Annotated in this window: 56 protein-coding genes (1 of these 56 running past the window's edge); 30 read left to right on the plus strand and 26 right to left on the minus strand. The window is 58.4% G+C overall.

Features of this window, described 5'->3' with window-relative positions; translation table 11 throughout:
* Window positions 1–193, plus strand: a 193-nt coding sequence (locus ABVT36_RS14705) for a hypothetical protein (protein ID WP_368457215.1), incomplete at its 5' end; no start/stop codon positions are given.
* Here ABVT36_RS14705 and ABVT36_RS14710 read toward each other — a convergent pair.
* From ABVT36_RS14710 to ABVT36_RS14720, 3 genes are all read right to left on the minus strand, one after another.
* The gene (locus ABVT36_RS14710) at window positions 180–800 is read right to left on the minus strand and encodes a thiamine biosynthesis protein ThiC (RefSeq protein ID WP_368457216.1); all 621 of its coding nucleotides are present in this window, start codon (window positions 798–800) and stop codon (window positions 180–182) included. The genes ABVT36_RS14705 and ABVT36_RS14710 overlap by 14 nt on opposite strands.
* Window positions 801–943: 143 nt before the next feature.
* Window positions 944–1477 carry an adenylate kinase gene (locus ABVT36_RS14715; RefSeq protein ID WP_368457217.1) on the minus strand — a complete coding sequence of 178 codons (534 nt, stop codon included), beginning with the start codon at window positions 1475–1477 and terminating at the stop codon, window positions 944–946.
* Window positions 1478–1767: 290 nt separating this feature from the next.
* Window positions 1768–2970, minus strand: a complete 1203-nt coding sequence (locus ABVT36_RS14720; RefSeq protein ID WP_368457218.1) for an acyltransferase family protein — start codon at window positions 2968–2970, stop codon at window positions 1768–1770.
* A gap of 162 nt (window positions 2971–3132) precedes the next feature.
* Between ABVT36_RS14720 and ABVT36_RS14725 the strand changes: the two genes are divergently transcribed.
* Window positions 3133–3990 (plus strand): LytR/AlgR family response regulator transcription factor, encoded by an 858-nt coding sequence (locus ABVT36_RS14725; protein WP_368457219.1) that lies wholly within the window; start codon window positions 3133–3135, stop codon window positions 3988–3990.
* A 428-nt stretch (window positions 3991–4418) separates the two neighbouring features.
* Here ABVT36_RS14725 and ABVT36_RS14730 read toward each other — a convergent pair whose 3' ends face one another.
* The 8 genes from ABVT36_RS14730 to glyQ form a co-directional block, all read right to left on the minus strand.
* The gene (locus ABVT36_RS14730; RefSeq protein WP_368457220.1) at window positions 4419–5012 is read right to left on the minus strand and encodes a class I SAM-dependent methyltransferase; all 594 of its coding nucleotides are present in this window, start codon (window positions 5010–5012) and stop codon (window positions 4419–4421) included.
* 428 nt (window positions 5013–5440) lie between these two features.
* Window positions 5441–6289 (minus strand): hypothetical protein, encoded by an 849-nt coding sequence (locus tag ABVT36_RS14735; protein ID WP_368457221.1) that lies wholly within the window; start codon window positions 6287–6289, stop codon window positions 5441–5443.
* A gap of 664 nt (window positions 6290–6953) precedes the next feature.
* Entirely contained in the window at window positions 6954–7367 is a 414-nt protein-coding gene (locus ABVT36_RS14740) for a hypothetical protein (RefSeq protein WP_368457222.1), read from the minus strand.
* A gap of 624 nt (window positions 7368–7991) precedes the next feature.
* Window positions 7992–8990: a hypothetical protein gene (locus ABVT36_RS14745; protein WP_368457223.1), complete on the minus strand. Its 999-nt coding sequence runs from the start codon at window positions 8988–8990 to the stop codon at window positions 7992–7994.
* 17 nt (window positions 8991–9007) lie between these two features.
* Window positions 9008–9739, minus strand: coding sequence for a hypothetical protein (locus ABVT36_RS14750; RefSeq protein ID WP_368457224.1), 732 nt, complete (start codon window positions 9737–9739; stop codon window positions 9008–9010).
* A gap of 1133 nt (window positions 9740–10872) precedes the next feature.
* Window positions 10873–11439, minus strand: coding sequence for a D-glycero-beta-D-manno-heptose 1,7-bisphosphate 7-phosphatase (gene gmhB, locus ABVT36_RS14755; protein ID WP_368457225.1), 567 nt, complete (start codon window positions 11437–11439; stop codon window positions 10873–10875).
* A 58-nt stretch (window positions 11440–11497) separates the two neighbouring features.
* The gene (gene glyS / locus ABVT36_RS14760; protein WP_368457226.1) at window positions 11498–13582 is read right to left on the minus strand and encodes a glycine--tRNA ligase subunit beta; all 2085 of its coding nucleotides are present in this window, start codon (window positions 13580–13582) and stop codon (window positions 11498–11500) included.
* On the minus strand, window positions 13582–14541 hold the full coding sequence (glyQ, locus tag ABVT36_RS14765; RefSeq protein ID WP_368457227.1) for a glycine--tRNA ligase subunit alpha: 960 nt from the start codon (window positions 14539–14541) through the stop codon (window positions 13582–13584). The genes glyS and glyQ overlap by 1 nt, the downstream gene beginning before the upstream one ends.
* Window positions 14542–14725: 184 nt before the next feature.
* On the opposite strand from glyQ, the gene ABVT36_RS14770 reads away from it, so the two are divergent.
* Window positions 14726–15610, plus strand: coding sequence for a lysophospholipid acyltransferase family protein (locus ABVT36_RS14770; protein WP_368457228.1), 885 nt, complete (start codon window positions 14726–14728; stop codon window positions 15608–15610).
* A gap of 66 nt (window positions 15611–15676) precedes the next feature.
* Here the strand turns inward: ABVT36_RS14770 and ABVT36_RS14775 are convergent, their stop codons facing one another.
* Window positions 15677–16912, minus strand: a complete 1236-nt coding sequence (locus tag ABVT36_RS14775; protein WP_368457229.1) for a NupC/NupG family nucleoside CNT transporter — start codon at window positions 16910–16912, stop codon at window positions 15677–15679.
* A 38-nt stretch (window positions 16913–16950) separates the two neighbouring features.
* Between ABVT36_RS14775 and ABVT36_RS14780 the strand changes: the two genes are divergently transcribed.
* A complete protein-coding gene (locus ABVT36_RS14780) occupies window positions 16951–17565 on the plus strand; it encodes a CDP-alcohol phosphatidyltransferase family protein (protein WP_367149831.1) in 615 nt (204 codons plus the stop codon).
* Window positions 17566–17642: 77 nt separating this feature from the next.
* On the opposite strand, the gene ABVT36_RS14785 is transcribed toward ABVT36_RS14780, so the two are convergent.
* The 5 genes from ABVT36_RS14785 to def form a co-directional block, all read right to left on the minus strand.
* Window positions 17643–19094 (minus strand): TrkH family potassium uptake protein, encoded by a 1452-nt coding sequence (locus ABVT36_RS14785; RefSeq protein WP_367149918.1) that lies wholly within the window; start codon window positions 19092–19094, stop codon window positions 17643–17645.
* A 74-nt stretch (window positions 19095–19168) separates the two neighbouring features.
* A complete protein-coding gene (gene trkA, locus ABVT36_RS14790; protein ID WP_367149832.1) occupies window positions 19169–20554 on the minus strand; it encodes a Trk system potassium transporter TrkA in 1386 nt (461 codons plus the stop codon).
* 33 nt (window positions 20555–20587) lie between these two features.
* Window positions 20588–21913: a 16S rRNA (cytosine(967)-C(5))-methyltransferase RsmB gene (gene rsmB, locus ABVT36_RS14795; RefSeq protein ID WP_368457230.1), complete on the minus strand. Its 1326-nt coding sequence runs from the start codon at window positions 21911–21913 to the stop codon at window positions 20588–20590.
* On the minus strand, window positions 21914–22870 hold the full coding sequence (gene fmt, locus ABVT36_RS14800) for a methionyl-tRNA formyltransferase (RefSeq protein ID WP_368457231.1): 957 nt from the start codon (window positions 22868–22870) through the stop codon (window positions 21914–21916). It abuts the gene before it with no gap.
* A gap of 74 nt (window positions 22871–22944) precedes the next feature.
* Complete coding sequence (gene def, locus ABVT36_RS14805; protein ID WP_368457232.1) at window positions 22945–23451, minus strand: peptide deformylase; 507 nt, start codon at window positions 23449–23451, stop codon at window positions 22945–22947.
* A 171-nt stretch (window positions 23452–23622) separates the two neighbouring features.
* Here def and ABVT36_RS14810 point away from each other — a divergent pair, with 171 nt between their 5' ends.
* The 10 genes from ABVT36_RS14810 (at window position 23623) to ABVT36_RS14855 (ending at window position 32911) form a co-directional block, all read left to right on the plus strand.
* Complete coding sequence (locus ABVT36_RS14810) at window positions 23623–24690, plus strand: LysM peptidoglycan-binding domain-containing protein (protein ID WP_367149836.1); 1068 nt, start codon at window positions 23623–23625, stop codon at window positions 24688–24690.
* Window positions 24691–24885: 195 nt separating this feature from the next.
* Window positions 24886–26031, plus strand: coding sequence for a DNA-processing protein DprA (gene dprA, locus ABVT36_RS14815; RefSeq protein WP_368457233.1), 1146 nt, complete (start codon window positions 24886–24888; stop codon window positions 26029–26031).
* Between the two features lie 121 nt (window positions 26032–26152).
* Window positions 26153–27304: a transglutaminase domain-containing protein gene (locus tag ABVT36_RS14820; RefSeq protein WP_368457235.1), complete on the plus strand. Its 1152-nt coding sequence runs from the start codon at window positions 26153–26155 to the stop codon at window positions 27302–27304.
* A gap of 139 nt (window positions 27305–27443) precedes the next feature.
* Window positions 27444–27959 (plus strand): 5-(carboxyamino)imidazole ribonucleotide mutase, encoded by a 516-nt coding sequence (gene purE / locus ABVT36_RS14825; RefSeq protein WP_368457236.1) that lies wholly within the window; start codon window positions 27444–27446, stop codon window positions 27957–27959.
* A 13-nt stretch (window positions 27960–27972) separates the two neighbouring features.
* Window positions 27973–28536, plus strand: coding sequence for an L-threonylcarbamoyladenylate synthase (locus ABVT36_RS14830; RefSeq protein ID WP_368457238.1), 564 nt, complete (start codon window positions 27973–27975; stop codon window positions 28534–28536).
* Between the two features lie 29 nt (window positions 28537–28565).
* The gene (gene hemF, locus ABVT36_RS14835) at window positions 28566–29471 is read left to right on the plus strand and encodes an oxygen-dependent coproporphyrinogen oxidase (RefSeq protein ID WP_368457239.1); all 906 of its coding nucleotides are present in this window, start codon (window positions 28566–28568) and stop codon (window positions 29469–29471) included.
* An 18-nt stretch (window positions 29472–29489) separates the two neighbouring features.
* Window positions 29490–29927, plus strand: a complete 438-nt coding sequence (locus ABVT36_RS14840) for a hypothetical protein (RefSeq protein ID WP_368457240.1) — start codon at window positions 29490–29492, stop codon at window positions 29925–29927.
* A 113-nt stretch (window positions 29928–30040) separates the two neighbouring features.
* Window positions 30041–30883: a shikimate dehydrogenase gene (aroE, locus tag ABVT36_RS14845; protein ID WP_368457241.1), complete on the plus strand. Its 843-nt coding sequence runs from the start codon at window positions 30041–30043 to the stop codon at window positions 30881–30883.
* Between the two features lie 35 nt (window positions 30884–30918).
* On the plus strand, window positions 30919–31320 hold the full coding sequence (locus tag ABVT36_RS14850; RefSeq protein WP_368457242.1) for a hypothetical protein: 402 nt from the start codon (window positions 30919–30921) through the stop codon (window positions 31318–31320).
* Between the two features lie 220 nt (window positions 31321–31540).
* On the plus strand, window positions 31541–32911 hold the full coding sequence (locus ABVT36_RS14855; RefSeq protein WP_368457243.1) for an APC family permease: 1371 nt from the start codon (window positions 31541–31543) through the stop codon (window positions 32909–32911).
* 196 nt (window positions 32912–33107) lie between these two features.
* On the opposite strand, the gene ABVT36_RS14860 is transcribed toward ABVT36_RS14855, so the two are convergent.
* A complete protein-coding gene (locus ABVT36_RS14860) occupies window positions 33108–33665 on the minus strand; it encodes a gamma carbonic anhydrase family protein (protein WP_368457244.1) in 558 nt (185 codons plus the stop codon).
* A 67-nt stretch (window positions 33666–33732) separates the two neighbouring features.
* On the opposite strand from ABVT36_RS14860, the gene ABVT36_RS14865 reads away from it, so the two are divergent.
* From ABVT36_RS14865 to ABVT36_RS14875, 3 genes are read left to right on the plus strand one after another with little or no spacing between them, the layout of a single operon-like run.
* On the plus strand, window positions 33733–35754 hold the full coding sequence (locus tag ABVT36_RS14865; protein WP_368457245.1) for a M3 family metallopeptidase: 2022 nt from the start codon (window positions 33733–33735) through the stop codon (window positions 35752–35754).
* 35 nt (window positions 35755–35789) lie between these two features.
* Window positions 35790–36056 (plus strand): YheV family putative zinc ribbon protein, encoded by a 267-nt coding sequence (locus tag ABVT36_RS14870; protein WP_368457246.1) that lies wholly within the window; start codon window positions 35790–35792, stop codon window positions 36054–36056.
* Window positions 36057–36094: 38 nt separating this feature from the next.
* Window positions 36095–36901 carry a hypothetical protein gene (locus ABVT36_RS14875; RefSeq protein ID WP_368457247.1) on the plus strand — a complete coding sequence of 269 codons (807 nt, stop codon included), beginning with the start codon at window positions 36095–36097 and terminating at the stop codon, window positions 36899–36901.
* Window positions 36902–37136: 235 nt separating this feature from the next.
* Here ABVT36_RS14875 and ABVT36_RS14880 read toward each other — a convergent pair whose 3' ends face one another.
* A complete protein-coding gene (locus ABVT36_RS14880; protein WP_368457248.1) occupies window positions 37137–38411 on the minus strand; it encodes an MATE family efflux transporter in 1275 nt (424 codons plus the stop codon).
* A gap of 410 nt (window positions 38412–38821) precedes the next feature.
* Here ABVT36_RS14880 and coxB point away from each other — a divergent pair, with 410 nt between their 5' ends.
* From coxB to ABVT36_RS14900, 4 genes are read left to right on the plus strand one after another with little or no spacing between them, the layout of a single operon-like run.
* Window positions 38822–39967: a cytochrome c oxidase subunit II gene (gene coxB, locus ABVT36_RS14885; protein ID WP_368457249.1), complete on the plus strand. Its 1146-nt coding sequence runs from the start codon at window positions 38822–38824 to the stop codon at window positions 39965–39967.
* Between the two features lie 9 nt (window positions 39968–39976).
* Complete coding sequence (gene ctaD / locus ABVT36_RS14890; RefSeq protein WP_368457250.1) at window positions 39977–41527, plus strand: cytochrome c oxidase subunit I; 1551 nt, start codon at window positions 39977–39979, stop codon at window positions 41525–41527.
* A 15-nt stretch (window positions 41528–41542) separates the two neighbouring features.
* Complete coding sequence (locus ABVT36_RS14895; RefSeq protein ID WP_368457251.1) at window positions 41543–42121, plus strand: cytochrome c oxidase assembly protein; 579 nt, start codon at window positions 41543–41545, stop codon at window positions 42119–42121.
* Between the two features lie 5 nt (window positions 42122–42126).
* Window positions 42127–43017, plus strand: a complete 891-nt coding sequence (locus ABVT36_RS14900) for a cytochrome c oxidase subunit 3 (RefSeq protein WP_368457252.1) — start codon at window positions 42127–42129, stop codon at window positions 43015–43017.
* 72 nt (window positions 43018–43089) lie between these two features.
* Here ABVT36_RS14900 and ABVT36_RS14905 read toward each other — a convergent pair whose 3' ends face one another.
* Window positions 43090–43314, minus strand: coding sequence for a DUF2909 domain-containing protein (locus tag ABVT36_RS14905; protein WP_367149859.1), 225 nt, complete (start codon window positions 43312–43314; stop codon window positions 43090–43092).
* 48 nt (window positions 43315–43362) lie between these two features.
* Between ABVT36_RS14905 and ABVT36_RS14910 the strand changes: the two genes are divergently transcribed.
* The 5 genes from ABVT36_RS14910 to ABVT36_RS14930 are packed head-to-tail and all read left to right on the plus strand — an operon-like array spanning window position 43363 to window position 47425.
* Window positions 43363–44115: an SURF1 family protein gene (locus ABVT36_RS14910; protein ID WP_368457253.1), complete on the plus strand. Its 753-nt coding sequence runs from the start codon at window positions 43363–43365 to the stop codon at window positions 44113–44115.
* Between the two features lie 25 nt (window positions 44116–44140).
* On the plus strand, window positions 44141–44782 hold the full coding sequence (locus ABVT36_RS14915) for a hypothetical protein (protein WP_368457254.1): 642 nt from the start codon (window positions 44141–44143) through the stop codon (window positions 44780–44782).
* A gap of 12 nt (window positions 44783–44794) precedes the next feature.
* Window positions 44795–45832: a heme A synthase gene (locus ABVT36_RS14920; protein ID WP_368457255.1), complete on the plus strand. Its 1038-nt coding sequence runs from the start codon at window positions 44795–44797 to the stop codon at window positions 45830–45832.
* A 21-nt stretch (window positions 45833–45853) separates the two neighbouring features.
* Window positions 45854–46747 carry a heme o synthase gene (cyoE, locus tag ABVT36_RS14925; protein WP_368457256.1) on the plus strand — a complete coding sequence of 298 codons (894 nt, stop codon included), beginning with the start codon at window positions 45854–45856 and terminating at the stop codon, window positions 46745–46747.
* 3 nt (window positions 46748–46750) lie between these two features.
* Window positions 46751–47425 (plus strand): SCO family protein, encoded by a 675-nt coding sequence (locus tag ABVT36_RS14930; RefSeq protein ID WP_368457257.1) that lies wholly within the window; start codon window positions 46751–46753, stop codon window positions 47423–47425.
* Between the two features lie 177 nt (window positions 47426–47602).
* Here the strand turns inward: ABVT36_RS14930 and ABVT36_RS14935 are convergent, their stop codons facing one another.
* Entirely contained in the window at window positions 47603–48484 is an 882-nt protein-coding gene (locus tag ABVT36_RS14935; RefSeq protein ID WP_368457258.1) for a YicC/YloC family endoribonuclease, read from the minus strand.
* A 126-nt stretch (window positions 48485–48610) separates the two neighbouring features.
* On the opposite strand from ABVT36_RS14935, the gene rph reads away from it, so the two are divergent.
* The gene (gene rph, locus ABVT36_RS14940; protein WP_368457259.1) at window positions 48611–49330 is read left to right on the plus strand and encodes a ribonuclease PH; all 720 of its coding nucleotides are present in this window, start codon (window positions 48611–48613) and stop codon (window positions 49328–49330) included.
* Between the two features lie 57 nt (window positions 49331–49387).
* On the opposite strand, the gene ABVT36_RS14945 is transcribed toward rph, so the two are convergent.
* On the minus strand, window positions 49388–50155 hold the full coding sequence (locus tag ABVT36_RS14945; RefSeq protein ID WP_367149870.1) for an exodeoxyribonuclease III: 768 nt from the start codon (window positions 50153–50155) through the stop codon (window positions 49388–49390).
* Between the two features lie 117 nt (window positions 50156–50272).
* On the opposite strand from ABVT36_RS14945, the gene pyrE reads away from it, so the two are divergent.
* Together pyrE and ABVT36_RS14955 are read left to right on the plus strand one after the other, a co-directional pair.
* Complete coding sequence (pyrE, locus tag ABVT36_RS14950; RefSeq protein WP_367149919.1) at window positions 50273–50923, plus strand: orotate phosphoribosyltransferase; 651 nt, start codon at window positions 50273–50275, stop codon at window positions 50921–50923.
* 46 nt (window positions 50924–50969) lie between these two features.
* Complete coding sequence (locus ABVT36_RS14955) at window positions 50970–51575, plus strand: hypothetical protein (RefSeq protein ID WP_367149872.1); 606 nt, start codon at window positions 50970–50972, stop codon at window positions 51573–51575.
* A 79-nt stretch (window positions 51576–51654) separates the two neighbouring features.
* Here the strand turns inward: ABVT36_RS14955 and slmA are convergent, their stop codons facing one another.
* From slmA to coaBC, 4 genes are all read right to left on the minus strand, one after another.
* Entirely contained in the window at window positions 51655–52269 is a 615-nt protein-coding gene (gene slmA / locus ABVT36_RS14960) for a nucleoid occlusion factor SlmA (protein ID WP_367149873.1), read from the minus strand.
* Between the two features lie 168 nt (window positions 52270–52437).
* A complete protein-coding gene (gene argB / locus ABVT36_RS14965) occupies window positions 52438–53343 on the minus strand; it encodes an acetylglutamate kinase (protein ID WP_368457260.1) in 906 nt (301 codons plus the stop codon).
* A 26-nt stretch (window positions 53344–53369) separates the two neighbouring features.
* On the minus strand, window positions 53370–55703 hold the full coding sequence (locus ABVT36_RS14970; protein ID WP_368457261.1) for a phosphomannomutase/phosphoglucomutase: 2334 nt from the start codon (window positions 55701–55703) through the stop codon (window positions 53370–53372).
* A gap of 23 nt (window positions 55704–55726) precedes the next feature.
* A complete protein-coding gene (gene coaBC / locus ABVT36_RS14975) occupies window positions 55727–56938 on the minus strand; it encodes a bifunctional phosphopantothenoylcysteine decarboxylase/phosphopantothenate--cysteine ligase CoaBC (protein WP_368457262.1) in 1212 nt (403 codons plus the stop codon).
* Window positions 56939–57058: 120 nt separating this feature from the next.
* Between coaBC and radC the strand changes: the two genes are divergently transcribed.
* Window positions 57059–57107 carry the 5' portion of a DNA repair protein RadC gene (gene radC / locus ABVT36_RS14980; RefSeq protein ID WP_367149877.1) on the plus strand. Its footprint extends 626 nt past the window's final position, so the window shows 49 of its 675 coding nt (coding positions 1–49); the start codon lies at window positions 57059–57061; the stop codon falls past the right edge of the window.

Consider the following 57107-nt stretch of genomic DNA (forward strand, 5'->3'; position numbering starts at 1 on the left):
GATAGTGTATTCGGCTTCGGCGAAGGTCAGTTGGCTCATGATTGAATCTGTGTATGTTGGAAATGGGGTAAATTATGCCAGACTGAAGCAGTTTTTCAGAGGTTCCCTAGGTTCAATTTCTAAATCGGCAACAGTGCAGACAAATCATGGCTTTAAATTGTTTTTATCGGTAGTGAAGGTTAGGGGTGACTGAGTATCTCTTTGTCTTCAGGGGAAAGCTTCATCAAGCAGAGGGCCAGAAGCAAGGTCGCGAGCACGCCCGAACCTCCAGCAACAGCGGAGGGTAAAAAAGTGTCACGTCCGAACACGATCAAAATCCCATTGGCGAACATGGCAAGAACACCAACCACTGCTGTCAAACCTCCCAAAGCCTTGGCACCACCAGTCAACTTGGCTATTCCGAAAATGAGCGCAGCAAAGCCCAGTAACAACTTTGCTGCGTAATAGATCATAAAAGATAGGGCTACGACCGCCCCCATCACAGAACCAAGCGCTTCGAGTTGACTCGTGGCTTCGCGAAATGGTCCAAACATAGTAAGACCAATACTAACTTGTACTAGGTTGAATACCGCACTAAATGCGATGCAGGACCATCCAACTTGATAGGATTTGGCTTGCACCATCGCTGCTCCGGCGAACGCTACGAGAACAGTAAAGAGCAGGCCTTCCAATCCCCATATAAGTTGCCTTGAAAGGTTAACTTCCGTGATATAAAGAATGGTATAAAGCGCCTGCGTAACCGCCAGCACCAACAGTAGATAGGATGTGACTCGAACGGTTCGTGTATAATTAAAATCCATGTCTGTATCCTCTGTAGTTTCTTTGGGTAAATAGGAGGTATAAATACCCCGTTCTTGTGACTTTAGTTTAAATTTGCTTTTGCATCGTCATAACCTATGACTTAAATCGATATTTTGCAGTCCCCTTGAAAATTGCGTTCAAATTAGTGGCTTCTGCTGTACCCCTGTCGTACACTCTGTGCGAATTGCCGGATTTCGGCAGGTGAAGTCAGATGATTAACCTGCTTAGTCATTGCAACTTCTTTTACCAACTGCCGGTATTGTGGCGTCAGCTGTCTATGGCACAACCACAACACCTTATAGCTAGTCCAGCTACCTCGCCATATGGGGCTGTTTTCCGGCCAACCTTCCGGGTTCCGGAACAACCCTTTGAACAGCCGTTTGGTCACCCAGAAACCGTGTATCCAGAGCGGCAGATCGATGTAGACTAAAGTGTCTGCTGCGGAGAAGCGCTCCCAGGCAGATGTCATACAGCCGAAACCGTCGATAATCCATTCAGGCTGTTTCACCAGGCAGGCATGTGACTGCAGGTATTGCTGGTGCGGAACTTGGACGCCACCTGCGCGGTACTGGAGTTTGTCGATGGAATAGAGGGGCAAGCCCGTCGCTTCAGCCAGTTGCAAAGCCAAGCTCGACTTACCACCACCCGCATTCCCAAATAGGGCTACTCGATTCATTTTGCCTCCGATAGCTAATCACTCTGAAGGCAGAGATACAAAACCCGCCTCCAGGGCGGGTTTGTTGAAATCGTTTGCACTAAAACCCACCACCCCTAAGGGATGATGGTAATAATCTTGAAACGTCTAAGCGCAAATAGGTTGTTCATCCTTCGACTATTATGCAAAATCCTGCCTGTGTCAACTGGGATTACCCAGTTCCCTTAGGCACGGAGGATTATTGGAGAGCGCATTGCTCGAAATTTGCATCTCCGCCCGTTGTCAGGCCCCGGTTGCGAATCAGAACAGGATCACTTATTACAATTCCAGGTTCCCTTAATCAGGCCAGTCACCGGGTTGGTTTTCCCCGTCAGGGGTTTCAGGCCAAACACCAAACGCAGCAGTGGCACGCGACGAATAAGCAGTTCGTGCATTAATAAACATCCTGCGGCTGTAATTAATACAACCAGCAATGGTTCAAATACCGGCCCCAAGGACAGGCTACTCAACGTAAACACAGCTATCACCATGATGGTCTGGTGCAGTATATAGCAGGGATAAACTGCCTCATTGGCATAGGGGAGCCAGGAAAATGGCCTGTTCAAGTAGCGATAGGCGAAAGCCAGCACTGCCAATAGCCACAACCAGCGATTGGCGTAGACAATTAACAGGCCAATAAACGGCTGTCCATAGAAACTGTTCTCCGGCAGAATCCTCCCGAAGTATAAGAACAGGCTATAGCTGAGTGCGGCTGAAACCACCAACGGAACACGTATCTGCGCCAGCAACTTCCACGGCGCCTGCTGGCTAACCAACAGATAACCGAGGATGAAGAAGGTAAAGAACTGTGCGTGGGTATACCAGTCCCCGACCACTGCGTGGTTTATACCGCCAAAACGTGGAAATAGGAACAGGCCATACAAGGTAAGCGGCAGCAGGGGCAGTATCACAAGTTGCCAGGCTTTGACTGCGGCAACCCAGCTTTTCAATTGCTGCTGACGCGCCCCCAGCCACAGGGCAATAGGGATGGCGGCCAAGGTATAGCAAAGCAGGTAGGGCAGATACCACAGGTGGTTCCAGGTAATACCCACCTGACTGCCGGTAAAGCTGCCCGCTGGCCAGGGTTGAAACGTAAAATAGCGCCAAACAAACCTGAAGTAGCCCGGCTCAATCGCGCCGTTGGCAAGCGCTTCGTAATAGGCCTGGGGCGGAATCACAAACAGCATGCCAAATAGCAGCGGAATCACCAGTTGGCGTAACCTTTGTAACAGAAATCCCCGGCTACCCAATTTGTACAACAGGAAATAAGTGGCCGCACCCGAGATCAGAAAAAGCAGCGGCATACGCCACTGGTTTACTGCCAGCATCAACAGTTGAAGGGTCTCGCTCTGGTGGCTGCTTTTTACATGCCAGCCCCAATCAGCCACATAGGCCATACCCAGGTGGTACAGGATCAACAGGCCAAAGGCCAGCACACGCAGACTGTCTATATCGTGGCGTCGCTCTGTAGTCATATATATGGTTTCCCTGATTTTGCTTTGCCGCTATGCTCAGCTTCGCGCCTCCCCCCTGCCACCATAGAGGGATGACCGGCACCGCCCCTGGTGCCAGTGGTGGTATTCAGGGATGATTGGAGGGAAAACTGAGCTGGAATTTGGGTTGGGAGTGCAATATAGATGGCGGTAGAGAAGTACCTTGCCAGTAAACGACAGTTGGAAGTGGGGCTCTGGGCACTGTTTTTTTCAGTGCAGTGGCTGGCTCAGTTTGCTGTGGTCTCCCTGGAGCAGCGCAGTGGGGGCCAGGACTTTCAATCCTGGGAACCACTAGTTTGGGAGGGCACCAGTCTCCTGATGGTGGCCTTATTGTTGCCGTTGATTCTGGCCTGGGATCATCAATTTCCCCTGCAGAAGGGCGTAATTGGGCGTAACCTCACCATCCACCTGCTACTGACCCTACCCTGGTCGCTGCTCCATGTCGTCGGCATGGTAGCCATGCGCACTGTAATCTACCATCTGGAGGGTGGGTCCTACGATTTTGGCAACTGGTCGCTGGAATTCCTCTACGAATATCTGAAAGACTTCCGTACCTATGGCATCCTGCTCAGCATCATATACCTGTACCGTTTTCTATTGGTACATCTCCAGGGGAAGGCTCAGTTGCCGGAACATCCGGCTGGAGAAGCACCATTGAAGTCGATCGAGCCTCCCGATCGACTTCTGATCAAGAAATTGGGCAAGGAATTTTTGGTCAATGTGCCGCAGATCGAATGGGTTGAAGCCGCCGGCAATTATATGAACCTGCACCTGGACGGCAGGGTATATCCGCTGCGGGATACCATGGCAAAGCTGTTAGAACGCCTGGAGCCAAATGGATTTGCGCGGGTACATCGCTCCTATATTGTGCGGCTGGATTTTATAGCGGAGATTGAACCACTGGAAAGTGGTGACGCGCGCATTCACCTGGAAAATGGCCGACAGATACCTATGAGCCGACGCTACCGCGATCAACTCAGGTCTCAACTGACCCCCAGCTAAAGGCTTGGCTTTGGTTACATCAAATCTCTTCGAGGTCCCAGGTACTCCGAATTTGCCGCAACAATCAATTAAATCGGTAGCTTACCAAAGGATGGCTTCCGCCTTACCCCAAAGCAATTCTCCTATACCAGTAGGGAATTGATATTTTTCCTTTTCCGACAAGTTTGTCATAATTCTGCCGATCGACTGCCTGTTTGACTACACTCCCCTAATACTAAATTTTATTGTCAAATTATTACTTCCCGGCAGTCTGAAATAAGAAATTCCAGTGGTGGTATAGTAGGGCTGCCGGGTCTATTATTTTACAAAGCGTGGCCACAACTATAGCAATCGATTGGTACCGGCTTCTCTATGCAATTTCGTCTTTTCTGGATGCCCAACGGTAAAACGCTGTTGTAACGATTTTTTCACCAGGGCTTCATGCTTGCCTACGGTTTTTTAGCATGAAAGTAGTAGTTCTCTCCCTCATCAGTATAGTTGCTCACCAGAATCAAGCCCGCCTCGGAAAATAATTCGAGATATGCGTCTTTTCCCAGTGAAAGGGACTCAAGTCTCGTCCAATTATCCTGCCACTTGCAGATTTGATAAGGGGATGTAAACAGAAAATGGCCACCGGATTTTAGTGTGGAAGTCACTTTGAGAATCAATTGTCGTTGTGCAGCGGCGGACAACAGGAATACAAGTCCGATAGCCACTACGCCGTCAAAACATCTGTCAAAAAATGACGAAGTCTCAACGGACTCGCATACTACACTCATCTGTAGAAAACGCCGTTGAAATTCAGCTGCCAATGTAGGCGAGGCATCCACGCCATAGACTTTGTGGCCTGCTTCCACCAATGCCGTGGAAACTGGCACCCCTGCCCCGCAACCGAGGTCAAGTACCTCGGCACCATTTGACAAATTTCGTGCCCAGGTTCGAATCACTTCAACGCCGACAGAGGAATGCTCTCTTAGGGCAATAAGTTTATTTGCGACTGCTTCCCAACCGTTAGACATATCATGCGGAGCTGAGGAAGCCATAAATATGCTCTCCTATTTTTCAAGTGAGATTTAAATTGGCATTTTCTGAATCTATTCTAAACTCTGATCTACGTCAATTAGAATAGACTCTACTATAGCTATCGATTCATACCTCTTCAAATTGTTCATGCTTTAATGAAAATCTGACCTATCTATAGTGCACTCGATGCCAAACTAAGAGCTTTATGTGATTTATAGTTCTCTGATATTAATAGTCACAAAGTCCTTGTAGTTCATAAATATATTGATGACTAGTTGTTGCTGGGCGATTAAATATATTTTTTTAAAACAACTGTTGTATTCGGACAGTGGTATTATCTGACTGTTGAATAGGTAGCTTTAAATTAAACAGCGGGCTACTGCCCGCTCCTGTAAAACTCACGCTTGAAGCACCTCATATCTCTCAAACGATCTGTCAATTATTAGTATTAAAATTTTCCCGTATAAACATTTGAGATAATATAGTCGTTCCAGCCATAGGGCAGGTCTCTGCGAAATGCGGAGCCAATAATAATATTGGCACCATTGTCCATTTCATGTTGGGGGCAGGCACCACCCCCATAGATGTTTTCTGAACAGCCACCACTCAATATAAGCTCCCACTTATCCAACATTATATTTCTTTTAAACATCCAATAGGAAACATAGTTTTTAGAGGCATGTACGTCAAATCGGTAGGTAGCATATGCATTGTCTTGAAAGGGATAATTCTTACAACCTAAAATGCCGGAATTATTGGAAGAGGGCAAAATATGTTTAGTGGCAAAGTCCTCTATTGCAACGCCATAGCATCCTGTACCCTCCATGACCCCGCTCGTATCACCCAGTGCCAAGCCTCGACCAAGAATACGAGAACACTCTGGACGAAACTCTAAAATTCCATCATCGTCTCTACAGCGAGGATCTCGCACTTCTACACTAGATAAACGGGTGTCACCCCTAAGAGAAGCTCCAACATGCATGCCCGGGGGTGCGAACGCAGAATGCAGGCTAAACAATCTCAATGTAGAGAGTTCAAAGGATAAGAATTGGGTTTCATTGTCACTTACGGTCTGAAACAATGTGGGGATATAGACTGCTGATTTGTCATTATAAATTGTTCCACCGATTTCGTGGATGTTAGTATACTGCTGCCCCTGTAGGGGCCCCTCCCAAATCTGAATTTCTGGATTGGCTATAAGAAAATCTCTAATATCAATTAACCCATTAAAATAATCTTCACGCCAATCAGCATAAACGGTAGTGGATAGAAAAAAAATTATCCATAGCTTCCTCATAAATACTCCGTTACTAATTTTATTTAACTTACCCAATAATATACTTGAACCAAAATTTGATTAATTTATGTGGCAACTCTCTCTTAAATCTTGGTTGCACACACTCACAAGTTTTTGGTAGGGATTAATTTAGCATGCTAAATTCTTAGTAAAATACTAAATAATCTATATTTTATTCTAATTAGTGCAGAAATTTGTATATCGAAAAAATTTCATTAAACGCGGTTTCAAGTAATAACTAAAATTTATCTCTGACGCGACTTATACTTTAATTCTTGGTTGCGATGGTTGTTGAATTCACAGACACGTCAATAATGCAATATTTCAGCGCATATTATAATATTGAATATAAAGCTATGGATATAATATTTCAGTAATCCACTGGCAGTATAATAAAATATTGACTTTCCTTCCCAAGTCAACACCGGGAAGCCTGGTAGATTACTATTTATTGCTTGAACTTTAGCTTTGCGTCTTCTAATTAGCCACACAAGAAAATCATCACTAAAGCAAACACGAGTTTTTAATAAACCTCAAAGGGCAACTGCTTCAAAAAAGCAGTTGCCGCCTGGCACACACCTTATTTACCAGGATGTCTGGATTCCCTAGCTTGGATTGCAGACATCTACACCATACTTGTCTACTTAATAACTCCTATAGATTTTTAACCATTTGTTGGCTGGGCACAGAGGCACATAAAATATTCACTGCGTTCCACCCATCCGGCCCGGTGGGCCACATGGCAGATTGGCTCATCGTCAAACTGGTTGCCATAGATCCAGTGTGAGGACGGATCATTGATAGCCTCTACAATAATATTGACGTCCCTTGTAATTTTACAAACCGCCGCTTGTTCACTGTCCGGATCCACGATGTTGCTTTTTTCCATTTCCGAGGGCGCAGCAACCCATATTTCGCAGGTTCTCGCACAGGTAAGTGGGCCTGACCCACGGAAAAAATTTGGATACCAGCCGGCTTTATATAGATTCATGGACAAGTCCTGGATCGGATCAGCAGTGCTCACTGCAGAGAATCCAGCCAAAACCGAAAACAGACAGAGACGGATGATAGTTTTCATATACGAATTTCCTTTTTTATAGTATTTGCAACTTCCAACAGCAATCTAACCTTACTTGAAATTCCAGCCGGCACGCAATAACAATTTTGTGAACTCTTGATGTGTTATTCAGGTTATATAGGTTTTGTGCGGTGATTAAATAATTTTCTCGGAATATATATTTTCGAAATATTTTTATTATTTTGTCGATGCTATGAAGCCTCTCACTAATAACTTGTCTTACTCAGGCTTCTAAACTGTATGGTATTTAGCAAAAGGACCCCACTGGACGGACAATAGAGACTGGTTAACAAAATTCTCACTCAAATGGGAACTTTCTAGTGTCAAATCAAGTACGTGACTGCTCGGTTTTTCGTGAGAGGGGCTGCAACTATGGGCCGCCCGCCCGGGCCTGAAAAAGTTGGGGAATACTTGATCAGTAACCTGATAGTAAAATTAATCCGGCATTAACCAGGTAATAAAGCAAGCTGTCCGGTTAATCGGTGGTGGACCGGGAGCAAAAGGCCCCCAGTTGTGGTTGCATCCAGCCCACTTGGGTTTTGGCACAACACACTTCCGCCAGGTCAGCAGCCTAGACCCGGAAAGGCGGTTACCCCGAACAGGGGAAGGTATATGCCAGGTCCGTTATTCGAGACTTATCATCAGCGCATGTAGCACCTCGGCTTCCAATCCGGGCCTCGGCTTTTGGGAGAATCTCATGCGGGGACCGACAAAGTCTGCCAGTTCAACTTCGCCTGCAGCCTCTGCTGCTTCAGCATAGTAATTTAAAACCTGTAAAGCCTCGCGGACTGCCGGAGAATTCCCATCCAGTTGACCGTGAGTTATCATTCGGCTGATTCCAAAATGGAAGTTGCCGGCAATGATCAATTTGTGTGTATCCCGGGAAAACCGCGGCGCAATTGTCAGCAGATTCTGATTATTGGCTTCTATGGACATTAGCGGCACTGCCTGCTCCAGCACAGCCTGCGGCATTGCTTCCCGCATAGCGGGGTAATGGCCGGACCCCACATAGGCGGTAGTAATTCCGGGTTTTAATTCACTGCCGATATAGAACCCGGAAAGCTGTTGTCCCGCCCTGATCTTTGGACCATCCTCTCTCTTCTCCGCATCGTAGTTATACCAGCTTATAAAATACCCCGATGTGTTCCATATCGCCATCTGCAAGGCTCTTACCTGACTTTCGGATTTGGCACTCTGCCATTGCCTCGGCGCCAGGATCTCATCATCCTGGCCCAAATTTGGTACGGGTATTTTTAAGTTTGCGATGGCCTGCCGGGCACCTTTGCCGTTGCGGAGGGTGTAGCTATAGGCATAGCTGTTTTTCTTCACTTTCACCTTTGGCGATATGGCAGCTTTCACCTGATTGCCGAGATTCAGTCGCTCCACACGCAATTCACCAGTGGCCTGTGTGCCCGGTTTGTCGAGTTCCCGCGGATAAACCAAAACCATCTGGCCGCTCCCGGGGTCCAAAAATACGTATTGACCGCTCAATCGCGGGGGTATCACACCATCTTCCGGCCAGATGGGCACAGGACTCAACTGGGCAACTGTGTACAGTTGTTGTGCCAGTGCCAGGCCGGCGCTTACGCAAACCATAGCTACCACGCTGATAATATATTTCACTGTTGAATTCCTCCGGGTTAGGGCCATTGGCAATGAAAATGTTCATTGGTGGTGCCAATCGATTCGTGGAGGGCCCTGGTCGCCCCCTTTTCCAGGCATATTTCTCTGAAGCGCGCCTGGACACTGGGGATTTTTGGCACACTGTTGGGGCCGCCATTACCCCTTATGTCCACTGCCTTGCCCTGGCGGTGACTAAAATGCGGCCCCTGCCAGTTCCTGTTCAGGTCGAAGATACCAGCGAGGGGCAGGGCAATGTCATTAATGGCGATAACCGGGTATTGCGGGTACTCGGAGCGGTACTGGCTGGCTACTGCCTTAATACCGTTGACGGTGGGGGGGGTGCCAAAATGATTGATAGGGTGCGAGCTGGTTTGGCCGATCAGCACCCAATTACTGCCGGAGGTAAGTTCCACCAGGTCCGGATAGCCTACGTAGATATCAGTCACGGAACAGTAGTCTGCACACACGGCCAGCCATTCCACCTGCCCCACCTTGGTTGTTCGTATTGCGACCGGCAGACCACAGCAACCGGTGTTACCGGAAAGGGGAATAACGGAACTGACCGGTGGAGCCGGGCTGTTGTGGTTGTGCTGATTCTGCACAAAGTAGACCCCGTTGGCGAGGGTGACATCACAGTCCGGGACCACCTCCCCGGTCTGCAGATTGATACAATAAGCGGTGCCGAAATTCTCGTTGTTGGGCAGATAGAGAACCTGGGCAGCTGCCGTCGCACTGAACGAAAACAGCATACACAGGACTAAATGTGAAACTATATTTTGCATAAGATATCGCATGAGTTTTCCCTATGGATAACCATAAAAGTTCACACGCTAATGCCAGGCAGGCGCCTGCTGATACGGATAGGGTTTGGCTCAGGCGTAGCTTGGCAGACGGTTCTATGTAGGTGGCAACTTCACGTGGGATTCGAATTGCCGCTCAATGCTGCCTCTTGTGATTCACCCGGAACAAGCATCGAGTCGCAGGAGGATAATCCAGTGGATCTTGTGTCATACAACAGCAAGAACCGGACGAAGTGCTAGGGCCTGTTCACACTAACTGAGATAACCCTGCTGCTTCAGGTTTTGTGGCCTGCAAGGCAGGAATTGCGCAGTGTGGTGGGTCCACATAAGCAATTTCTAACACCGCAGGGTGCGAAACCAGGGGCAGCCCTTCGGGTTGTACCGGAAAAGGCGCCACTCTTCGTTGCTCGTCGCTCATTTGGAACAACCAAACCGCGCTCCTCTTGCCTCGATTGGCACCTTTTCTGTCACAACAGGGCCAGCTCCGTTAGTGTGAACAGGCCCTAAGGCCACACCCAATCCCGGCGCTGGCCATTGGTATAAGGACAATGCCGTTTGGTTGCGCAGTACCCCAAGGGCGAAAATCAGTGGGTTGGGGAATCAGCCCGTCGGCTCTTAGGCCGATTTACCCGACAACTTATTTAATTGCCGGGTAAATAATAACGGCGGTAATTACTATGCTGGGCCCGGGAAACCTGTGTCAAGCGGCATCGGAATCCCGGCGATACTTTGGCGTCTGTTGTTTTTTCTGCGCCGGGGCAATTGTAACGGGCTGCTAAAAAAACCCGCGGGGGCTTTTCCCAGCCGGGATTTGCGCTGCATTGCCCACAAGGCTTCCACAATAAACCGGGCAGTTACACGCTTGATTTGCGGCCGGGAGATCCCTGTTGGGAACAGCCGCCCTAGCAGGTTGTTGAAAAAGGCATCCTGCCTGTTTCAAAACACGAAAAGCGAAAAATGTGATTTTCACTTTTCTCCCAAAATCAACGACTTAGGCGTCGTTGATTTTGCCGGAACATCCATATTCCGGTACCAGGCGTCGAAATTCTTCGAATTTCAACAGCCTGCTAGGCTGCATCGAATTAACCAGAGGCTCCCCGGGTTCGGAGAAGGAAGTCGGAAAATCCCGCCAGACTGTCGAACACCATTGTCGCTGCCAGACAATCCTCGGGCGCCCTGGTCAGGGCCTCGAGGGTTTCCTCCCCGCGACCTGTCCTGACCAGCACGGCCCTGCATCCCTTGGCCACGGCGGCCTGCAAGTCCTGTACCCGATCCCCCACCAGATAGCAGTCGTGCAGGCTGGTATCGAATTCCGCCTCGACCGCGTCCAGCATACCGGTAGCGGGCTTGCGACAGCGGCAGCCGTCATCGGGGCCGTGGGGACAGTAGAAGATGGCCGCTACCTCGCCGCCGGCATCCTCCACGCGAGCGCGCAGCTCGGCGTGTATGGCCTCAAGGTCCTCCAGTTGGAAATCGCCCCGGGCGAGACCCGGCTGGTTGGTGACCACCACCAACTGGTAGCCGGCCCGGCTGAGGTCAGCCATAGCGCCGACACTGCCGGGCAGGGGTTGCCAGTCCTCCGCGCGGCGCACGCCGCCGGCCTTGTGGCAATTGATAACGCCGTCGCGGTCAAGCAGGATCAGGGACATGGGCTTTCCGCTGTCAGTAGAGATAAGCCAGGGCCGGTTCAGCCCCGCCAGTCTTCTGTTACTTTGCCGGCACCAGTAGGGAAATATCGGCAACCTCGAGAAACAGGGCGCGAAGCTGCGCCAGTAACGCCAGGCGGTTGTCCCGCAGCTTCTGGTTGTCCGTCATTACCATCACGTCATCAAAAAAAGTATCGACGCTGTCGCGCAGCCCCGCCAACCCTGCCAGCCCTTCAGTGTAGAGGGACTGGCGGTACAGCGGCACTACCTGCCGCTGGGCATCGCTGATGGCCGCGAACAGCGCCTTCTCGGCTTCCTCCTGCAGCAGGCTTTCATCCACGCTGGCCGGCACGTCCCGCTCCAGTTTGGCGAGGATATTGGATACGCGCTTGTTGGCCGCGGCCAGTGCCTGGGCTTCCGGCAGCCGGCTGAAGGCGTGCACCGCCTGTACCCGGTTGTCGATATCCAGTGGTCGCGACAAGTTGCGTGCAGCCACCGACATAAATATCTCCGCAGGGACACCCTGGTCCTCATAACGGGCGCGAAAACGCTCGAGTATGTAGTGCAGGGTGTCGTCCACCACACTCTGGAAACTTCCAAGGGCGGTGCGCGGGTAATTGTCGCGGGCCAGCTCCAGCAGAGTGCGCAGGTCCAGGTCCAGCTTTTTTTCCACCAGCAGGCGGATTACACCCAGGCTGGCACGGCGCAGGGCGAAGGGATCGCGGGAGCCACTGGGCGGCTGGCCGATACCAAAGATACCGACCAGGGTATCCAGCCGGTCAGCCAGCGCCAGTACGGTGCCGGTCGGGCTCTGCGGCAACTGGTCGCCGGCAAATTTGGGCATATAGTGCTCGTACATTGCCTTGGCGACTTCCAGCGGTTCGCCATCGTTTTCGGCATAGTGATAGCCGGCGATGCCCTGCATATCGGCAAATTCAAACACCATATCAGTGACCAGGTCCGATTTGCACAGGCGCGCGGCGCGCTCGGCCAGATCCCGGCTGGCGCCGGTGGCATCGGCAATTCCAGCGGCGAGGGATGCGAGGCGCTCCGTCTTGTCATAGATGCTACCCAGTTTCTGCTGGAAGACTATGTGTCTGAGCTTTTCCCGGCGCGCCTCGAGGCTGGTCTTTTTGTCCGTTTCGAAAAAGAAGGCGGCATCCGCCAGGCGCGGACGGATAACACGCTCGTTGCCGTGAATGACCTGGGCCGGATCCCGGCTTTCGATATTGGCCACGGTGATAAAAAATGGCAGCAGGATGCCGTCCTCGTCCACCACATGAAAATACTTCTGGTGCTCTTTCATAGAGGACACCAGGGCTTCCGCCGGCACCTTGAGAAAACGCTCCTCAAAACGACCGGTGAGCGCTACGGGCCATTCCACCAGTGCCGTCACTTCGTCCAGGAGGTCGTCTTCGATCACCGCGACGCCATTGACCCTTTCCGCCTCGGCAGTGACCTGGGCGCGAATCATGTCGCGCCGCTGGGCGAAGTCCGCGATGACATAGCCATCGTCTTTCAATAGCGACAGATAGTCACTGGCGGAGTGCACAGCCAATTCGCGGTTGCAGTGAAAGCGGTGTCCGCGGGTGCTGTTGCCGGACCTGAGGCCGAGTACTTCCGTATCCACCACCTGGTTGCCGAACAGCATCAAGAGCCAGTGGACCGGGCGCACGAACTCCTCCCGGCGGGCGCCCCAGCGCATGCGCTTGGGGATTGGCAGCCCGTCGAGCGCCGCCGTTACGATATCACCGAGCAGGGTGGTGGTATCCTCACCGCCGGTGGTCCGGCGGCAGAACAGCTTGTCCTGTTTGCCGTCGTTGGCCACACAGTCCCGCAGATCGCCGATGGCGATGCCATTCTTGCGCGCAAAGGCCTCAGCAGCTTTGGTGGCTACGCCATCCTTGAATGCGACCCTGACCGGCGGCCCCCATACGGAAATGGTTTTGCTGGGGGTCTCCTCCGCCAGGTCAGAGACAATCACCGCCAGGCGGCGCGGCGCGGCATAGGCACACACCGAGCTATACGGCAGCCCCTGTTTGTCCAGGCCCTGTTCAATACCGTTGGCGAAGGCTTCCATCAACCTGCGCAGCGCCCTGGGCGGCAGCTCTTCGGTGCCCAGCTCAACGAGAAAGTCCTGCGCCATTACTGCTTCTCCTCTGCTGCGGACGCGCTCTCCGCCAGAATTTCACTGCGAATTTCTTCCGCCGCCAGCGGGAAGCCCAGTGCGCGGCGGGCCTGGTAATAGGCCTGCGCTACGGCGCGGGCGAGGGTGCGCACGCGCAGTATGTAGCGTTGGCGCTCAGTCACGGAGATGGCGTGGCGCGCGTCCAGCAGGTTGAACGCATGGGAGGCTTTCATCACCTGCTCATAGGCCGGCAGTGGCAGACCCAGTTCGATCAGGCGCTGGCTCTCGCGCTCGCAGTGGTCGAAGGTATTGAACAGGAATTCCACCTCCGCGTGCTCGAAGTTGTAATGGGACATTTCCACCTCGTTCTGGTGGAAAACGTCGCCGTAGGTCACCGGGCTGCCGTCCGGATTGCGGGTCCACACCAGGTCGTAGATGGACTCGACCCCCTGGAGATACATGGCGATGCGTTCCAGGCCGTAGGTGATCTCTCCGGTGACCGGAAAACACTCCAGCCCGCCCACCTGCTGGAAGTAGGTGAACTGGGTCACCTCCATACCGTTCAGCCACACTTCCCAGCCCAGGCCCCAGGCTCCCAGTGTGGGGGATTCCCAGTTGTCCTCGACGAAGCGGATATCGTGGATGGTGGGGTCTATGCCCATGGCGCTCAGGCTGTTCAGATAGAGTTCCTGAATATTGTCCGGCGAAGGCTTCATCACCACCTGGTACTGGTAGTAGTGCTGCAGGCGGTTGGGGTTCTCGCCGTAGCGGCCGTCGGTGGGCCGGCGACAGGGCTGTACATAGGCGGCGTTCCAGGTCTCCGGGCCCACGGCGCGCAGGAAGGTGGCGGGGTGGAAAGTGCCGGCACCCACTTCCATATCCAGAGGCTGTAGAATGACGCACCCCTGGTGCGCCCAGTAATCCTGCAAGGCAAAGATGAGCCCCTGGAAAGTGTTGAGGTCGTGTTGGCTGGACACCGCTATCTCCGGACAGGTTGTGCGGCCCGCTGAAATCACCGGGCCCGGGCAAAGGGGGCAATTATAGCGGCAGCCGGTGACGCACTAAAGGCGCGCGGCGGCAACAGCGGGAATAGACCGGCAGCGCCGCCAATCCCGGTGTCGACATCGCGCAAAACTGAAACCGGTTAGAGGAATATGTGGTTTGGATATTAAGGGGCGCCTCGCCGTCGCTGTGCTGAGGTTGGTGGGCAGGCTGCCATTGCGCTGGTCGCGCCGGCTGGGTTGGCTGACCGGCCATATTGCGGTGCTGGGCCGGGGCGAGAGCCTGCGGGTTACCCGCATCAATCTGCAGCTTTGCTATCCCACGATGGAAGCGGAAGCGCGGGAACGGCTGGCGCGACACAGTGTCGTGCAGACAGCCCTGACGGGGTTCGAAGTGGCGGGCATCTGGCAGCAACCCTGGAGCCGCAGTGAGGATCAGATTGTGCGGGTGCGGAATCAACAGCTGCTCACCGAGCGGACGGATAGAGGGCAGGGCCTGCTGGTATTGATGCCACACATTGGCAACTGGGAGCTCTTCGGTATGTACCTGAGTACCCTGGGACCCTCAACGGCCCTCTATGCACCGCCGAAGGTGGCGGCACTGGACCCCCTGATCCGCAGCGGTCGCCAGATGAATGGCGCCCATATGGTACCCACCAATATACGGGGGGTGCGCGCCCTGTTGAAAGCGCTGAAGGCGGGTGAAATGGTGATGGTGCTGCCGGATCAGGAGCCCGACAGCGGCGGCGACTTTGCTCCCTTCTTCGGCCAGCCGGCGCTGACTATGACGCTGGCCCACAATCTTCTGCAGCGCACCGGTTGCCGCTGCGTGTTCGGCTTTGCCAAGCGGCTGCGGGACGGCTTCGAACTGGTTCTGCTGCCGGCGGAACAGTCTATTTACGCCGCGGAACAGAAAGTATCGCTGGCGGCGATGAACCGGGGGGTGGAAGCCTGCATCGCCGCGGCGCCGGACCAGTACCAGTGGGAATACAAGCGCTTCCGCCGCGGCCCCGGGGGCAGGACGCACCGCTATCGCAAGGGCTGAACGCCGGCCCTGTTGTTGCCACTGGGTCCTCGTACCCACCGGGGAATTATTTCCCCGGGGCCGGATTCAGAAGGCGTCCAGTACCCCTACCACCGCACCGGTCATGCAGGTGGCCAGCAGGCCGGCGAAGAGGGCACGGGTGGCCAGATAGGCCACCTCGGCGGTACGGCCCGGCACTATGGTGGAGATGGTGCCCACCACCAGCCCCAGACTGGCGAAATTGGCGAAGCCGCAGATGGCGTAGATCAGAATCAGATAGCTGTGCGGCGACAGGGCGTCGGGACCCAGCTCGGAGATCCGCTGGTAGGCCACGAATTCATTGAAAATGAGTTTGATACTCATCAGCTCCGCCGCCTGCGACAGGTCCGCAGCGTCCACCCCCATCAACCAGACAATGGGGCGGAACAGGATCGATGCCAGGTATTCCAGCGTAATGCCGTCACCGAACAGGGAGGACAATATCGCGTTGACGATGTAAATCAGTGCAAACAGCACTATGATCATACCGATTACATTCAGCAGCAGCTTTACCCCATCCTCGGTACCCCGCACCAGTGCGTCTAGGGTGCTCTGGGCTTCACTGCGCACCCTGGGGACATGGTGTTCGGCCCGGTCCGCAGGGGGCACCCACAACTGGGCGAACAGCACCGCCGCCGGCATGCTGATGAGTGAAGCGACAAGGATGTGGCCGGCGGGGTTGGCGACTATCCCCTGAAGCTGGCTGGCATACAGCACCATGACGGTGCCGGCAACGGTGGACATGGCGGCGGTGATCAGCAGGAACAGTGTGGAGCGGGACATGGACTCGAAATAGGGCCGCACCAGCAGCGGCGCCTCGACGATACCGAAAAACACACTGGCTGCGACGCTGAAGGTCTGCAGGCCATCGAGTCGCAGAGTCTTTTGCAACAGATAGCCCAACGCGCCGATAACTCTCTGCAACACGCCCCAGTAGAAAAGCAATGCCGACAGGGCGCTCATCACCAGTACAATGGGCAGAACCTGGAAGGCGACGATAAAGCTGCTGCCGGGGCCGTCGGCCACAAACGGCAGATCCGCCCCCCCAAGGTAGCCAAACATGTAGCTGCTGCCGGCGATGGCGGCCTGCTCCAGTACCTTGACGGCGCTGTTGACGGCGAGAAGTGCGTTTTGCACCCAGGTAACCTTGAGCATCACCATGGCGATTCCGAACTGCAGCAACAGGCAGACAACAATCAGTCGCACTGACACAGCGCGGCGGTTTTCGCTCAACAAAATGGGAATCGCGGTAAATACCAGGATTCCGACAAGGCCTTGCCACATGAAAAACCATCCCCCTACGCCAAGCAGCGCAATATTATATGAATGAAACCACTGAAACCCGGACCGTCTGGCGCCACCTGCCAAACGCCCTGTCCGCGCTGCGCATCCTACTGATCCCGGTGATCATCTGGTTGTCGCTACAGCACTATGTTGTGGCCGCGCTGCTGGCCTTTGCCGCCGGCGCCCTGACGGACTTTCTCGACGGACGGCTGGCGCGGCGCTATAACTGGCACAGCCATGTGGGCGCACTGCTGGACCCGGTGGCCGACAAACTGTACGTGCTGTGCCTGATGCCCTTGGTCTGGCACCTGAGTTCGGTTCTTACACTCTTCGTGTGGCTGGTAGTCATTCGTTACGCTTTGCAGCTGAGTGTGTTTCCAGTTCTGATGGGCTGGCTCAAGCGCCCCTTCAAGGTGGCCCCCAGAATGATCCCCAAGGTCGCCACCGCGGTGGCCTTCCTGGTGCTGGGGCTCGGCTTCGCACAGCAGGTGGCCCTGGAGTGGACCCCGCACTATACCAATACCGGCAACTTCTTCGGCCAGTCCATCGTGGCGGTGAGTGCCCTCGGCTGCGTGCTGGAGGCCTGGGTGCTGGCGACCTTTCTGCCTCGCTACGCGCAAATTATCGCCGGTACCAAGGATACTTTCGAGTGATGAGCCACCACAGTTATTACTATCCGGCAACTTGTTAAGTTTCCGGATTAACCACAGCCATGCGGGCAGGGCCCGGGTCAGTGCCGCCAGAATGCCGGGGTCAGCAGCACCAGCAGGGTAAAGATTTCCAGCCGCCCCATCAGCATGGCCAGAATCAAAAACCACTTTGCCACCTGATTGACGGAGCCGTAGTTTGACGAAGCATCGCCGAGGGCCGGGCCTATATTGCTGAGACAGGAGGCGACGGTGGAAAAAGACGTTACAAAATTCTCTCCGGTCGCCATCACAATAATAGTGAGAACAAAAAACGAGAGGATATAGACAGCAAAGAATCCCCATACCGCATCGGTAACCCGCTCCGGCACTATCTTGCGGTTTACCTTGATGGGAATCACCGCACTGGCATGTACCAGGCGGTTGAGTTCGCGCATACCGGATTTCATGATCAGCATACCGCGCACCGCTTTGATGCCACCGGACGTGGAACCGGCGCAGGCACCCAGAATACCCAGCACCAACAGAACATAAGGCAGAAAGGCGGGCCAGATGGAAAAATTTTCCGACACAAAGCCCGCGGTGGTACCGATGGATACCACCTGAAAAAAACCGTGCAACAGACTCCCGCCCGCGCCAAAAATACCTTGAAACCACAGGTAGCAACTGACCAGCAGCGCAGAGATACCTGTCAGCGTAATCCAGAAGCGGAACTCTGAATCCCGCAAGTAATGGGACAGAGTGCGATTGCGAAAAGCAAAGAAATGGAGGCCAAAGTTGATCGCGGCGGTAAACATGAACAGGATACAGATGGTCATGATGGCATGATTGTTGGCATAGAAACCCATGCTGGCATCGTGGGTGGAAAACCCACCATTGGCCACAGTGGAAAACGCATGACCCACGGCGTCGAACACCGTCATGCCGGCCCACCAGTAGCCGAGACCGCACAGAACCGTAAGGCTCAGATAAATCACTATCAGGGCCCTTGCGGTTTCGGCGATACGCGGGGTCAACTTGGTGTCTTTTACCGGCCCCGGCATTTCCGCCTTGTACAGCTGCATGCCACCAATGCCCAGCATCGGCAGTATCGCCAGGGCGATGACAATCACCCCTATGCCACCGAACCACTGCAACTGCTGGCGGTAGTAGAGGATAGCCGGTGGCAGCGTATCCAGGCCGGTAATCACCGTGGCTCCGGTGGTGGTCAGCCCGGAGATGGATTCAAAAATGGAATTGGTGATGTCCAGGTCCGGCAGTGGACTGATGATGAACGGCAGGGAACCGAAAGCGCCGAGTACCAGCCAAAACAGGGAGGTGACAACAAAGCCGTCGCGGGTGCGCAGCTCCTGCCGCAAGCCGTGTACCGGCAGCCACATGGACACACCGGTAATCAGGGTAATCGCGAAGGCGACGCTGAACGCCGGATGGGTACCGTCCTCGTACCACAGGGAAACACCGATTGGCGGCAACAGCGTAAGACTGAACACCATCAGGAGAATTCCAAAAACCCGCGCAATTACCGCTATTCGCATCGGCGCTATAGAGCCTGTAGTTTGCAGGTGAAGGCTGTGCGGCAACAGTGCCCCGGCACAGCTTCACACGATGTTTAAAAGAAACTGAAACCCACCTGGAACAACTGCTCCACATGGCGGGTATGTCGGCGGTCCACCAGGAATACGATGACGTGGTCATCGCTCTTCACCACCACGTCATCGTGGGCGATCAGCACCTCGCTGCCGTTTTCCGTTTCGCGCACTATGGCGCCGATAGCGGCACCTTCCGGCAGATCGATATCCTCTATCTTGCGGCCCACCACCTTGGACGTGCGCTCGTCGCCGTGGGCGATCACCTCTATAGCCTCGGCGGCACCGCGCCGCAACGAGTGCACATTGACCATATCGCCCCGGCGCACATGGGTCAGCAGGCTGCCGATGGTGTTCTGCTGCGGCGAAATGGCGATATCGATTTCACCACCCTGCACCAGGTCCACGTAGGCGCGGTTATTGATCAGAGTCATCACCTTGCGCGCGCCCAGACGCTTTGCCAGCAGCGAGGACATGATATTGGCTTCATCGTCATTGGTGAGCGCCAGAAAGACATCTGTGTCCTCGATACTCTCCTCCAGCAGCAGATCCTGGTCCGACGCACTGCCGTGCAGGACAATGGTGTTGGAAAGTTCTTCGGAGAGAAAGATACACCGCGCGTGGCTCTGCTCAATCAGCTTGACCGAATAGCGGTTTTCCAGCTTGAGCGCCAGGCGCAAACCGATGTTGCCGCCCCCGGCGATGGTGACTCTTTTGTACCCCTGCTCCAGGCGGCGCAGTTCACTCATCACAGCGCGAATATCGGCGCGGGCGGCGAGAAAAAACACTTCGTCACCCGCTTCGATGACGGTGTCCCCGCGGGGAATGATGGGGCTGTTGCGCCGGTAAATGGCCGCCACCCGGGTGTCGACTTTCGGCATATGCTGGCGCAGGTAGCGCAGCTGGTGGCCCACCAATGGACCGCCGCGGACCGCACGCACGGCCACAAGCTGCACCCGGCCGCCGGCGAAGTCCAGCACCTGCAGTGCCCCCGGATTCTCCATCAGGCGCACAATATATTCGGACACCAGCTGTTCCGGGCTGATCAGCACGTCGATGGGAATCGCCTGGGGATCGAACAATTGCGGATATTTCAGGTAGGAAGCCGCTCTAACCCGGGCGATTTTGGTCGGCACCCGGAACAGGGAGTGGGCTATCTGGCAGGCGGCCATATTGGTTTCGTCGTTATTGGTCACCGCCACCAGGATATCGGCATCCTCGATACCGGCCTGCTGCAGAATATCCGGATGGGAGGCGTGGCCCTGCACCACTCCGATATCCAGGCGGTCGCGCAGTTCGCGCAAAGTGCTCTCGTCGCTGTCAATCAGTACTATGTCGTTGCGCTCGAAAGCGAGGCTCTCCGCCAGAGAGCCACCCACCTGACCCGCACCGAGAATGAGAATTTTCATAAGAGAAGTAGTTCGCGGACGTCACCGCCGTTGTTATCCGGTTAGTGCTCCCTGCGGTCCGGCCTTGCTTAACAGAGCGTAGTAGAAACCGTCCCCACCGTGAATCCTCGGAAGTATCTGCCTGCCCGCCGCCTGCGGCATGCCCCAGGAAGCGCCGGCGAGCAGCGGTGGCGTATTGTCGCTCGCATCCTCGGTCTCCGCAACGAAGCGGGCGGCGACTTCGCTGTTTTCCTCCGGTAGTATCGAGCAGGTGGCATAGAGCAGGGTTCCGCCGGGTTTCAGCAGCGGCCACAGGGCGCGCAGGATCCGCGCCTGCAACGCCGCCAGTTCGCCGATGTCCTCCGCCCGCCGCAGCAATTTGATATCCGGGTTGCGGCGGATGACCCCGGTGGCAGAGCAGGGCGCATCCAGCAGTATGCGGTCGTAGAGGGAAGTATCCCACCAGTCCGCCGGCTGCGCCGCGTCGCCACAGATCAGCTCGGCCGCCAGGCCTGTGCGGACCAGGTTTTCCTCCACCCGCTCCAAACGCTCCGCGTCGATATCGAGCGCCACCAGGTCAGCCCCGGGCTGCTGCTCCAGCAGGTGGCAGCTTTTGCCACCGGGCGCCGCGCATGCATCCAGTAGCCGCTCTCCAGGAACTGGCTGTAACAGGAGTGCGGCCAGCTGTGCCGACTCATCTTGTACACTGACCAGGCCCTGCTCGAAACCGGGCAACGCCGTCACCGGACAGGGCTCCGCCAGCTGTATCCCCACCGGCGAAATAGCACAGGGGGCCGCAGCTATACCGGCCCGGGCCAGCTGTTGCAGGTACTCGGCAGGCGAAATTTTGCCGCCGTTGACCCGCAGCGTCATGGGCGGATTACTATTGTTGGCCCGGAAAATATCTCCAGCCTCGGCGCCCCAGGCGGACTTGATCCGCTGCTGCAGCCAGGCCGGGTGCATAGAGCTGAATTGCGGGTTGCCGCTGAGTTTGCGCTGCAGTTGCTCGCGGTCGCGCAGGGCATTGCGCAGCACCGCGTTGAGCAGGCCGGTGGCGCGCTCCAGGCCCAGCCCCCGCGCCGCCTCAACGGTCGCCGAAATTGCGGCGTGATCCGGGATGCGCGTGTATTCCAGTTGATAGAGCCCCAACAGGATCAGTGCCTCCACCGCCTTATCCTTCGGCGCTCTGCGCAACAGCTTGGCTGCGATCAGGCGCAGTCGCGGCGCCGTGCGCGCGCAGCCATAACAGAGTTCCCGCAACAGTGCACAGTCGCGCGCGTCCAACCCGCACTCGGCGGCGGGCAGCAGCCGCGCTAGCGAACCCCGGCCCCCGAGCAGGTCGGCCAGAAGCCGCGCAGCTGTGACACGCACATCCGTCATTTAACGACCCAGCTGTTTTCCGGGGGCGAGCAGCTCCCCCTGGCCTTTGAGCAGCTCGGCCGCCGGCAGGGCTCTCTTACCCGGCAGCTGCAGCAGTTGGAGACGCAGTGCATCCCGCCCGCAGGCGACCAGGACCCCCTCCCCACTGGTATCGAGAACCGTGCCCGGTGCACCGTCGCGATGGCCCTGCTCCAGCCTGGCGGTGAACACCCGCAGCCGCTGGGCACCGTCGTCACAGGTGGTCCAGCATACGGGAAAGGGGTTGAAGGCGCGGATTCTGCGCTCCAGCTCCGCCGCCGGGCGCGCCCAATCGAGCCGGGCCTCCGCCTTGGTGATCTTGTCGGCATAACTGGCACACCCATCGTCCTGCCGGCGCGGATTCGCCCTGCCCTCCACCAACTGCTCCAAAGCCTCCAGTAACGCGGGACCACCGAGCAGCGCCAGCTTGTCGTGCAGGGAGCCGCCGGTGTCTGCGGGGGAAATGGCGCAGCGGCGTTCCAGCAGCACAGGCCCGGTATCCAGGCCCGCTTCCATCTGCATGATGGCGACGCCACTCTCGCTGTCACCCGCCTCCAGGGCCCGCTGGATGGGCGCCGCGCCGCGCCAGCGCGGCAACAGTGAAGCGTGCACGTTGATGCAGCCCAACCGGGGGATATCCAGCACCCGCTGCGGCAGAATCAGGCCGTAGGCCACCACTACCATCAGATCGGGCCGAAGGGCCGCCAGCGCCTCCTGTGCAGCTGGATCCCGCAGGCTCACAGGCTGGTGAACGGGAATATTGTGTGCCCCGGCCAGTTGCTTGACCGGGCTGGTTTGCAGCTTCTTACCGCGCCCGGCAGGCCTGTCCGGCTGGGTGTACACCGCGACCACTGAATGGCCAGTGCCCACCAACTGGCTCAGGTGGCTGGCGGCAAACTGCGGCGTTCCGGCAAAAACAATCTTCAAAGGCTGGGTCATATTAATCTGGTGCTGCAGCCGCCAGCTGTGCCGGCGACCGGATTGGGGCGTGTAGGGTCAGGAATGCCGCTCCATCAGGCGCGCTGGCGACGGGTCTTTTCCAGTTTGGAGCGGATACGGTTGCGCTTGAGCGGCGAGATGTAATCCACAAACAGCTTGCCCTCCAGGTGGTCCAGCTCGTGCTGGATACACACCGCCAGAAGGCCCTCGGCCTCCATTGCAAAGGACTCGCCAGCGCGATCCAGCGCCTTGACCCGCACCCGGCGCGGGCGTTCCACCGTCTCGTAAAAACCCGGTACCGACAGGCAGCCCTCGTCATACTGGTGAATTTCCGGGTCCAGCACCTCGACTTCCGGGTTGATCAACACCAGCGGCTCGCTCTGGTCCTCGGAAACATCCATCACCACAATCCGCTGGTGAACATTTACCTGGGTTGCGGCCAGGCCCACCCCGGGGGCGTCGTACATGGTTTCAAACATGTCGTCCACCAGAGACCGCACTTCATCGGTCACCTGTTCAACCGCCTGAGCCACCTGGCGCAGGCGTGGGTCGGGAAATTCGAGAATCTGCAGTTTGGCCATAACACCTGTGACAAACTTCTAGTAATCGTGGAACTGGCGCTGATAACATAATGATCGCGCTCACTATTCACTGCGGAGAGTCGGATGCCGATTGCTGGTCGGCAAGGCTCCCGCCACCCGGCAGTGCCCGGCGCTGAGAATTATAGCGATAAAGAGCATAGGAATGCTTCCATGAAGAAAATTATTGTGGTGGCTGCCGCTGTCCTGGCAATAGCCTTCGGGACCCAGGCTCAAGACGTGCGCCTCAATCCCGACCACCCGGATGTCTATGTGGTGCAAAGGGGGGACACCCTCTGGGACATCTCCGGCCGCTTCCTGACCCAGCCCTGGTACTGGCCGGAAATCTGGCAGGTGAACCCGCAGATCGAAAACCCCCACCTGATATTCCCCGGCGATCTGCTGCGCCTGGTCTATGTGGCGGGCGAGCCACAGCTGCAGTTGGAGCGCGGACCGCGACCCTATCGCCTGAGCCCCGCCGGCGGCAGCAACCGCCTACAGCCAAGTGTGCGGCGCGAGGCCATTGGTGAGGCTATTCCCGCCATACCCCTGGATGCCATCGACGCCTTCCTGTCCCGCACCCGTATCGTGGCGCCGGATGCATTCGTGGGAACCCCCTATGTGATTTCCGGCGAGGACCAGCGCATTCTCGTGGGCGCCGGGGAAAGGCTTTACGCCCGCGGCGATTTCCGCGAGCCACTGCCCTCCTACGGTATCTACCGCCCCTCGGAGGTCTACAGGGACCCTCTCACCGGCGAAAACCTCGGCATGAAGGCGCTGGATGTGGGCTCGGTAGACCTGTATCAGCTGGACCCGGACGGCAGCGATGAAACCGCCATTGCCACCATGGAAGTCACCCGTACCTCCCGCGAAATCCGCCTGGAGGATCGCCTGTTGCCGGTGGAAGAGCGTTCCATCGCCGCCCTGTTCCAGCCCGGCGCCCCTGCGGTACCGGTGGACGGCGTCATTATGGATGTGGAAGAGGGTGTCACCCAGATTGGCAAGTACGACGTAGTGGTACTCAATCGCGGCGAGCGGGAGGGTCTGCAGCCGGGGCATGTACTGGCCATTTACAAGCGGGGAGCCATGGTGCGCGACCGTATCGCCCGCGACCAGGTGCAACTGCCGGATGAGCGCGCCGGTCTGCTGATGGTTTTCCGCACCTTTGAAAAAATGAGTCTCGGCCTGGTACTGGAGGCGGACCGCCCACTGACAGTGATGGATCTGGTGCGCAATCCCTAATAGGCTGTTGAAAAAGCCTTCCCCGGCTTTCCTCAACCCGGGTTTGCGGCCCATGTCCGCAAACCCTCCACGACAAATCAGGCAGTTGCAGGCTTGAAGCGACCCGAACACCCCTGTTCGGGACAACAGGCCGGCGGTGGCGAAGCACGGAAGTGCCACCAGTGATCAAACCAATCACTAGGGGGGCAAATCCGCATGGATGCCATTACCGCCAGCCTGGCACTGCTCAGGTTGGAGGGCCTGGGACCCGGCCGCTACTGGCAACTGGTCGAACACTTCGGCAGCGCCGCCCAGGCGCTGCACCAGCTTCCCCCGGCACTGCTGCAAAAACTTCCCCAGCGGGCGCAGCAGCAGTGGCGCGATTTCGCGTCAATGGGCGACAGCAGCCCGCTGCTGTGCTGGGCGGCCGATGAGCGGGAGCGCTGCTGTGCCAGCGGTGTGATACTGCTGGCCGCGGGTTCGGCGGAGTATCCGCCCCTGCTGGCCCAGATCCAGCGTCCACCCCCCATTCTCTATGTGCGTGGAAATACCCACGCAGTGCATCTGCCACAAATAGCGGTAGTGGGCGCCAGGCGCGCCACCAGTGGCGGAGTGGACAATGCCATGGCCTTCGCGGCGGAACTGTGTAGCGCCGGCTTCGCCGTAACTTCGGGGCTGGCGCTGGGTATAGATGCGGCTGCGCACCGCGGTGCCCTGCGGGTTGAGGGGACCACGCTGGCAGTGCTCGGCAGCGGCGTTGATCACCTTTATCCGCGCCGCAACCAGGGCCTCGCCAAAGATATCATCGACAGTGGCGGCGCGATAATCAGCGAGTTACCCCTGGGCAGTAACGCCGAAGCGGCACACTTCCCCCGGCGCAACCGCATTATCAGCGGCCTTTCCCTGGGCGTACTGTTGGTTGAAGCGGCCCGGCATTCCGGCTCACTGATCACCGCGCGACTGGCCGCGGAGCAAAACCGCGAGGTTTTTGCCATCCCCGGTTCCATTCACAACCCGATGGCACGGGGCTGTCACCGTATGATCAAGGAGGGGGCAGCGCTGGTGGAAACCGCCGCGGATATCGCCAGCCAGCTGGGGGGACTGCTGTCCCTGCCCACCGCGCCGGCGCCAGCGGCGGGCCCGCTGCTGGCGCCGCAGCAGATCCACCTGCTCCAGGCCCTGGTCGGGGAACCCCGCTCCCTTGAACAGCTGGCACAGCAGACTGGCGAGGAAGCCGGAACACTGATGGCAAACCTGGTGCAACTGGAACTGGAGGGCCTGGTCGAACAGCTCCCCGGTGGCTATCAGTTGACCCGTGCGGGAGCCGTGTGCTTGGATTCCAGTGCGGAAGCCACCGTTTAATCCGCCAGCCAAATAGGATGGCTGGTCCCCCGGTCAGTTTGTACCCGGAGAGCCTATGATAAATCCAATAAAATCCGTGCTTTTTCCATTGCTGCTCCTGCCCCTTGCGGGCTGTTCATCCATGCCTCCAGTATCAAATTTGCTGGGGCCGCCAGCCTATACAGAAGATGCACTGCTGACGGGTGACGTGTTTGAAAAACAAGAGGTCGATCTAAAAGAGGAGGACATCCTGAATCCCAGCGCTGAAATGCGGGCGTTTCTCGATTCACTGCCTGCGGAAACCACAGCGCCGGCGCGGCTGGAAAACCTTTTACGCGCGTTTGCGGCCGACAATTTCAGTATTTTCTACGATCCGGATGCGACAATTTCCGCGGCAGAGGCCTACTCACAGCAGCGTGGTAATTGCCTGGCTTTCTCGGCCTTGATTGTGGCCATGGCCAGGGAACTGGGAGTGGAGGCCCACTTCAACGAGGTTTTTGTTCCGCCCACCTGGTATCTGGACAGGGACCAGATGGTGCTATACCAGCACATTAACGCCGCAATCAACCCCGGGCAGAACACCAGGGTCATCGACTTCAACTTTACTGCCGGCAATCCCAACTTCCGCCAGCGGCGGCTGACCGATAACCAGGCCCTGGCAAAATTTTACAGCAATCTCGCGGCGGACTTTCTGCGCGACAAGGCCTACGGAAAGGCCTTTTACCACCAGCGCAAAGCGCTCGACCTGGCCCCGGAGGACGCCGACCTCTGGAGCAACCTCGGTGTCATTTACCGGGCGGCCGGCCACCCGGAACGGGGAATGGCGGCTTATCAGGTGGCACTGTCACTGGATGCCGATAACCTTTCGACACTGACAAACCTGCAACGGGCACTGCGCGACAGTAACCGGCTGCAGGAAGCGGATTTAATCGCCCAAAGGCTGAACAGATACCGGCGCAAAAACCCCTATTACTGGTACACCCTGGCACTACAATCCTACAGCGATGCCGACTATGAGGTGGCGGCGGCCTATGCCCGGGACGCCATGACCATCGACAGGAATGATCACCGCTTTCACTTTTTGCTGGGAATGGCCCGCTACCAGATGGGTGCGGAGGGCTACCGGCGAAACTTCCGCCACGCCATGGAACTGGTGGGAGAAGGGACCGGGCTGCGCCAATACCAGCGGAAAATGGCCCTGATCGGCGAAGATATCCAGCCGCGTGAACCCGACAGGTTTTCCGATAGGGTGGACCAGAATATCTGGCACCGGTGGATACATTTTCTTCAGTAGCAGGCTGCCAGTCATTTACCCGGCCCTCGACACCTGGCCCTCCCGTGGACCGGTATCTGTGCTGTCGGGTCTTGTGCGCCGCTGGCCAATCCGCTAGATTGCCGCGTCTTTGCCGGATCGACTATTCAAGAGAGCTGAAATGAGCAAGCCTTTCGTAGCAATTCTGATGGGTTCCGACTCCGATCTGCCGGTCATGGAGGCCGCCTTCGGGGTACTGGAGAAGTTCGATATCGCCTATGAGGTGAAGGTGACTTCCGCCCACCGCACCCCGGAAAACACCCACAACTATGTTGTGGACGCCGACAAGCGCGGCTGTGCGGCCTTTATCTGCGCCGCCGGCATGGCGGCGCACCTGGCGGGTGCCGTTTCCGCAACCACCCTGAAGCCGGTAATCGGCGTACCCATCAATGCATCCCTGGACGGCCTCGACGCGCTGCTTTCCACGGTGCAAATGCCCGGCGGCATTCCGGTGGCAACTGTCGCCATCGGCAAGGCCGGTGCCAAGAATGCCGCCTACCTGGCCGCACAGATCATCGGTTCCGCCGATGCGGAAATGCACCGGAAACTGGTGGACGAGCGCAAGGCCAATGCCGAGGCCATCATCGCCAAGGACAAGCAGCTGCAGCGGGACCTGCAACAGCGCAAATCCCGCTAAACCCGGGGCCCAAATGGCGTTTCCGCCACTCGATGTGTACTTCGCCGCCCGCGCTATCGCCGGGGGCGGCGTCATCGCACACCCCACTGAATCCGTGTGGGGACTCGCCTGTGACCCGTCCAATCGCGACGCGGTGCAGCGGCTGCTGAGCCTCAAGCGCAGGCCGCTGGACAAGGGCTTGATTCTGGTCTCCGCCGATCGGCGCGATTTTGCGCCCATGCTGGACAAGCTCAGCGTCCACCAGTTGCAACAGCTGCAAGCCTCCTGGCCGGGGCCGGTTACCTGGCTGGTACCTCATTGCGACCGGGTGCCGGCCTGGATTACCGGCACCCATACCTCGGTGGCCCTGCGCTGCACCGACCACCCCTTTACCAGCGCGCTGACCCGCGCCTTCGGCGGGGCCATAGTGTCCACCTCTGCCAATCCCAGCGGCTGCCAGCCGGCGCGAAAGAAATACCAGGTGTTACGCTATTTTGGCGACGCGCTGGATTTTGTCGGTGGGGGGGCCACCGGCGGCCGCGCGACTCCCAGCGAGATCCGCGACCTGATGAGTGGCCGGGTGGTGCGCGCCGGCTGAGTCAATCAATTTTTCCAGGGTGACCACCCATGAGCCAAGTGGATATTCAAGCGGTAAAAACCTACCTGCTGCAACTGCAGGAGAACATCTGCGCGGCCCTCAGCGCTGTGGATGGCGACCAATTTCGCCAGGACAGCTGGGAGAGACCCGGCGGCGGTGGTGGACGCACACGGGTACTGGAAGACGGTGGCGTGATCGAAAAAGGCGGGGTGAATTTTTCCCACGTGCACGGCGACGGTCTGCCGCCCTCCGCCACTGCCGGCCGGCCGGAGCTGGCCGGACGCTCCTACGAGGCGATGGGAGTATCGCTGGTGATCCACCCGCGCAATCCCCGGGTGCCCACCAGCCATGCCAATGTGCGTTTGTTCGTGGCCCAAAAACCCGACGCCGAGCCGGTGTGGTGGTTCGGTGGCGGCTATGACCTGACCCCCTATTACGGGGTGGAAGAGGATGTGGTGCACTGGCACCGCACCGCGAAAAATGCCTGTGCCCCCTTCGGCGACGACATTTACCCCCGTTTCAAAAACTGGTGTGACAACTACTTTTACCTGCCCCACCGCGGCGAAGCGCGCGGCGTGGGAGGGTTGTTCTTTGACGACTTCAACCAGGGGGGCTTCAGCCACGCTTTCGGCCTGATGCGGGCGGTGGGGGACAGTTACCTCGACGCCTACCTGCCGATAGTGCAGAAGCGCAAAGACACCCCCTATGGCCAGCGTGAACGGGAATTCCAGCTCTACCGGCGCGGCCGCTACGTCGAGTTCAATCTGGTTTATGATCGCGGGACCCTTTTTGGTCTGCAAAGTGGTGGCCGTACCGAGTCCATCCTCATGTCCCTGCCTCCACTGGTGCGCTGGCAGTACGACTGGCAACCGCAACAGAACAGCGAAGAGGCCAGGCTCTACAGCGATTTCCTGCCCCGGCGCGACTGGGTTTGACCTCAGGGAGCATATGCGTTGGACAAGACCCGCACAGACGCGATCAACCAGCTGTTTTTGCAGTATCGTCGCACCTTCGAAAGTGGGGATGCCCAGCAGATTGCGGATTTCTACCGCTTCCCGCTGCATTATTACCCTGAGCGCTGTGGCAAACAGAGCGCAATTCGCACCCAGTTCACAGCACAGGTAAATCGACTGCTGTCGATCTATGGCCGCCTGGGTGTGTCGCAGATTGTCGGCGCAGTGACACAGATTAGCGAACTCAACACCTGCAGCAACCTGGTGGAATTGCGCTGGGTACTGTTGCGCCGGGAGGGGGACAGCAGTGTCGAACTCTACACGGCCACCACTCGTTACCTGGTGAGCGACACCCCTGCGGGTCTGAAAATAGACGGCCTGATCGCGGTAGACGAAACGGCGTGTATCCGCCGCGCCCTGGCCGGCGCAAGCCCCTGAAAAGCGGGCTGTTCCGCAGAGTTGTGTCAGCTTTCAAGGGCGACGACTCAATGGACCGGCATTGGTCTGCCGGATTGCCGGGTTAATAACAGCGAACCATTAAGGATGCCCATGTGACCGACCAATACGCGGTGATCGGCAACCCCATCTCCCACTCACTATCGCCGCTGATCCACCGGGCCTTTGCCCGTCAGACCGGGCAGGATATGGATTACGACCGGCTGCTGGCGCCCGTGGACGCTTTTGCCTCTATAGCCCGGAGCTTTTTCGCTGCCGAGGGCCGGGGGCTCAACGTCACAGTGCCATTCAAGCTGGATGCAGCGGCCCTGGCGGACCAACTGACAGACCGGGCCCGCGCTGCGGGCGCGGTAAACACCCTGGTGCTCGGCAGCGACGGTCGCCTTCTCGGCGATAACACCGACGGCGCCGGGCTGGTTAACGACCTCACCCGCCAATTGCGCTGGCCGCTGGAGGGGCAAAGGATACTGCTGCTCGGTGCCGGTGGCGCCGCCCGCGGTGTCCTGCAGCCGTTGCTGGCGCAGCTCCCGGAGGCCATTCACATCGCCAACCGCACCGCCGCCCGGGCAGTACAGTTGGCGCAAAGGTTCCCACAGGGGGGAAGGGTCACCGGCGGCGGCCTGGATGATCTGCCGGGTCCCTTTAACCTGGTCATCAATGCCAGTTCCGCCAGCCTGAGCGGCGAGATGCCGGCGCTGCCCGCAGCAGTCATCTCCAGTGACACCCGCGCCTATGACATGGTCTACGGCGCCGAGCCAACCGTATTTATGCGCTGGGCTGCGGACTGTGGCGCAGAAACCGCTGACGGACTGGGTATGCTAGTGGCGCAGGCGGCGGAATCCTTTTTTCTCTGGCGCGGGCTGCACCCCCAGCTAGCACCCGTATTGTCGGAACTGCGGGCGGGATTGAAGCGCAATCAGACTGACGAACAAAATTAGGGCCTGTTGACACCAATCAAACTAAAGGGGGTAAGGTGCGCGAATTCCTGCGAAACCTGTCTTTTGTCTTTGCCGCCGGCTGCTTTGGCGGCCTGTGTTATGCCCTGGTGCTCTGGGCCATGGGGTACCACGGATTCAACCGCTGGGTGGGCGTGGACATAGCCCCCTATCTGTCCAATGCCTACCTGTATCAGCGGGTGGTCTGGGGCGGGCTGTGTGGATTGATCTTCCTGCTGCCCTGGCGACGCTCCTGGGTGGCGCGCGGCTTCTTTCTGTCCCTTGTGCCCGCCGGTATCCTCTTGCTGTTGTTGCTGCCCATGCGCGGCTACGGGATCGCTGCCCTGGGGCTGGGGGCCCTGACACCCCTGGTGATTGTGCTCGCCTGTGCCGCCGGGGGCATCGCCGCCTCCGGCCTGCTGCGGGCACAGGGAAAATAGCGCTTCCGCTGGACCCTGCCGGTACCGCAGCGCTCTGAGCGTGATAGTCTGAAACAGGCCGACCGCAGATATTGAGCAGTGGCGTCACCGGGCCGGCACTATCCATTAATCCCCCCGGTAGGGAGGGGCGGGCGGAATCGAATCCATCCAGTTGGCTGCTCAAACCGGCGCACCGGCAAAGTTCAGGGCTGGAGCACCTCGAACAAGAGTGGAGATTGCAGTGTCGGAGCTGGTGATTAAAAAAAACCTCGGCAAGCGGGACATAATCCTGTTTACCGTCTCCGCCATACTGTTGGTGGACACTCTCGCCGCCACCGCGGCAATCGGTGCCTCCAGTATTTTCTGGTGGCTCTTTCTCGGCCTGTTTTTCTTCGTTCCTTTCGCACTGGTTTCCGCGGAACTGGGGTGCACCTATCCGGAACAGGGCGGTATCTACGCCTGGGTCCGCGATGCCTTCGGCGGGCGCTGGGGTTGCCGGGTAAGCTGGGCCTACTGGGTAAATACCGCCATATGGATGCCGGCTATCTTTATTTTGTTCGCCGGTGTGGCAACCCAGCTGTTCTGGCCGCAAATGCGCGTAGTGGAGCAGATTGGTCTGGGAATAGCCCTCACCTGGATGGCAGTTGGCGTCAATGTGGTGACCCTCAATGTGGGCAAGTGGGTGCCGAACATAGGGGCGATTTTTAAGATTGTTATTTTTCTCGCCATTATCGCCGGCGCCATCTTCCATGCCGCGCACAACGGCCTCGCCAATCCGATCACTTTCGACAGTGTGCGTCCAAGGTTGAGCGACAGTCTGCAATATATCCCCGCGATTATTTACGGCATGCTGGGTTTCGAACTGATCAGTGCCAGCAGCGAGGAAATGCGCAACCCGGAGCGGGATCTGCCCCTGTCCATCCTGGTGTCGGGGAGCATTATTCTCGCACTCTACATCTCGGGGACCACGGCCATACTGGCCGCCATACCCGCCCGGGAAATAGACCTGGTGGAGGGGCTGGTGGATACACTGCAGCTGTTCTTCGCCAGGCTGCCAATGGGAGAAGTTCTGGTCGCGGCCTTGGGTTTGGCAGCTCTCTACACATTTTTCTCCAATGGCGTGACCTGGGCCATCGGCAGCAACAGGGCCGCGGCAGAAGCGGCAGAAGAGGGCGAGCTGCCCCGTGCCTTCGCCCTGAGAAGCCGCCGCAACACCCCGGTGGGTGCGGCAGTGCTGATGGGGATAACCAGCACCGTTATCCTGGTGTTGTACGGGCTTATGGTGCACTCCAACGAGGACCTCTTCTGGTCCCTGTTTGCCTTCAGCGGTGTAATCTTCCTGCTGCCCTACATCGGTATGTTTCTGGCGTTCCTGCAGATGCGCCGTGTGGACGGCCAGCGCACCAGGCCCTTTCGGGTACCCGGCAGCGACCTGGCGGTGCAGTTGATGGCGGTGTTTTGCGTCGCGGTGCTGGCGGGCAGTATTTTCCTGTTTGTCTACACCCCCGGCGAAGGGGTTCAGTGGCCAGTGCTCACCGGTGCTGTGATAGCGCTGCTGCTGGGCGAGCTGGCGATCCGCTGGGCGGAAAGCCGACGCCCGGTTCAGGATTAGAACTCTACCTCCCTGCGGCCAGTAAAGCCCCGGAATAGCTTCACACTTGGCCCTATTGACCCGGCAACTCAATAAGTTGCCGGGTCAATAGGGCACAAGGATGTGCCACTGCAAGGCAAAGGCCAGTCCTCTGTATCAGTGCACACCGGTAACCGGTCGAAGAAACGGGCGGAAGCCATGTCAGACTGCCAGCCTCTCAGGGCTGCACATGCTCGGTCAGGTACTGGTCTTTCAGCTTCGTATAATTGGCCGCTGAATAACTGAAAAACTGTCGTTCCGCCTCCTTCAGCGGGCGCGCCTGCTTGCAGGGTGCGCCCACATACAGGTAGCCGCTGGCGAGCCTTTTACCCGGTGGAACCAACGCGCCGGCTGCCAGTACCACCTCGTCTTCGATGACGGCCCCGTCCAGCACTGTCGCCCCTATACCGATCAGAACCCGGTTGCCCACGGTACAGCCGTGCAGGCAGGCGTTATGCCCGATAGTGACGTCCTCGCCGATGATCAGCGGCCAGCCGTCCTCGTTGAAGGGCCCCGCATGGGTGATATGCAGCACGGCGCCGTCCTGAACACTGGTGCGCGCACCTATCCGGATGCGGTGCATATCGCCCCGAACCACGGCCATTGGCCATACCGAACAGTCATCCCCCAACACCACATCGCCGATCACTGCAGACTGTGGATCGACATAGACGCCGTTGCCAAGGCGGGGGATCTTTTCTTCGCTGTCCTTGCCGTGGGGGCGCAGTGGGGACATAGTCGGGCTCCTTGTACAATGGATTCCCTATCATAGCCACATTGGCACAGTCCCACAGGAAGTTTTTATGCCCAACCCGCTGTCTGAGTTTTCCCTGCTGCCCCCCTTCGACCAATTGCTGCCGGAACAGGTGGAAGCTGCCATTACCCCCCTGCTGGAGCAGTGTCGCCGACAGTTGGCATCGGTGGCGGACAACCCGGCCCCGGACTCTGTGCTGGAAGCCCTGGAAGAGGTCGAGGATCAACTCAATCGCGCCTTTTCCCCCGTGAGCCATCTCAACAGCGTATTGAGCGGCCCCTGGCGCCAGCCCTACGAAGCGGCACTGGCGCAGGTCACCGCCTACTGGACGGAACGGAGCCAGAACGAGGCACTGTGCCAGGTCTACCGCCAGTTGTCCGAGGCGCCGGACTTCGCCGATCGAACCCAGGCACGCCGACAGATGGTGGCCCTGGGCCTGCGGGATTTCCAATTGGGCGGCGTGGCACTGCGGGGTGAGGCGCGCAGCCGCTTTGCATCCAACCAGCGCCGCCTGGCGGAGCTGTCGAGCCGCTTCGCCAACAATGTGCTCGACGCCACCAACGCCTGGACCTATCACACCAATGATGTCGAGGAACTGGCGGGCCTGCCCGCGACCGCTCTGGCCGCCGCCGCCAAGGCCGCCCGTGAGCGGGCGCTGGAGGGCTGGGTGATTACCCTGGAGGGCCCCTGTTACCTGGCGGTGATGACCCATGCGGACAGCCGCGCACTGCGCCAGCGGGTCCACCTGGCATTCGTGAGCCGGGCCTCGGAGACGGGGCCCGACGCCGGTCGGTTCGACAATTCGGCGGTCATGGAGGAGATACTGGCACTGCGGGCCGATCAGGCGCGCCTGCTGGATATGGCCAATTACGCGGAATTGTCGCTGGCGAGCAAAATGGCTGCGGACACGGCCCAGGTGGAGGCGTTTCTGCAAAACCTCGGGCACCGTGCGCGGCCGGCGGCGCAGCGGGAATTTGCCCAGCTGCAGGAGTTTGCCCGTGAAACCCTGTCCCTGGAGCAGTTGCAACCCTGGGATATCGCCTGGGCGGCGGAGAAACTCAAACAGTGTCGCTATGCGGTCAGCCAGGAGCAGCTTCGCCCCTATTTCCCCTTCGCGACCGTGTTGCAGGGCCTGTTCGCAGTGGTGGAAAAGTTGTTTGGGGTCACTGTGGAAGCGGACCCGCAGGTAGCCGTCTGGCATGCGGATGTGCAGTTCTTCTGGCTGTTGCGCGACGGCGAGCGTATCGCCGGCTTTTACCTGGATCCGTTTGCGCGCGAGAACAAACGCGGCGGTGCCTGGATGGATACGGTCAGTACCAGGCGGTGCACCGCCGCCGGGCTGCAGTTGCCGGTGGCTTACCTGGTCTGTAATTTCAGTCCCGCCAGCAGCGATACGCCCTCCCTGCTGACCCACTATGAAGTGACCACACTGTTCCACGAGTTTGGCCACGGCCTGCACCACATGTTGACCCAGGTGGATATTCCCGCCGTATCGGGCATCAACGGTGTCGCCTGGGACGCGGTGGAGCTGCCCAGCCAATTCCTGGAAAACTGGTGCTGGGAACCCGAGGCCATCGCCATGATCTCGGCACACTACAAAAACGGCGAGCCACTGCCGCAGTCCCTGTTGGACAAGATGCTGGCGGCCAAAAACTTCCAGTCCGCCATGCTCACCGTGCGCCAGCTGGAGTTCGCGCTGTTCGACCTGCGCATCCACGGTCTCGATCGCGCCCCTGACGCGAAGCAGATACAAAAGATATTGGATAAGGTCCGCGAGCAGACAGGAGTGGTGCCGGTTGCGGCAGAAAATCGCTTTCAGCACAGTTTCAGCCATATCTTTGCCGGTGGCTATGCCGCCGGCTACTACAGCTACAAATGGGCAGAGGTATTATCTGCAGACGCCTTTTCACTGTTTGAACAGCAGGGGATATTCGACCCGCCAACCGGGGAACGATTTCTGCATTCTATTCTTGAACAGGGGGGCAGCCGCGATGCCCTGGATTTGTTCACCGAGTTTCGCGGCCGGGAACCCGACATAGACGCGCTGCTGCGCCATTCGGGAATTGAGTAACCACGGGATGCCAACCATGCAGTGCAGGACAAACAATGCAATCAGGTAGCAAGCCTTCACCCAAGGCGGAGAAAAGACGTTTTATTGCCGGCGCCGTGTGCCCCAAATGTGGCGAGATGGATAGGATCGTCAACTACAACCGGGACCAGCGGAATTACCGGGAATGTGTCGCCTGCGGTTTCAGGGACGAAATCCGCCTGCAATCATTCCCCCGGGAGCTGTCCACCCGGGTCAGCGAGCAGGTCCAGTCCGAGGACACGGAAAGGCCGGTAAGATTTATTCAGCCATCCAAAAAGCCTTAGGCAAGTACACACTAACTGTGCTTAGGAAACTATTACTATTGAGTCTGGCAGCCTCGCTACTTATAGCGGGCCTGGCCAGCTGGCAGTACTGGCAGGATGCGCAGCTGGAACGCCGCCAGCAGGTGGCCCACCTGCTGTCCCGCTGCGTCAACGCCGGCCTGTTGTCCCTGTTTAATCTGCAGGCCAACAACTGGCAGCGGCGGCCTGCCTTCTACCGCGCCGAGAGCGCGAGACTGTTGCGCGACACAACGGCGCTGCCGTCGAAAACCCTGCGCGGAAGGCACTTCCCGGAGTGGCGCGAAGCAGTGCGCTTATGTGAACGACTGACGCTGAACAGCAATACCCAGCACACCACCATCTTTGCTTCCCTGGGTGATTTCGCGGCTGCGGACCTGCACGCTGCGTACTTGTTGGGAAGCCCCCAGGCTCTGAGCAATGCCAAACATATCACTGAGCGCCTATACACTGCCGCAGAGGCCGCGGACAATTACCTGTTACACCTGCGTGCAGATATCCGTGACAAGGTCTCAACCAGTAATCTGAGCCCCGCGACCCGGCAACTCGTAGAGTCCGCAATCAACAGCGAGGTTCTGGACAATTACCGCTCCGGCAACTTTTCCACCACTCAGGTCAGGGCACAGATCGGGCGCGTGCAGGCTTATCTGCAGCTTTTAACCGACAACCCGCGCGGCTATACCATCAGAAATGGCGGACTGTATTTTCACGACAGCCAGTTGCAACTGCGGGTGGACCGCCTGAACAAAGCAATAAATCAGGGACAGGGGCCATTTATGGCCAACTGGACACAGATAGTGCAATACCAGCAAATGGTAGTGAATTTTTAATCTGGCCCTAGCAGGCTGTTGAAATTCGAAGAATTTCGACGCCTGGTACCGGAATATGGATGTTCCGGCAAAATCGGCGACGGCTAAGTCGTTGATTTTGGGAGAAAAGTGAAAATCACATTTTTCGCTTTTCGTGTGTTGCAAAAGGCAGGATGCCTTTTGCAACAACCTGCTAGGAATAAAACCCACTGCCGATTCTTTTGCCCGTGGCATTTCCACCGTCAGATTTGCAATGTTAAATCCAGGACTTTGTCGCTGAATAGCGCTGAAAATAAATCAGCAGGCCCGCAGAGCGGGCGGTGATCCACAAAAAAAGACTGAACCAGACACCCTGATTGGCCCAGGAGCGGGTCAGCCACCAGGCTGGGAAAAAAACCAGCACAGTGGCGACGAACATGGTGTTGCGCATGTCCCGGCTTTTTCCCGCGCCGATAAAAACCCCATCCAACTGGTAACTCCAAACCGCGAACAGCGGCAGGGCGCACAGCCACCAATAGACACGACCCGCCTGCTCCAGCACCGCGGGCATATCTGTAAACAGAGAGAGGATCAGCGGCTGACCGAGGACCAGTATAAGGGTGAAACCGGCGGCGGTTACCAGGGCACAGAGTCCGGCGGCGCGCACCGTGCTGGAGAAAAGGCGCGGGGATTTCTTCGCTACAGATTCCCCCACCAGGGCCTCCGTGGCATGGGCGAATCCATCCAGGGCGTAGGAGGTCATCATCAGCAGTTGAATCAGGATCGCATTGGCGGCCAGCACCGTGTCACCAAGAGCCGCACCCTGGGCGGTAAAGAAGGTCAGGGTCAGCAATAGCAGGCAGGTGCGGATAAACAGGTCGGCATTGATGCGCAGCAATTCAAGCCAGGGGGCCGGCTCGCGCAGTGGGGAAAAACCCCGACACCAGAGCCCATCCCACAACCGGCCCAGCAGGCCGTGTTCGACCCGGCGCAACAGTGCCAAGCCCATTGCCAGAGCGGCGATGTCCGCACACAGGGTTGCCAGTGCGGCGCCCCTGGCACCCAAACCCAGGCCGACGATCAACAGAAAGTCCAGGGCAATGTTGAGCAGATTGGCGGCCAGCAGGATAAACAGCGGCGCGCGGCTGTCCTGACGGCCGATAAAAAATCCCAGCAGAGCGAAATTGGCCAGAGCCAGGGGCGCACTCAGCAAGCGGATCTGCAGATAAATCAGTGCCTGTGGCCGGGCCTCGGCACTGGCATTCATCCAGTGGACGATATGCCCGAGCAGGGGCCAGACCAAAAGAATCAAACCCAGGCCCAGCGCCACCGCCAGACAGAGGGCGCGCAGCAGCCACAGTTCGCCGCCGTCCCCGCTGCGCGCCACCAGCCCAGTGGTCCCCATGCGCAGGAAACCAAATGCCCACAGCAGCATCGACATGATGCTGGCACCAATCGCCACTCCAGAAAGATATTCCGGAGAGGGCAGGTGACCGAGGATTGCCGTATCAACCGCACCCAGCAGGGGTAGCGAAATATTGCTCAAAATCATCGGCCAGGCGAGTCTCCAGACCCGTCCATAAGCCGTGTTACAGCTTTGTGTCGACGTCATTGCAGGACAACTTAAACTGGCGGTTCAATTGACTTTTTAGCGGTGGTATGTTTCTGTTGTCCCCGCAGTAGATGCGACAATAAGACACAGGTTGTTGGTTGTACCTTCCGGACGACGACATCTGAAGTAAAAATCTTTGCATAGAAGAATAACAAGTTGCACTGATGGCAGTATCGCGAAGTATCGGCAGCGTGCCCAGACTTTGCTCAGTGCAAGTGGTCTTGTATTACTACAGAATGTCCACAATTTTTGTGTGGAAACACCGTGCACCCCCCGGGTCGCGCGGCAGTCCAGTTATCCGTGACAGCCGACGGCTGAGATAAAAACAAATACACGGAGATTTGTAGGCGATGTTGAGAGGCTTCAATCGGCTGTTCGCCTTGCTGGCCACTTCGGTGCTGGCCCAATCCGCCCTGGCGGAAAACTCGGGTTCCCAGCGCTGGGAAGTGAATATGACCCAGGGGGTAACGGGCATTGCCCGGACCATCTACGATCTGCACATGTTGATCTTCTGGATCTGCGTGGCGATCGGCGTTGTGGTGTTCGGGGTGATGTTCTACAGCATGTGGCGTCACCGCAAGAGCAAGGGCTATAAGGCGGCACAGTTTCACGAGAGCACTGCCGTGGAACTGGTCTGGACTATTGTGCCATTCATTATTCTTGTGCTGATGGCCATACCCGCGACCAAAACCCTGTACGATATCTACGATACCAAGGAAGCCGACCTGGATATCATGATCACCGGCTACCAGTGGAAGTGGAAATACGACTACCTGGGCTCCGATGTCTCCTTCTTCTCCAACCTCTCCACCCCCCGGGCGCAGATCGACAACCAGCTGCCCAAAGGTGAAAACTACCTGCTGGAGGTGGACGAGCCACTGGTGGTGCCGATCAATAAAAAAGTGCGCTTCCTGATTACCGCCAACGACGTAATCCACGCCTGGTGGGTACCGGCCCTGGCGGTCAAGAAAGACGCCATTCCCGGATTTATCAACGAATCCTGGACCCGTATCGAGGAGCCCGGCATCTACCGGGGTCAGTGCGCCGAACTCTGCGGCAAGGACCACGGCTTTATGCCCATCGTGGTCAAGGCAGTGCCCCAGGCGGAGTACGATGCCTGGCTGGAGGAGCGGGCGGCGAGCGCGGCCAAAGTGCGCCAGCTCACCCAGCAGACCTTTACCTTCGACGAGCTGATGGCGCGCGGCCAGGACGTATACAACCGCAACTGTGCGGCCTGCCACCAGCCAAACGGCCAGGGGGTTCCCCCCACTTTCCCCGCCATTGCCGGCTCCAAAGTGGCCACCGGTCCCCTGGACGGCCACCTGGGCATAGTGGTTGATGGTTCGCCCACCAACCCGGCGATGCAGGCGTTTGGCCCACAGCTTTCCGAAGTGGACCTAGCTGCGGTGATCACCTACCAGCGCAATGCCTTCGGCAATGACATGGGCGACACCGTGCAGCCCATCGACATTCTCAATTTCAAGAATAAGCAGTAGGAGTCAGTCATGGCACACGGTCCGCAACCCGGATTCAAGCGGTGGCTCTACACCACCAACCACAAAGATATAGGCACCATGTACCTCTGGTTCAGCTTTGCCATGTTCCTGCTGGGCGGGTGCATGGCGCTGGTGATCCGCGCTGAACTGTTCGAACCCGGCCTGCAGATAGTGCAGCCGGAATTCTTTAACCAGATGACCACCATGCACGGCCTGATCATGGTGTTCGGCGCGGTGATGCCGGCCTTTGTCGGCCTCGCCAACTGGATGATTCCGTTGATGATCGGCGCTCCGGACATGGCGCTGCCGCGCATGAACAACTGGAGCTTCTGGATTCTGCCTTTTGCCTTCACCATGCTGGCGTCGACCCTGTTGATGGAAGGGGGTGCGCCCAACTTTGGCTGGACTTTCTATGCACCGCTGTCCACCGAGTATGCGCCGCCCAGCGTCACCTTCTTTATTTTTTCCGTCCATATCATGGGGGCCTCATCCATCATGGGGGCCATCAACATCATCGCCACCATCCTCAACATGCGCGCCCCGGGCATGACCCTGATGAAGATGCCGCTGTTCGTTTGGACCTGGCTGATCACCGCCTACCTGCTTATCGCCGTGATGCCGGTGCTGGCGGGCGTGGTGACCATGATGCTGATGGATATCCACTTCGGCACCAGCTTCTTCAGCGCGGCCGGCGGCGGTGACCCGGTACTCTTCCAGCACGTATTCTGGTTCTTCGGCCACCCGGAGGTGTACATCATGATTCTGCCGGCATTCGGTATTGTGTCGGCGATAATCCCCACCTTCGCCCGCAAGCCGCTGTTCGGTTACAGCTCCATGGTATACGCGACGGCATCCATCGCCTTTTTGAGCTTTATCGTGTGGGCGCACCATATGTTCACCGTGGGCATGCCCGTCGCCGGCGAGCTGTTCTTCATGTACGCCACCATGCTGATTGCGGTACCCACCGGGGTGAAGGTGTTCAACTGGGTAACCACCATGTTCCGCGGTGCCATGACCTTCGAAACGCCGATGCTGTTCGCTGTGGCCTTCGTGATCCTGTTCACGATCGGCGGTTTCTCCGGGCTGATGCTGGCGATAGCACCGGCGGATTTCCAGTATCACGACACTTATTTCGTGGTCGCGCACTTCCACTATGTGCTGGTGCCCGGTGCCATCTTCTCCATCACCGCAGCGGTCTACTACTGGCTGCCGAAGTGGTGCGGCAACATGTACAACGAAACCATGGGCAAGGTACATTTTTGGCTGGCGTTCATCGGCCTGAACCTGACCTTTTTCCCCATGCACTTTGTCGGCCTTGCGGGGATGCCGCGCCGCATACCGGACTACGCACTGCAGTTTGCCGATTTCAACCAGATCGCCAGTATCGGGGCCTTCCTGTTCGGCGCCGCCCAGCTGGTGTTCCTGTTCAATGTGATTCGCACCATCCAGGGCGGCAGGAAAGCCACCACGGAAGTGTGGGATAACCCCCAGGGTCTGGAATGGACACTGCCGTCCCCAGCGCCCTACCACACCTTCAGCACGCCACCGGCAGTGCGGTAACTGGGTCTCGCGGCGATGGTCTGGAACGACAATACAAAAATCACTGCAAAGCTGCTGGCGCTCGCCGCCGGCATGCTGCTGTTTGCGATCTTTGTCATGCCGCCGCTTTACGACGCCTTTTGTGAAATTACCGGCCTAAACGGCAAGACCGGCGACAAATACGAAGCTGTTCCCGCCGCCGTCGATACCAGCAGGCTGGTAACCGTACAGTTCGTCGCCACCAACAATGAAAATATGCCCTGGCAGTTCAAACCCAGCGTGGTTTCGATGCAGGTACATCCCGGTGAAGCGAGAGACACAGTGTTTATCGCCTACAACCCGACCGATCGAAAAATGATAAGCCAGGCAATCCCCAGCCTGATTCCGTTCAAGGCTGCGGCTTATTTTCACAAGACGGAGTGCTTCTGTTTCAATCAACAGGTATTGCAGGGCGGCGAGAGCGCTGAGCTTCCACTGCGCTTTATCGTCGACCCCGACCTGCCGCCGAGCGTCAACACCATCACACTCTCCTATACATTGTTCGACGTTACGGAAAGGATTTCAGACAATCATGCACTCAATAACAACAATACCGGCTCCCAGCGAGAGGGATAATAATTATGGCCAGTGAAAGCAGCTACTATGTGCCCGAGCAGTCCCGGCTGCCAATATTCGCCACCATCGGTCTTTTTCTGATAGCGTTCGGCGCCGCCAACTGGATCAATGGCGGCAGTTCATTTATTTTCTTTACCGGCTCTCTGGCCCTGGCCGCAGTACTGTGGTTCTGGTTCGCTGCGGTGATCCGCGAAAACATGGCCGGACTGAACAGCGACCAGCTGAAACGCTCCTACGTGTGGGGCATGGGCTGGTTCATCTTTTCCGAAGTGATGTTTTTCGGTGCCTTCTTCGGCGCCCTCTACTATATCCGCAACTTCACCCTGCCGTGGCTGGGTGGGGAAGGGGAACTGGGCTCATCGAATATGCTCTGGGAGGGTTTCGAAAACACCTGGCCCCTATTGGTGACCCCGGATGCGGCCGTACACGGCGACGCCGCCAAAGTCATAGGCCCCAGGGACATCATCGATCCCTGGCATCTGCCACTGCTGAATACCCTGATACTGCTGGCCTCCAGCGTTACCGTGCACATCGCCCATGTGTTTTTGAAGAAAAACAAGCGCACCGCCTTCAACCTGTGGCTGGGGCTCACCGTCGTGCTGGGCGCAGTGTTCCTGTATTTTCAGGCGGTTGAGTACTATGAAGCCTATCAGCACCTGGGGCTGACGCTGGAATCGGGCATCTACGGTACCACCTTCTTTATGCTGACCGGCTTCCACGGTGCCCACGTCACCCTCGGCACCATCATGTTGCTGATTATGTTGCTGCGCTCCGTAATCGCCCACCATTTCAAGCCGGACGACCATTTCGGGTTCGAAGCGGCCAGCTGGTACTGGCACTTTGTGGATGTGGTCTGGGTAGGACTGTTTATTTTCGTCTACGTACTGGGGGCCTGACCCCGGGGGCGCGGGGTATCCCAGCCCGCGCCCGGTGATTGCGGTATCAGTTCTCGGGCCCGCCGGGTCAACTCAGTATTTGTTGGCCCAGGGCGCGGTGTTTGACAGGATGCCGCTGTCGAGGCCATACCAGATCGCCAGCAGCAGCATCGCTGCGAGGGAGATACGGATACCCAGGGCGTATAGGGTCCGCTTGGATTCCGGCGCGCCCATATCGCGCAGCAGGAAAAACAAAGCACTGGTCAGACTCGCCAGCACCGCAAGAAACAACAGGACAATAACGACTTTCAGCCACATATTTTATTCGCCATTGGAAGTGGGGCCTGCTTGCAGGCGAAAATCGCCATGACAGCACAAAGCAATTCCGTGCAGTCCGGAACAGCCCGCAGTGTAGCACTGATTCGCAGCTGGCCGCTCACCCTCTTCTGTGGCCTCCTGCTGCCACTGCTGTTGTCCCTGGGCTTCTGGCAGCTGGACCGGGCCGGGCAGAAGGCGGCGATGGTCGCTGCCCTGGATGCCCGCCTGTCCGCCCAGCCAGTGGCGCCTGAAAAACTGCCAAAGCTGGAGCGCTATGTCCCCCTGCGCCTGCTGGGTTACTACACGGACGAGCTGTTTTATCTGGACAATCGCACGCGCAGTGGCAGGGTTGGGTATGAGGTTGTGCAGGTGTTTGTATCCGCCGGCCAGCGCTGGCTGATCAACCGGGGCTGGGTGGAGGCCACAAACAGTCGTCAGCGATTGCCGCAGGTGCCGTCGCCAATGGCCGCCAAGGTGATCACCGGTTTTCTGTACCCCTTGCCGGAAGTGCCGGCCCGAAGCGCAGATGAAAGCGCCAAATCCCGGCAGCGAATCCAGTCCCTGGATACCGGCCTGGGCACCGCTTTGGGCCTGCAACATCCACACTGGTCGGTGCGCCTGAGCGCGGATTCGGATACCGCACTGGTCACCGACTGGAAGATGATAAACAGTCCGCCGGAGCGCCACCGGGCCTATGCATTTCAGTGGTTCGCAATGGCCGCAGCTCTGGTATTGTTGTGGCTGGCTGCCGCTACTCGTATCCTGCAAAGGCTGCGAGTGCGCCGGGTGCAACGACAATAACGAATAACTGTAGAGGTAGACAGTCGTGAACGAAATCCCCGATACCACCACAAACAACCCGGAAGCTGTCACCGAGCAGAGGAGTTGGTTCGGCCGTATGCAGGGGGTTTCGGTCATTGCCTCAGTGGTATTGCCCATCGCAGCCGCCTATCTGGTGTACCACACGGGTGTGGGCATGCCGCAAGGCACCATCAACGAGGGGGACCTACTGCACCCAGCGGTGGACCTCTCCCTGCTGCCCATGCGCGAGCAGGGTACCGAACCGGTACAGCTGGCCGGCGAACCGGTCAAGTGGCGCTACCTGATTTTTTCCGACCGGAACTGCGGCAGCGACTGTGAGAAACTGCTCTATACTAGCCGCCAGGTCCATATCCGGCTGGGTGAAAAGGCGGATCGCCTAGAGCGTATGCTCATCACCAGTACCTCCCTGCCCGCGGACCAACAACAGACTCTCTCTGAACAGCACCCGCGGCTGCGCTTTTTGGTAGTGCCGTCGGAGGAATTTGCCCGCCTGCAGAGCGACACCGGGGTATTGAACCGGAACCAGCCCGAAGCACTGCTGGTGGACCAGGCGGGTTTCGCCATGATGGCGTATGACAACCACCACACGGGAAACCAGCTCCTCAAGGACATCAAGCGCCTGCTGAAGTACTCCTATGAGCAGTAAACGGAGACAGACATGCGGAAATTTTCCATAGGCCCCGACGAAGGTTCAGCACATACAGACTGGCGCCTGCGGCTGGCACTCGCGGGTTGCGTGCTCACCCTGGTGGTGGTGGTGCTGGGGGCCTTCACCCGCCTGGTGGATGCGGGTCTCGGCTGTCCGGACTGGCCAGGATGCTATGGCCAGCTGACCTGGCCCAGCGAAGCCCACGAAATCCAGCAGGCCAACGCCGCCTATCCCGACACACCGGTGGAGACCGACAAAACCTGGCCGGAGATGGTGCACCGGTATTTTGCCGGCCTGCTGCTGTTGCTGGTGTTCGGCCTCACCATACTGACCTGGCGCCGCCGCGGACAGCGCGCTTTTATCCAGGTACACATACTGCTGGCCCTGGTCCTGCTGCAAGCGGCATTTGGCATGTGGACAGTGACGTTGAAGCTGTGGCCGCAGGTCGTCACCGCCCATCTGCTGGGCGGCATGGCGATACTGTCGATGTTGTGGCTGATCGCCGAGCGGCTGCGCAACCGGGGGCGCAGTATTCCGGTGCAGGAATACCGCCTGCTGCAGAAACTCAGACCACTGGCCTTCATCACCGTGGGAGCCGTGGTTGTGCAGATAGCCCTGGGGGGCTGGACCAGCTCCAATTACGCCGCCCTGGCCTGCGCCGACTTTCCCACCTGTCACGGCCAGTGGTGGCCGCCGATGGATTTTCGCGAGGGCTTCAACATTGCCCAGCGGATTGGTCCCAACTACCTCGGTGGCGCCCTGGAGAGCGACGCGCGCACCGCTATTCACGTCACCCACCGCATCGGCGCTCTGGTGGTCACTATCCTGGTCCTGAGCCTCGCTGCCCTGGCCTGGCGTGCCGGCTCCAGGCGCTGGGCCCTGGGACTGGCGGCGGTGCTGGCGCTACAGGTCTCGCTGGGGATCGCCAACGTGGTCATGTTCCTGCCGCTGCCCATAGCGGTGGCGCACAACGCCGGAGCCGCGCTGCTGTTACTGGGGCTCCTGACCTTCTGCTACCGTATCCAAACTGCGCAACCCCGGCGATAAAAATAACAAAGAGGTGAATCCATGACCGCACAAACCCCAAGCCTGAGCACTGCCGGATGGCGCGACTACTACGAACTCACCAAACCGCGTGTGGTGATGCTGATGATTCTCACCTCGGTGATCGGCATGTTGCTGGCGGTACCGGGGATGGTGCCCCTGGATGTACTGCTGCTGGGCAATCTGGGTATCGCCCTCTGCGCCGGCAGTGCCGCAGCGGTCAATCACCTGGTGGACCGCCATATCGACCTGAAGATGGCCCGTACGCACAACAGGCCCATTGCCCGGGGGCGGGTGGAGCCACACAAGGCGCTGCTGTTCGCACTGCTGCTGGGCTGTGCCGGCATGACCATCCTGATTACCTTTATCAACCCGCTCACGGCCTGGCTGACGCTGGCCTCACTGCTCGGCTACGCCGTTGTCTACACCATGTTTCTCAAGCGGGCGACGCCGCAGAATATCGTCATCGGCGGCATCGCCGGCGCGGCGCCCCCGCTACTCGGCTGGGTGGCGGTAACGGGGGACTGGCACGGCCACGGACTTCTGCTGGTGTTGATTATTTTCGCCTGGACACCCCCGCATTTCTGGGCCCTGGCGGTGCACCGGCGCGACGACTACGCCAATGCGGATATTCCAATGTTGCCGGTGACTCACGGCGTCGCCTATACCAAACTGCACATACTGCTCTATACCTTTGTCCTGTTTGCCGTCACCCTGCTGCCGTTTGCCACCGGCATGCTGGGCTGGCTGTACCTGCTGGGCGCAGTAGTGCTGGGCATCGGCTTTATTTACTGGGCAATCGAAATGCTGCGCGACAAAAATCCCGATGCGGGCATGGAGACCTTTCGCTACTCGATTATTTATTTGATGGCGCTTTTCTGCATTATGTTACTGGACCACTATCTAATCGCGGTATAAATCATGGCTGGACACGCTTCCCCGGAAAAAACCCCAAGCCAGCGGCGGGGTATCCTTATCACTGTAGCGGTGCTGGTGCTATTTATGCTGGCCGTCCTGGCCGGGTTTATCAACAAACTGAACCAACCGCGCGTGATTTCTGACTCCGAACTGCGGCTCAACGGCGCCATCAAACTGGAGCGCCCCCGCATCCTGGAAAACTTCGAGCTGCTCTCCGATACTGGTGACGTTTTTCAAACCCGCGACCTTGCCGGCCGCTGGACACTGGTGTTCTTCGGCTTCACCCACTGCCCCGACATCTGTCCCACCACCATGGCGACGCTGAATAATTTCTACCGCGGCCTGGATGAGAAGACCCGCATCGATACCGACATCCTTCTGGTTTCCGTCGATCCCAAGCGCGACACCCCGGAAAAACTGGGGGATTATGTACGTTATTTCCATCAGGATTTTCGCGGCATCACGGGGGATTTTTTGCAGTTGAAGCGTTTCGCCAACCAGCTCAATGTACCCTTCAACAAGGTGCCACTGGAAAATGGCGACTACACCCTGGATCACGGCTCACAGGTTGTTTTGATCAATCCCCGCGGGCACTACCACGGTTTTTTCAAGGCGCCCCTGGATCCGGCAAAAATGAAGCTCACCTATGGTTCCATGAGAGCAACCTTTAACGGCTAGCCTTTTGTTGAGTGCCAGGGCCCTGACCAGTTTATCTAAACCCGTGCTGGTAATAGTCACACAAGTACAAGTCGTTACACGGTGATTTACGCCTGGGGCCAGTTTTTAACCGACGCTAAAAGTAGATCGTTAAGCGGCTTATAGCGCAGTTGGTAATGATAAGAAACAGCCCAAAAATCACTCGATATTCTGCACCTGCTCGCGCATCTGTTCGATCAGCACTTTTAGTTCCACCGCCGCCTGAGTGGTATCGGTCACCACAGACTTGGAAGACAGGGTGTTTGCCTCGCGGTTGAACTCCTGCATCAGGAAATCCAACCTGCGCCCGACAGTACCTCCAGCGGTCAGCACGCGCCGCGCTTCGGCGATGTGTGCCTCCAGCCGATCCAGTTCCTCATCGACATCGGTTTTCTGGGCAAGCAACACCACTTCCTGCTCCAGCCGGTCGGCATCCAGCTCGGCGACCATGTCATCCAGGCGGGTGCGCAATCTTTCCCGCTGGGCCTGCAGGATTTCCGGCAGCAACTGCCGCACCTTCTGTACCTGCTGCTCGACGCCGCTCAACCGGGCTTCGATAAACCGGCACAACTCCCGGCCTTCCCGTTCCCGGTTGGCACACAACTGCTCCAGTGCTTGCGCAAATGCCTGCAATACTGCCGCGGACCGCTGCTCGGGGTCGGTTTCCTGCTCGGCGATCACACCCGGCCACTGCAATATCTGGAGGGGGCTGATGGGTGCCGCCGGTGGGGAGAGCTGTGCGGCCACACGCTCCGCTGCATCCACCAGGGTACGTACCAGCCCTTCGTCAACCTGGAGGCTTCCCACTTCACCGGCGTTGTTTTTGAGCGTCAGGCAGAGTTCCAGTTTGCCGCGACACAGTTGCTTGCGCAGCTTTTCCCGCAGTTGGGTTTCCAGCGGGCGCGCCGCTTCCGGCAGGCGAAAGTGCGGCTCCAGATAGCGGTGGTTGACGGAGCGCAGCTCCCAGATGGCGGTGCCGGTGGCGAAGCTCTGCTCGGCACGGCCAAAGCCCGTCATACTGCGCACCCGATTAGTGGCCATGGCCCCCGCCCTCCAACTTGCGTTCAGATGTGGCCGCGCATCATAGCACAGGCGCCGCAAACAGTTCTGGCCCGCCGCAGTGGCGGAGTATAATGACACGCTTTAAGCCAGACTCTGAGGTGAATCATGCAGCGACCCAGTGGCCGCTTCGCCGCGCAATTGCGCTCTGTAAAGCTCACGCGCAACTATACCCGTCACGCGGAAGGTTCCGTGCTGGTTGAATTCGGTGATACCAAAGTGCTGTGCACCGCGTCGGTGGCGACTGAGGTGCCCCGTTTTCTGCGCGGCCAGGGCAGCGGCTGGATTACCGCCGAATACGGAATGCTGCCCCGCTCCACCGGCACGCGCATGGCACGCGAGGCGGCGCGGGGCAAGCAGGGCGGTCGCACGGTGGAAATTCAGCGGTTGATCGGCCGCTCCCTGCGCGCGGCAGTGGACCTGGCACTACTGGGCGAGCACCAGATCACCGTGGATTGCGATGTGATCCAGGCGGACGGCGGTACGCGCACAGCGTCGATCACCGGGGCCTGCGTAGCCCTGGTGGATGCCTTGCGCCATATGCAGCGGGCAAAGCTGATCGAGACGGATCCGCTCAAACGCATGGTGGCCGCGGTCTCTGTGGGCATGGTTGCCGGCGAGGCGGTACTGGACCTGGATTACCCGGAGGACAGCGGAGCGGACACGGATATGAACCTGGTGATGGCAGACGATGGCGGCATTATCGAAATACAGGGCACCGCCGAGGGTGAACCCTTCGCCGAGCGTCAGCTGGCAGAGATGCTGGTGCTGGGCAAGGCGGGCATCGACGAGTTGATCGCCCTGCAAAAGAAAGCGCTGGCCGAGTGAATCGGCTTGCGCACCCGCCTTGTCTCACCTCACTTTGGCCTGACACGGCCTGGCAAGTCAGACCTCCAGGTCGTAATCCATAATCAGTGGCAGATGGCTGGAAAATTCGACGTTCTTGTTGATGGCACCATACTCGATACGGTTGCGTAGCGAGTGTGAGACTATCTGCATATCAGTGCGCCAGCCGTCACCCTCACCCACCTTGCCGCTGGGCCACCAGGTAAACTCATCGGCATCCTTGACCACTTTGCGAAAAGCGTCAATGTAGCCGACGTCGTTGAACAGCTGATCCATCCAGCGCTGCTCGTGGCGCATCAGGCCGGGGGTATCCTGGTGGTCCTGCCAGTTCTGCACATCGGCGCGACGATGCGCGATATTCCAGTTGCCACAAAAAATAAAATCGCGGCGCTTGCGGCTGATCTTGTTCAGGTGCGCCTGCATGTCGTCGAAAAACTGTACCTTCTTTTCCAGGGACGCCTCGTCATTGGCGAAGGGCGCCAGTAGCGATCCGACGCTCAGGCGCTCGAAGTCCGCCTGCAGGTAACGGCCGTACATGTCCTCGCCGTTGGCAAACCCCATGCCGAAGATGATCGCTTTCGGCTGGGTGCGGGTATAAATCGCCACCCCGTTCAGGTGGGGTGTGCCGGAATCGAAAAAATAATCGTAGTAACCGTCCGGGTGGAAGATGGGGTGGTCCAGTTCCGGCTCCAGAGAACGCAGATCCTGCAGACAAATGATATCGGCGTCCTGATCCGCCAGCCAGTCGTACAGGCCACGCTGTGCCGCCTGGTGGATGCCGTCTACCGATAAACTCACTATTCGCATTATTAGCCCCTTACCAGCGGACTGTGTATGATTGCTAACATTATCTTCAGCACCTCGCCCACCAGGGTGCCTGCGGTGAGGTCTCCCTTCACCTTAGCCAATGGTTTTCAATTTTCCATGCAGCAGTATCAGCGCGACTTTATCCAACTGGCCCTGGATCACCAGGTGCTGAGCTTTGGCGATTTCATCCTGAAGTCCGGCCGCCGGAGTCCCTATTTTTTCAACGCCGGACACTTCCACACCGGAGCCGCCCTGTCCGCACTGGGGCAGGCTTACGCCGAAGCGATTATTGCCTCGGAAGTCGAGTTTGATGTCATTTTCGGGCCGGCCTACAAAGGGATACCGCTGGGTGCTGTAACCGCCGTGGCACTGGCGCGAAAAGGTGTAGATAAACCCTTCTGCTACAACCGCAAGGAGGCCAAGAATCACGGCGAAGGCGGAACCTTAGTGGGTGCGCCGCTAGTTGGCAAGGTTCTGATTATAGACGATGTGATCACCGCTGGCACTGCTGTGCGGGAAGTAATGCAGCTTATTGAAGCCCGGGATGCCCAGCCGGCCGCCGTGGTGATCGGTCTCAACCGCCAGGAGAAGGCCGGCGAGGACACACCACTGTCGGCCATTCAACAGGTAGAAAGGGAATACGGGGTACCGGTGCTCAGTATCGTACAGCTCGATCACATCATCAGCTATCTCGGCGAGGTGCTAGAGGACAGTGATACACTGCAGAGGGTTATCCGCTATCGAGAGCGCTACGGGGTTGGGGATTGAGAGAGGTTGCCAGGCCCCCGGCATGTAAAAAAAAGTGAGAGATGCGATGAAAGCCGCACTAGCCACAATTGTCGCCATCACCCTGGCCGCAGCCAGCGCCTGGGCAAGGGACAAGCAGCCCAACGAGTTAACCGGCAAGGTACTCTACCGCTATACCGATCAACAGGGCATACAGGTACTGGATCACCAAGTGCCGCCGCATCTGGTTGACCGCGGCTATGAGATTCTCAGCCTGTCGGGGCGGGTGCTCAAGGTGGTGCCACCGAAACCCAGCGGGGAAGCGCTGGCGGAGCAGCAGCGGCGGGAAGAGCAGGCGCAAGTGGACCGGGACCTGCTGCGGCGCTATACCAGTGTCGCGGACATTGAGAGCGCGCGTTCACGCAAGCTGGCCACAGTTGAGCAGGATATGGCGATCCTGGGCTCCAACATCGCCAGCCTGAAGCTGCAGATTGAGCGGGAGGAGACCGCCGCCGCCCGCGCTCAGCGCAATGGCGGCGCGGTTTCACCGGAACGCCGGGAGAGGATTGCCAGCTTGACCGAAGAGGTGGCGCTTTTGCAGGAGCGCGTGGCGCAGCGTGAGCAGGAGGCAGAGCGCATTGAAGCGGAGTTCGACCAGGCCGCGCGCCGCTATGGGGAAATCTCCCGCAACTGAATTAATCAGAGGTTCCCTAGCCTCCACACCACTAGCCGACGGCCCGGCCGTCTGCCCGGCACTGTCACTCTGCTCCCGCCTAACCCCGCTGCCCCACCAGTGCAGTATCGCGGAAAAAGCCCGCCACCAGCACCGGCCACTGCTCCGCCCAGTACTCCGTGGGTTTGCGCCTGAAGCCGCTGCGCACATACTGAACAATGCGGCCTTCGGCACTGGCCAGCAGAAGGTTGGCGGCACCGCCCAGCGGTATGGATGGGCGCAGCTGCTCGCGCAGTTCCGCCTCCCGCAGGATCTGCTTGAGCTGGGTCTCCAAACGGTCGAAGAACTGCAGGATGCGCCCGTGCAGGCGTTCCGTTTCGCCGGTGAGCGCATCGCCGGTGAGCAGGCGGGTGATGCCGGGATTGCGCTCACAGAAGCCGAGCAGCAGCTGCAAAATTTTCTGGCAACGGCCGAGCGCCGAGGGCTCATCCTGGAGAATAAGGGAAACGCGGCTGAAAACCGTTTCCTCGATAAACTCGATCAACCCCTCAAACATCTTCGATTTGCTGGGAAAGTGACGGTAGAGTGCCGCCTCGGAAAAGCCCACTTCTTTCGCCAGCGCCGCAGTGGTGATGCGTGCGCCGGGGCTGGCCTCCAGCATATGGGCCAGAGCCTGCAGTATCTGCTGGCGTCGATTGATTTTGTCGCTCTTCATTAAGCCATCTTTATACCCGGAGGGAGCGCCGGGACTGTGTGTTTTTGTTGTTGCTCGCGGGCCGGACCACCCCCGCGTTTACTCCGGGCCCGGCTGAAAACTCTTCCATGGCGGGCGCGGGAATCCTAACGATTCATCGCGTTAGCTTCAATCGTTATGCCGGCACTACTATGAATGCGCTGCATCGGTGATCAGCGTGCCCACGCCGGTATCGGTGAATATTTCCAGCAGCACCGCGTGGGGGACGCGCCCGTCGATAATATGGGCGGAAGTCACCCCGGATTTTACCGCATCCAGCGCACAGGCGATTTTCGGCAGCATGCCGCCATAAATGGTGCCATCGGCGATCAGGGAGTCCACCTCCAGGGTGCTCAGGCCGGTAAGTACCGCACCATCCTTACTCTGCAGGCCCGCCACATTGGTCAGCAGCATCAGTTTTTCCGCGCCGAGATACTCGGCTATCTTACCGGCCACCAGATCGGCGTTGATATTGTAGGAACTGCCGTCACTCCCCACCCCGATGGGAGCGATCACAGGGATAAAGTCACCGCGAAGCAACATGTCGATCACATCGGTATTGACGCTCTCCACTTCCCCCACATGGCCGATGTCGATAATTTCCGAGGCGTGCAGGCCGGCGGCGGCGTTGCTTGTGGTCAGTTTTCTCGCCCTGATCAACAGGCCGTCCTTGCCGGTGACGCCAACCGCTCGGCCGCCGTTGTTGTTGATCAAATTGACGATCTGCTTGTTGACCGTACCCCCCAGCACCATTTCCACTACATCCATGGTTTCGCTGTCTGTCACCCGCATGCCGTCCACAAAGCGGGTCTCGATATTGAGTTTCTTCAGCAGACCGGCGATCTGGGGCCCACCTCCGTGCACCACCACGGGATTCATACCCACCAATTTCATCAGAATGATGTCGCGGGCGAAACCGTTTTGCAGCGCCTCATCCACCATGGCGTTACCGCCAAATTTGACCACCACGGTTTTACCGGTAAAGCGCTGAATATATGGCAGCGCCTCGTTGAGTACCTGGGCGATGCGCAGTGCGGACTTCTGGTCCAGGGACATGCTGTAATTCCTCGTTTACACAATTGTCACGCCGAGGCCGAAAGGTCGGGGACAACTTTCTTTAACTGGCCCATTATCCGCGAACGGATACTCTGCAGGGCGGCATCGCTCTCCGCCTCGAAGCGCAACGTGAGGGCGGCGCCGGTATTGGAAGCGCGCACCAGGCCCCAGCCATCGGCATATTCTATCCGCAGCCCATCCAGCGTATTGATATCCGCACCGGGGAAGTCACCGGTCTCGCGCAGTCGCTCCACCAGCGCAAACTTCTCCTCCTCTTTCACCGGCAGGAGAATTTCCGGGGTGCTCGCCAGTTGCGGCAGGGAATCGAGAAGCTCGTCCAGGCTCTGCTCACGCAGCGCCATAATCTCCAAAATGCGCGCCGCCGCGTAGATTCCATCATCAAAGCCAAACCAGCGGTCCACTATAAAGATATGCCCCGACAACTCGCCGCCGAGGACAGCGCCGGTCTCCAGTATCTTGGTTTTCATCGGCGCATGGCCGGTCTTCCACATAACGGGGCGGCCACCATACTGGCTGACCAGCTCACCCAGGGCGCGGCTGCTTTTTACATCAAACACGATATCGGCACCGGGGTTGCGCACCAGCACATCGCGGGCCAGTAGCATCACCAGCTGATCCGGCCAGGCGATGAGGCCGGACGCGGTGATCAGCGTCACACGATCTCCATCACCGTCCAGCGCCACCCCCAGATCGGCGCCGGCCTCTTTCACTTTATCGGTCAGGGCGCGCAGATTTTCCGGGCGGGAGGGATCGGGGGCGTGGTTGGGAAAGTCGCCATCGACAGAGCAGAACAACGGCGTGACGGCGCAGCCCAGCTGCTGAAACAGTTGCGGCGCCAGTACAGAGGTAGCGCCGTTTCCGGCATCCACCACCAGACGCGGCTGGCCCGCCAGGGCCACGCCGTTGCAGATCTCGTCGATGTAATCAGCGCTGACATCCTGTTCTCGATGGCTTCCCCGGCCTTTTTTGAACGGGCCCTGCCGCATCAATTTGTGCAGCTGCTGCAATTTTTGTCCCGACAGGGGACGCCCGCGCAGCAGAATCTTAAAACCGTTGTACTCGGCGGGATTGTGGCTCGCGGTAACCACAACCCCGCTACTGGTGTTTTTGCCTTTGGCGCAGGCATAGTAAAGCAGTGGTGACGGCACCATCCCGAGATCGACGCTGTTGCAGCCACTGTCGAGGATACCCTCATTCAGACAATTGGCGAGCAGTGCACTGCTGTTGCGGCCGTCCCGACCCACCAGAAGTATCTTTTCTCCGGCGTGTTGGGCCAGGGTGCCCAGGGCAACACCCAGTTGATAGGCGAAGGGCTCATCGATTTCCGCACCGGCGATGCCGCGGATATCGTAGGCGCGAAACACATGCGGCGGAAATTCAGGCGCAGCCAGGGACTCCGGTGCAGGGGTATCGGCTTCGCTCTGTTGCCCCGCCCGCGGCGCCGGCGGCGCGGCTGCGGCAAACACCGCGGCCTCGTCGCCATCGGCCTCCTCCGGAGGCTCGCGACTAATACTGCCGGGGCTCTTTCTGTTATCCCTCTGACGCCACGGCGCGGAAATGTTGCGCGGCAGGTAGCGCACCAGCAACACCAGCGTAATCACCAGGCCAACAAGCGCGCCCAGGTACACCCATCTGGAAGAGCTGCCCTGTTCACTGACAAACTGTGCCGACGGGCTAAACCCCAGCTTGAGGTAGCTGCCAGTCACTTTGGCGCTGCCCCGCACCCTATCGCCCCCGCCACTGCGCCAGAGCGACTGCGGCGGCCCGCCGTCAAACTGCTGGGTCAGCACCAGCCCGCCCAACGCGCTATCGAAGGCGGGCAGGTCCGCCGCGAAGCTGACCAGGTCCTCCGTCACCAGCAATGCGCCCTGGTCAGTGGCCACCACCTGGTGCAGCTGCCAGCCGTCGTCGTCCCCGGTGCGCAAAAACTCCACCCGCTGGTCGGATCCGTCCAGCCCGCGCTTGAGCAGATCCACCAGTGCAAAGTTCAATTGCGGCCCAGCACCGGCACCCACACGAATATCCGCCACGGCAAAAAACTGCGCAGTGGCATTGGTGGGCATGGCGGGGCTTCCTTCCAGTGCCACGGAGCGAAACTCAGAACCCGGCAGTTTGCGCAAATCCTGTGCACGGCGGTGGAGGATTTGCCCCAGCTGTCCCGCATGCCGGTCCACCAACGCCTGAGCGGCAGTATCCACGGTGGCGATACCGCGCGGCGTCACCACTTCCCGGGCGATAAAAAAAGCTCCCCCCAGCCAGACGATACACGCCAGCAGCGCAGGCAATGCCAGGCCCTGGTGAAACGGGGACAATGGTCGATCCTTGTTGGGGGGGGTCACAGAAACTTCACCATCACAGGTTGTTATTCTTGCACGGCTCTGCTGGCGATAACGGTGATCAGCCGGTCGGCAAGTTCCGTTTTGAGTGCCGAAGGCAGAGTTTCACAGCCGTTGGCGTCGATCACCGTGACGCTGTTGCGGTCGCTGTCGAACCCGCCATCCGCAGCACTGACATCGTTGGCCACGATCAGATCGAGCCCTTTGCGCTGCAACTTGCCGCGCGCATGTTCCAGCAGCTTCTCCGTCTCCGCAGCAAATCCGACCGTAAAGGGCCGCAACTTAGGGCGCGCGGCGATAGCCGCCACAATATCCGGATTCTTTACCAGCGTCAGGCGGTCTTCATCCCTGCCATCACTTTTCTTTATCTTCTGCTCGGCGACCTGCGCCGGGCGGAAATCGGCCACCGCGGCGGCGGCGATAAAAATATCACATGCATCCGCGGCCTCTTCCGCCGCATCGCGCATCTCCAGGGCATTGGTCACATCAATGCGTTTCACTCCGGTGGGCGTCGCGAGGGCTACAGGACCGGCGATCAGTGTCACTTCCGCACCGGCCCTCTGCGCCGCCGCCGCCAGCGCGAAACCCATTTTGCCGGAACTGCGATTGCTGATGTAGCGCACCGGGTCCAGCGCCTCGCGCGTGGGGCCGGCGGTAACCACAACACGCCGCGAAGCCAGCAGCTGCCGGTTGCCAAACAGCCGCTCGACCCGCCGCACCAGTTCATCGGGTTCCAGCATGCGCCCGGGTCCAATCTCGCCACAGGCCTGGCTGCCGGCCGCCGGGCCCCAGATATGGGTGGCGCGACTGCGCAGCCTGTCAACATTGGCGGTGGTGGCATCGTGGTGCCACATAAGCTGATTCATGGCCGGTGCCACCGCCAATGGCGCCTGGCTGGCGAGACACAGGGTGGTGAGCAGGTCATCCGCCAAACCGGCGGCCAGCTTCCCCAGCAACTGTGCACTGGCGGGGGCAATGAGGATCAGCTCGGCCCACCTGGCCAGCTCTATGTGGCCCATGGCAGCCTCAGCCGCCGGGTCCAGCAGGTCGCTGTGCACCGGGTTGCCGGAAAGGGCCTGAAACGTCAGCGGCCGGATGAATTCCTGCGCCCCCCTGGTCATAACAACGCGTACATCCGCGCCTCTTTCCCGCAGGCGGCGCACCAGGTCAGCGCTCTTGTAGGCGGCTATACCACCACTGATTCCCAGCACTATGCGTTTGTCGGTCAGGGCGGACATGGGACTGTTTCCGTGGCAGTGGTTTCAAACTAAGGCGAGCAGGTAAGATTAGCATTGATGCGCCTTGTCGTAGAAGGCAGAGCTGATCAACGATCTGGAAAAGAGCTGGGGGAGGCGTCCATGGCGATCACCGACTGGCCGATAGAGGAGCGCCCGCGGGAGAAGCTGC

The sequence above is a fragment of the Microbulbifer sp. TYP-18 genome (genome assembly GCF_040932045.1).
Classification (GTDB): domain Bacteria; phylum Pseudomonadota; class Gammaproteobacteria; order Pseudomonadales; family Cellvibrionaceae; genus Microbulbifer.

Bases quoted from the DNA above. Each gene is read 5' to 3' on its own strand.
- coaBC (WP_368457262.1), bottom strand. From the start codon at position 56,938: ATGTCCGCCCTGACCGACAAACGCATAGTGCTGGGAATCAGTGGTGGT.
- ABVT36_RS14900 (WP_368457252.1), top strand. From the start codon at position 42,127: ATGGCCAGTGAAAGCAGCTACTATGTGCCCGAGCAGTCCCGGCTGCCA.
- ABVT36_RS14955 (WP_367149872.1), top strand. From the start codon at position 50,970: ATGAAAGCCGCACTAGCCACAATTGTCGCCATCACCCTGGCCGCAGCC.
- ABVT36_RS14735 (WP_368457221.1), bottom strand. From the start codon at position 6,289: ATGAGGAAGCTATGGATAATTTTTTTTCTATCCACTACCGTTTATGCT.
- ABVT36_RS14865 (WP_368457245.1), top strand. From the start codon at position 33,733: ATGCCCAACCCGCTGTCTGAGTTTTCCCTGCTGCCCCCCTTCGACCAA.
- ABVT36_RS14780 (WP_367149831.1), top strand. From the start codon at position 16,951: ATGAATGAAACCACTGAAACCCGGACCGTCTGGCGCCACCTGCCAAAC.
- slmA (WP_367149873.1), bottom strand. From the start codon at position 52,269: ATGAAGAGCGACAAAATCAATCGACGCCAGCAGATACTGCAGGCTCTG.
- hemF (WP_368457239.1), top strand. From the start codon at position 28,566: ATGAGCCAAGTGGATATTCAAGCGGTAAAAACCTACCTGCTGCAACTG.
- ABVT36_RS14860 (WP_368457244.1), bottom strand. From the start codon at position 33,665: ATGTCCCCACTGCGCCCCCACGGCAAGGACAGCGAAGAAAAGATCCCC.
- ABVT36_RS14740 (WP_368457222.1), bottom strand. From the start codon at position 7,367: ATGAAAACTATCATCCGTCTCTGTCTGTTTTCGGTTTTGGCTGGATTC.
- ABVT36_RS14830 (WP_368457238.1), top strand. From the start codon at position 27,973: ATGGCGTTTCCGCCACTCGATGTGTACTTCGCCGCCCGCGCTATCGCC.
- ctaD (WP_368457250.1), top strand. From the start codon at position 39,977: ATGGCACACGGTCCGCAACCCGGATTCAAGCGGTGGCTCTACACCACC.
- ABVT36_RS14920 (WP_368457255.1), top strand. From the start codon at position 44,795: ATGCGGAAATTTTCCATAGGCCCCGACGAAGGTTCAGCACATACAGAC.
- ABVT36_RS14820 (WP_368457235.1), top strand. From the start codon at position 26,153: ATGCCTCCAGTATCAAATTTGCTGGGGCCGCCAGCCTATACAGAAGAT.
- ABVT36_RS14715 (WP_368457217.1), bottom strand. From the start codon at position 1,477: ATGAATCGAGTAGCCCTATTTGGGAATGCGGGTGGTGGTAAGTCGAGC.
- cyoE (WP_368457256.1), top strand. From the start codon at position 45,854: ATGACCGCACAAACCCCAAGCCTGAGCACTGCCGGATGGCGCGACTAC.
- ABVT36_RS14870 (WP_368457246.1), top strand. From the start codon at position 35,790: ATGCAATCAGGTAGCAAGCCTTCACCCAAGGCGGAGAAAAGACGTTTT.
- trkA (WP_367149832.1), bottom strand. From the start codon at position 20,554: ATGAAAATTCTCATTCTCGGTGCGGGTCAGGTGGGTGGCTCTCTGGCG.
- ABVT36_RS14720 (WP_368457218.1), bottom strand. From the start codon at position 2,970: ATGACTACAGAGCGACGCCACGATATAGACAGTCTGCGTGTGCTGGCC.
- ABVT36_RS14775 (WP_368457229.1), bottom strand. From the start codon at position 16,912: ATGTGGCAAGGCCTTGTCGGAATCCTGGTATTTACCGCGATTCCCATT.
- ABVT36_RS14785 (WP_367149918.1), bottom strand. From the start codon at position 19,094: ATGCGAATAGCGGTAATTGCGCGGGTTTTTGGAATTCTCCTGATGGTG.
- rph (WP_368457259.1), top strand. From the start codon at position 48,611: ATGCAGCGACCCAGTGGCCGCTTCGCCGCGCAATTGCGCTCTGTAAAG.
- ABVT36_RS14945 (WP_367149870.1), bottom strand. From the start codon at position 50,155: ATGCGAATAGTGAGTTTATCGGTAGACGGCATCCACCAGGCGGCACAG.
- fmt (WP_368457231.1), bottom strand. From the start codon at position 22,870: ATGACCCAGCCTTTGAAGATTGTTTTTGCCGGAACGCCGCAGTTTGCC.
- ABVT36_RS14930 (WP_368457257.1), top strand. From the start codon at position 46,751: ATGGCTGGACACGCTTCCCCGGAAAAAACCCCAAGCCAGCGGCGGGGT.
- ABVT36_RS14725 (WP_368457219.1), top strand. From the start codon at position 3,133: ATGGCGGTAGAGAAGTACCTTGCCAGTAAACGACAGTTGGAAGTGGGG.
- ABVT36_RS14810 (WP_367149836.1), top strand. From the start codon at position 23,623: ATGAAGAAAATTATTGTGGTGGCTGCCGCTGTCCTGGCAATAGCCTTC.
- purE (WP_368457236.1), top strand. From the start codon at position 27,444: ATGAGCAAGCCTTTCGTAGCAATTCTGATGGGTTCCGACTCCGATCTG.
- ABVT36_RS14935 (WP_368457258.1), bottom strand. From the start codon at position 48,484: ATGGCCACTAATCGGGTGCGCAGTATGACGGGCTTTGGCCGTGCCGAG.
- dprA (WP_368457233.1), top strand. From the start codon at position 24,886: ATGGATGCCATTACCGCCAGCCTGGCACTGCTCAGGTTGGAGGGCCTG.
- ABVT36_RS14905 (WP_367149859.1), bottom strand. From the start codon at position 43,314: ATGTGGCTGAAAGTCGTTATTGTCCTGTTGTTTCTTGCGGTGCTGGCG.
- gmhB (WP_368457225.1), bottom strand. From the start codon at position 11,439: ATGTCCCTGATCCTGCTTGACCGCGACGGCGTTATCAATTGCCACAAG.
- ABVT36_RS14730 (WP_368457220.1), bottom strand. From the start codon at position 5,012: ATGGCTTCCTCAGCTCCGCATGATATGTCTAACGGTTGGGAAGCAGTC.
- argB (WP_368457260.1), bottom strand. From the start codon at position 53,343: ATGTCCCTGGACCAGAAGTCCGCACTGCGCATCGCCCAGGTACTCAAC.
- def (WP_368457232.1), bottom strand. From the start codon at position 23,451: ATGGCCAAACTGCAGATTCTCGAATTTCCCGACCCACGCCTGCGCCAG.
- rsmB (WP_368457230.1), bottom strand. From the start codon at position 21,913: ATGACGGATGTGCGTGTCACAGCTGCGCGGCTTCTGGCCGACCTGCTC.
- coxB (WP_368457249.1), top strand. From the start codon at position 38,822: ATGTTGAGAGGCTTCAATCGGCTGTTCGCCTTGCTGGCCACTTCGGTG.
- glyS (WP_368457226.1), bottom strand. From the start codon at position 13,582: ATGGCGCAGGACTTTCTCGTTGAGCTGGGCACCGAAGAGCTGCCGCCC.
- ABVT36_RS14750 (WP_368457224.1), bottom strand. From the start codon at position 9,739: ATGCTGTTTTCGTTCAGTGCGACGGCAGCTGCCCAGGTTCTCTATCTG.
- ABVT36_RS14880 (WP_368457248.1), bottom strand. From the start codon at position 38,411: ATGATTTTGAGCAATATTTCGCTACCCCTGCTGGGTGCGGTTGATACG.
- ABVT36_RS14710 (WP_368457216.1), bottom strand. From the start codon at position 800: ATGGATTTTAATTATACACGAACCGTTCGAGTCACATCCTATCTACTG.
- pyrE (WP_367149919.1), top strand. From the start codon at position 50,273: ATGCAGCAGTATCAGCGCGACTTTATCCAACTGGCCCTGGATCACCAG.
- ABVT36_RS14895 (WP_368457251.1), top strand. From the start codon at position 41,543: ATGGTCTGGAACGACAATACAAAAATCACTGCAAAGCTGCTGGCGCTC.
- ABVT36_RS14910 (WP_368457253.1), top strand. From the start codon at position 43,363: ATGACAGCACAAAGCAATTCCGTGCAGTCCGGAACAGCCCGCAGTGTA.